At 62.0% G+C, this 42924-nt stretch carries 29 protein-coding genes; 21 read left to right on the plus strand and 8 right to left on the minus strand.

Translation table 11 applies throughout. The annotated features are described in order from the left end of the window. Nucleotides 1-115: 115 nt before the first annotated feature. Nucleotides 116-1342 (minus strand): alginate lyase family protein, encoded by a 1227-nt coding sequence (locus Q0072_RS12835; RefSeq protein ID WP_298330767.1) that lies wholly within the window; start codon nucleotides 1340-1342, stop codon nucleotides 116-118. After that, nucleotides 1335-2657, minus strand: a complete 1323-nt coding sequence (locus tag Q0072_RS12840; protein ID WP_298330770.1) for an MFS transporter — start codon at nucleotides 2655-2657, stop codon at nucleotides 1335-1337. The genes Q0072_RS12835 and Q0072_RS12840 overlap by 8 nt, the downstream gene beginning before the upstream one ends. Nucleotides 2658-3070: 413 nt before the next feature. On the opposite strand from Q0072_RS12840, the gene kduI reads away from it, so the two are divergent. The 10 genes from kduI to Q0072_RS12890 all read left to right on the plus strand — a co-directional run bounded on the left by kduI (nucleotide 3071) and on the right by Q0072_RS12890 (nucleotide 18572). Then, nucleotides 3071-3919: a 5-dehydro-4-deoxy-D-glucuronate isomerase gene (gene kduI / locus Q0072_RS12845; RefSeq protein ID WP_298330774.1), complete on the plus strand. Its 849-nt coding sequence runs from the start codon at nucleotides 3071-3073 to the stop codon at nucleotides 3917-3919. Between the two features lie 75 nt (nucleotides 3920-3994). Then, nucleotides 3995-6085, plus strand: a complete 2091-nt coding sequence (locus tag Q0072_RS12850; protein ID WP_298330779.1) for a glycoside hydrolase family 88 protein — start codon at nucleotides 3995-3997, stop codon at nucleotides 6083-6085. Between the two features lie 25 nt (nucleotides 6086-6110). After that, complete coding sequence (locus Q0072_RS12855) at nucleotides 6111-7367, plus strand: DUF2264 domain-containing protein (RefSeq protein ID WP_298330781.1); 1257 nt, start codon at nucleotides 6111-6113, stop codon at nucleotides 7365-7367. Nucleotides 7368-7746: 379 nt separating this feature from the next. Next, complete coding sequence (locus Q0072_RS12860) at nucleotides 7747-8190, plus strand: heme-binding protein (protein ID WP_298330784.1); 444 nt, start codon at nucleotides 7747-7749, stop codon at nucleotides 8188-8190. Nucleotides 8191-8351: 161 nt separating this feature from the next. After that, nucleotides 8352-8945 carry a sigma-70 family RNA polymerase sigma factor gene (locus tag Q0072_RS12865; protein ID WP_298330786.1) on the plus strand — a complete coding sequence of 198 codons (594 nt, stop codon included), beginning with the start codon at nucleotides 8352-8354 and terminating at the stop codon, nucleotides 8943-8945. Further along, nucleotides 8932-9885 (plus strand): FecR domain-containing protein, encoded by a 954-nt coding sequence (locus Q0072_RS12870; protein WP_298330789.1) that lies wholly within the window; start codon nucleotides 8932-8934, stop codon nucleotides 9883-9885. Before Q0072_RS12865 ends, Q0072_RS12870 begins: the two co-directional genes overlap by 14 nt. 83 nt (nucleotides 9886-9968) lie before the next feature. Beyond that, nucleotides 9969-13094, plus strand: coding sequence for a TonB-dependent receptor (locus Q0072_RS12875; RefSeq protein ID WP_298330794.1), 3126 nt, complete (start codon nucleotides 9969-9971; stop codon nucleotides 13092-13094). 143 nt (nucleotides 13095-13237) lie between these two features. Beyond that, a complete protein-coding gene (locus Q0072_RS12880) occupies nucleotides 13238-16183 on the plus strand; it encodes a TonB-dependent receptor (RefSeq protein WP_298330796.1) in 2946 nt (981 codons plus the stop codon). A gap of 208 nt (nucleotides 16184-16391) precedes the next feature. Then, on the plus strand, nucleotides 16392-17717 hold the full coding sequence (locus tag Q0072_RS12885; protein ID WP_298330799.1) for a BNR repeat-containing protein: 1326 nt from the start codon (nucleotides 16392-16394) through the stop codon (nucleotides 17715-17717). Nucleotides 17718-17732: 15 nt separating this feature from the next. Further along, nucleotides 17733-18572 (plus strand): DeoR/GlpR family DNA-binding transcription regulator, encoded by an 840-nt coding sequence (locus Q0072_RS12890; RefSeq protein WP_298330802.1) that lies wholly within the window; start codon nucleotides 17733-17735, stop codon nucleotides 18570-18572. 23 nt (nucleotides 18573-18595) lie between these two features. Here Q0072_RS12890 and Q0072_RS12895 read toward each other — a convergent pair whose 3' ends face one another. Both Q0072_RS12895 and Q0072_RS12900 read right to left on the minus strand, forming a co-directional pair. Further along, nucleotides 18596-19450 (minus strand): opacity family porin, encoded by an 855-nt coding sequence (locus tag Q0072_RS12895; protein ID WP_298330805.1) that lies wholly within the window; start codon nucleotides 19448-19450, stop codon nucleotides 18596-18598. A 255-nt stretch (nucleotides 19451-19705) separates the two neighbouring features. Beyond that, nucleotides 19706-20569 (minus strand): LysR family transcriptional regulator, encoded by an 864-nt coding sequence (locus Q0072_RS12900; protein ID WP_298330808.1) that lies wholly within the window; start codon nucleotides 20567-20569, stop codon nucleotides 19706-19708. A 95-nt stretch (nucleotides 20570-20664) separates the two neighbouring features. On the opposite strand from Q0072_RS12900, the gene Q0072_RS12905 reads away from it, so the two are divergent. Beyond that, nucleotides 20665-22179 carry a proton-conducting transporter membrane subunit gene (locus Q0072_RS12905; RefSeq protein WP_298330811.1) on the plus strand — a complete coding sequence of 505 codons (1515 nt, stop codon included), beginning with the start codon at nucleotides 20665-20667 and terminating at the stop codon, nucleotides 22177-22179. A 70-nt stretch (nucleotides 22180-22249) separates the two neighbouring features. Beyond that, nucleotides 22250-24466: a DUF2309 domain-containing protein gene (locus Q0072_RS12910; RefSeq protein WP_298330813.1), complete on the plus strand. Its 2217-nt coding sequence runs from the start codon at nucleotides 22250-22252 to the stop codon at nucleotides 24464-24466. A 12-nt stretch (nucleotides 24467-24478) separates the two neighbouring features. Here the strand turns inward: Q0072_RS12910 and Q0072_RS12915 are convergent, their stop codons facing one another. From Q0072_RS12915 to Q0072_RS12925, 3 genes are read right to left on the minus strand one after another with little or no spacing between them, the layout of a single operon-like run. Further along, nucleotides 24479-26218 carry a glycosyl hydrolase family 28-related protein gene (locus Q0072_RS12915; protein ID WP_298330815.1) on the minus strand — a complete coding sequence of 580 codons (1740 nt, stop codon included), beginning with the start codon at nucleotides 26216-26218 and terminating at the stop codon, nucleotides 24479-24481. A 13-nt stretch (nucleotides 26219-26231) separates the two neighbouring features. Continuing rightward, the gene (locus Q0072_RS12920; protein ID WP_298330818.1) at nucleotides 26232-27326 is read right to left on the minus strand and encodes a LacI family DNA-binding transcriptional regulator; all 1095 of its coding nucleotides are present in this window, start codon (nucleotides 27324-27326) and stop codon (nucleotides 26232-26234) included. 15 nt (nucleotides 27327-27341) lie between these two features. Continuing rightward, the gene (locus Q0072_RS12925; protein ID WP_298330820.1) at nucleotides 27342-30500 is read right to left on the minus strand and encodes a TonB-dependent receptor; all 3159 of its coding nucleotides are present in this window, start codon (nucleotides 30498-30500) and stop codon (nucleotides 27342-27344) included. A 255-nt stretch (nucleotides 30501-30755) separates the two neighbouring features. On the opposite strand from Q0072_RS12925, the gene Q0072_RS12930 reads away from it, so the two are divergent. After that, nucleotides 30756-32753: a sialate O-acetylesterase gene (locus Q0072_RS12930; protein ID WP_298330822.1), complete on the plus strand. Its 1998-nt coding sequence runs from the start codon at nucleotides 30756-30758 to the stop codon at nucleotides 32751-32753. A 78-nt stretch (nucleotides 32754-32831) separates the two neighbouring features. Then, nucleotides 32832-34052 carry an MFS transporter gene (locus Q0072_RS12935; RefSeq protein ID WP_298330825.1) on the plus strand — a complete coding sequence of 407 codons (1221 nt, stop codon included), beginning with the start codon at nucleotides 32832-32834 and terminating at the stop codon, nucleotides 34050-34052. Nucleotides 34053-34059: 7 nt separating this feature from the next. Here the strand turns inward: Q0072_RS12935 and Q0072_RS12940 are convergent, their stop codons facing one another. Then, entirely contained in the window at nucleotides 34060-34470 is a 411-nt protein-coding gene (locus tag Q0072_RS12940; protein ID WP_298330828.1) for a hypothetical protein, read from the minus strand. A 383-nt stretch (nucleotides 34471-34853) separates the two neighbouring features. On the opposite strand from Q0072_RS12940, the gene Q0072_RS12945 reads away from it, so the two are divergent. The 7 genes from Q0072_RS12945 to Q0072_RS12975 form a co-directional block, all read left to right on the plus strand. Next, on the plus strand, nucleotides 34854-35978 hold the full coding sequence (locus Q0072_RS12945) for a TIGR03364 family FAD-dependent oxidoreductase (protein WP_298330831.1): 1125 nt from the start codon (nucleotides 34854-34856) through the stop codon (nucleotides 35976-35978). Further along, complete coding sequence (phnX, locus tag Q0072_RS12950; RefSeq protein ID WP_298330834.1) at nucleotides 35968-36750, plus strand: phosphonoacetaldehyde hydrolase; 783 nt, start codon at nucleotides 35968-35970, stop codon at nucleotides 36748-36750. The genes Q0072_RS12945 and phnX overlap by 11 nt, the downstream gene beginning before the upstream one ends. Nucleotides 36751-36902: 152 nt before the next feature. Further along, a complete protein-coding gene (locus tag Q0072_RS12955; RefSeq protein WP_298330837.1) occupies nucleotides 36903-37679 on the plus strand; it encodes a DeoR/GlpR family DNA-binding transcription regulator in 777 nt (258 codons plus the stop codon). A 234-nt stretch (nucleotides 37680-37913) separates the two neighbouring features. Beyond that, on the plus strand, nucleotides 37914-40703 hold the full coding sequence (locus Q0072_RS12960; RefSeq protein WP_298330840.1) for a TonB-dependent receptor: 2790 nt from the start codon (nucleotides 37914-37916) through the stop codon (nucleotides 40701-40703). A gap of 66 nt (nucleotides 40704-40769) precedes the next feature. Continuing rightward, nucleotides 40770-41408: a sulfotransferase family 2 domain-containing protein gene (locus Q0072_RS12965; protein ID WP_298330842.1), complete on the plus strand. Its 639-nt coding sequence runs from the start codon at nucleotides 40770-40772 to the stop codon at nucleotides 41406-41408. Then, a complete protein-coding gene (locus Q0072_RS12970; RefSeq protein ID WP_298330845.1) occupies nucleotides 41405-42019 on the plus strand; it encodes an aspartyl/asparaginyl beta-hydroxylase domain-containing protein in 615 nt (204 codons plus the stop codon). Before Q0072_RS12965 ends, Q0072_RS12970 begins: the two co-directional genes overlap by 4 nt. Next, on the plus strand, nucleotides 42016-42924 hold a 909-nt coding region (locus Q0072_RS12975; protein WP_298330848.1), incomplete at its 3' end, for a tetratricopeptide repeat protein. The genes Q0072_RS12970 and Q0072_RS12975, both read left to right, overlap by 4 nt.

Consider the following 42924-nt stretch of genomic DNA (forward strand, 5'->3'; position numbering starts at 1 on the left):
AAACTCAAAGAGTTTAAACGCGTCGCCATGAGAGCAGACAAAACCGACAACAGCTTCAAGGCTATGATCTATCTCGCAGCCGCCGTCATAAACTCAAAATGAATCCCCACAAACCCTAAAACGCCGGGCCATCCCTGAGCACAAAGCGCTCTGAGCCGTGTTCGGCAGCGTAGCTCTGCGCCTTGGCGGCCAGTGTCGCATCTCCCGTCGCGGCGGTGGCCTTGAGCAACATCTGATAGACCATCTCCGGTTCGGGCGAGATTTCCTTCCATGCCCACGATTTGCCATCGCCTGCAAACGATGCGTGGAATTCGACGGCGGTGCGCAGGGATTGTCCCTGTGGTCCCTTGTGTGCCCAAAGATCGACCGCGACGCAGCGCGACACGGCGGCGATATCGAGCATGGCCGACAGGTTGGTGTAGCTGTAGTGCTGAGAACGCGTGCGTTCCAGCTCCTTCGGCTGGCGGCCGTCGGCGGCGATCTGTGCGTCGATGCGTTTCGTAAAGCCCTCGGCCACCCGCCGCGCCAGATCGTCCCGCCCGGCAAACAGGGCAAAGGTGATCAGCTGATGATCATAATGGACGGCGTGGTTATTCAGCGCCGCGGCCTCTTCCCTGCCCAGCGGATCGGTGACGAACCAGTCCGCCATGTCCGAAAACCACTGTTGCAGGCCCGCCGTGTCCTGCGCCGTCAAAGCGCCCGACGGGGCCAGAAGACCGACGCCTTCGACCACCCCGATCAGATTTTCCATATCGATCAGGCCTTCGGCGCGGCCTTTTGTGCGCCCGGGGATGCCCTGACCGAAGTTGACATTGGGGTTCATGCGTGTCTGAGGATCGAGGAACCACACGCGCAGGATCAGAGCTGCCCGCTCGGCATAGGCGCGCTTGCCCGTGAAATAGTAGGCTAGCGACAGCGCCTCCACCGCATCGGCCATGCGGGTGATGGCTGTGCGGTCGAAGGCGTCGGTGGCGCGCTCCGGATTGACCTGCCCGTCGCGGCGGATATAGGGCTCGCCGCCCTCTACGGCCGGATCGGGCCACCAATAGGGCCCCAGACTCATATAGTCGTGCCGGTTTCCGGACGGCGGGGTGCGCGTCTTATAGGTGACGCTCCACGGCCCGGCGGTCAGGGCCTTGTCAGCGTCTTTAATGACTTTCACCACAGAAGGGGCCTTCGGGTCCTTGGTCCGGAAGCTCTCAAGCCGCGCCGGGGACCAGCCGAAGGTGCGCCGTCCGTCAAAGGCGGCGCTGTAGCCTTTGGTGCCTTCGCATACCGGTGCGGCAGCGACCGCAGAAGCACCCAGCGACAGGATAAGGCTCAGGGCGATGAGATTACGCATCCGTCTTCGCCTTCAAAATCTTCTCTTCGGGGACCTTTTCGAGTTTGGGCGTCAGGGTGTGGATGACGAGGATGGCGATCAGATAGGCCGAGCCGGCGACGAAGAAGATCGGCTGATAGGATTTGAACAGCTCCAGAATATAGCCGTTATAGGTCGTCATCAGCATCCCGCCGATGGCTCCGGCCATGCCGCCGATGCCGATGACTGAGGCCACGGCCTGTTTGGGGAAGAGGTCCGACGGCAGGGTCATCAGATTGGCCGACCACGCCTGATGCGCGGCGGCGGCCAGACCGATAATGGCGACGGCTCCCCACAGATTGCCGACGAACTGCGCCGCGACGATGGGCGTCACCAGCAGGGCGCACATCAGCATGGTCGATTTGCGCGCCGCATTGGGGGTGCGCCCGGCTTTCAACTGCTTTGACGACGCCCAGCCGCCGAAGATCGACCCGAAATCGGCCAGCAGATAGATGGCGATCAGCGGCGGTCCGAAGGTCTTGAGGTCAAGGCCGTGGCGCTTGTGCAGGAAGTCCGGCAGCCAGAACAGATAGAGCCACCAGATGGGATCGGTCAGGAACTTACCCAGCGCATAGGCCCAGGTCTGACGGAAGGTCAGCAGTTTGAACCACGAGATTTTCGCCGTGGGCGCGGCGGTCTCAGTGGCGCTCGTGTCGTCAGACTGAATGTGCGCCAGTTCGGCGGGCGACACCTTCGGATGCTCCTGTGGACGGCGGTACATGATCACCCACGCCACCAGCCACAGGGCGGTGATGATGCCGATGGCGATAAATGCGGCGCGCCAGCCAAAGGCCAGCGTAATGGCCGGGACGAGCAAGGGCGTGATGATCGGGCCCATGGCCGTGCCGGCGTTGAAGATGCCGACAGCCTGCGCGCGTTCCTTCTGCGGGAACCATTCTGACACGGCCTTAAGCGAGGCGGGGAAGGCGCCAGCCTCCCCGAAGCCCAGAACCGAGCGGGCAATGGCGAACTGCGTGACGCTGTGGATCAGGCCGTGGCCGATCGAGGCGATGGTCCAGATGGTAAAGGCCACCGCATAGCCGATGCGCACGCCGACGGCATCGATAATGCGCCCGAAGGTCAGAAAGCCCACCGCATAGAAGCACTGAAACCAGAAGACGATATGGGCATAGTCGATCTCGGTCCACTGAAGCTCACTCTGAAGGGTGGGCTTTAAGATGCCGATCATCTGCCGGTCGATATAGTTGATGCCGATGGCGATGAACAACAGCGCGCAGATCACCCAGCGATAGCGGGTGACCGGGCCCGTCGCGGCCGGTGAGGCGGAGGCGGTCATGCAGAACTCCCTGTGCAGCCGCAAAACGGCTGGAGTTTCATTTATGGAGATAGTTGTTTCTTATATAGAAACAAATCCAGCCAGGTTTCAACCCGCTTTTTGGTGATATCCGTCGATGGTGTCCGGCCAGACCTGTAGGCCGGAACGCTTTGCGACCGCGCGCCCGACGTTACATGGCGCTTTATTCACGGCGTACCTCGGTTTGAACGCCAGTTCATCCAGCATACGCATCCGGGCGAAGGGATCAATGCGTTTTTGAAGGCGCATCACCCGGCGTTGTCCAAGACAGAGATTATTCGTCACGATATATGGACTACGGCATCATAAAATGATACGCGTTATTTGTAAGATAAAAATCGGGTGCAGGGCCCGAAACCGTAGTCCCAGAGACCCTATATCCCAGAGACCTTTCCGTGTACGAGCGAACCTTTTACGCCACCCATCCTGACGAACTGATGGGGGCCTCGGTGGATGATCTGCGCGATCGCTATCTTATTGATGGCCTGTTTGTCGCCGATGACATCCGTTTGAACTATGTCCATCAGGAGCGGCTGGTGATCGGTGGCGTCGTACCGGTTAGCGGTTCTGTCGCGCTGCCGGTCGTGTCCGAACCGGCGTCTCTGGCCGGTCAGCCCTTTCTGTCGAACCGCGAAATGGCGGCGGTAAATATCGGTCCGGGTGTGGGTACGGTCTGCGTCAACGGCGTGGATTATACCCTGGCTGTGCACGACGCCCTCTATCTGCCCAGAGGGGTAGACAGCGTCATCTTCCGTTCCCTGACGCCGCAGAACCCGGCCCGGTTTTATCTGGCCTCCACGCCTGCGCACAAGGCCTTTGAGGTCAGGCATCTGTCGATAGCGGACGCCCATCCACTGCATCGCGGGGCGCTGGAAACCGCCAATGCCCGCACGATTTATCAGCTTGTCGTGCCGGGCGTGTGCGAATCGGCGCAGCTTCTGGTCGGACTGACCCTCCTTCAGCCGGGCAGCGTGTGGAACACCATGCCACCGCACACCCATGACCGGCGTTCGGAGGTCTATTTCTATTTCGATCTTGGCGCGGACGACGCGGTGTTTCACTTTATGGGCCGGCCTGATCAGATGCGGCATATGGTGGTGCGCAATGAACAGGCCGTCATCTGCCCGCCCTGGTCCGTGCATACCGGCGCGGGCACGTCGCGCTATGCCTTTATCTGGTCGATGGGGGGCGAAAACCTCGACTATAACGATATGACCCCGCTCGATATCTGCCAGTTGTCCTGAGGCGATGAAAAGAGGAAGCTCACGCCCATGACCTGTCCCGCCGCGTCTGAAATCAAAACTACAGAGAGAACGCCCATGAAAACGTTTCTGTTTGCGACCGCCGCCCTTACGGCCTGTGTGACGGCGGGCCTGCCCTTAACCGCCGTCTCGGCGACGCCGCAAGCCGCTCAAAAGGCAACGGCTCAGGCGGCGGCGGCCATTCCTTACCGTCCGGCGGAGGTTATGGCGCTGGCTGACAAGGTGGCGGCGTATCAGCTGGCCAATCTGGCGGGCGGGGCCATTCCGGCCAATGCCTCTGCCGATACGCCGCACAAGACCGGCTGGGTGCAGGGGGCCCTGTTCGTCGGCCTGACCGAAATGGCCAAACACTCCGGCAATCCGATCTATAAGCAAACCATCCTCGCCCGGGGTCAGGCCAATAAATGGCAACTGGGCCCGACACCCTACCACGCCGATGATCACGTGATCGGTCAGTCCTATCTGTGGGCCGCGCAGAACGGGGCGGGTCCGGAGGCCATTGCGCCTTTGAAGCAGAGGTTTGACACCATCCTGGCCTTCCCGCCCGAAGTCGGCCTGAAACACCGGGAATATTCCGATCCGCGCGGCGTCGATTGCGATGAGCGCTGGTGCTGGGTCGATGCGCTGTTCATGGCTCCGCCGGCGTGGTTCGAGCTGTCGCGCGTGACCGGCGATCCGAAGTATGCCGAGTACGCCAAGAAAGAGTTCCTGGCAACGACCGACTATCTTTATGATCCGCAGGAGCGCCTCTATTTCCGCGATTCCCGCTTCTTTGATCGCCGCGGACCCAATGGGGAAAAGGTGTTCTGGAGCCGGGGCGATGGCTGGGCCTTTGCCGGGCTGGCGCGCATGATCCCGCTTCTGCCCGAGGGCGACCCCGTGCGCGGACGCATGGAGACCGTCTTCAAGGAAATGGCGGGCAAGCTGAAAACGATCCAGAAGCCGGATGGCTACTGGTCGCCGTCGCTGTTGTCTGACCCCACCAAGTCGCTGCCGGAATCGAGCGGTACGGCCTTCTTCACCTATGGGTTTGCGTGGGGCATCAAGGCGGGTCTGCTGGACGCGCGGGAGTATGAGCCCACCCTGCGCAAGGGCTGGACGGCCCTTGTGCGTGCCGTGCATCCCGACGGCAAGTTTGGCTGGGTGCAGCCGGTTTCTGACCGCCCGGAAAACGTCTCCTATGACGATACGCAGTTCTATGGCGTCGGGGCGTTTCTGCTGGCCGCCACGGCGGTGGCCGATCTCGATCTGAAGCCGGGCAAGGATTTGACGGTGCAAAGCGCGCCGGTTCCGGTGCAGGCGGTGCTGAACGTTCAGGACGGCGGCACACTGATCAACACTGTGCTGAGCGGCGGTGTCTTCCATCTGCGTAAGGATTACACTGTGCCGGAGTCGCACTTTATCCATGATGGCCTGCTGGCCTTCGAGGGGATCGGCTGGGAATCGGACCTTGCCGCCTACCGCATGTATCTCGATGAGCGTCTGGCCATCGACATCTTTGGTAAGAAGACGCCGGGCCCCATCCTGCACACGATCGGGCAGGGCGTTGACAACTATCACGCCATGGCGCCGTGGGGCATGGACATCTTCAAGGTTGGTGACACGGTCGGTATCGGCGGTGTCGGGGTGTTGCGCAACAACCGCGCGACCCAGCTGGGCAAGTCGGCCATCACGGCGAAGATCATCGAAAACGGTCCGGCGGCAGCGGTCATCGAAGTGGGCAATGCCGGCTTTGACGGGGCCGCGTCGCGTCTGACGACGCGGTTGGAGATCCGCAAGGGCTCGGCTCTGACCCATGTCACCGCCAAGGGCGAAGGGGGCCAGTCTCCGCTGCTGACCGGCTTTGTCAAACATCCGGGCGTCACGCTTGTACGTGGGGAGGCCGATGCGTCGGGCTGGGCCTATATCGCCTCGTGGGGTGTGCAGTCTCTGGCCGATGACGCGCTGGGCCTCGTTGTGTTTTACCGGCCGGAGGCCATTGACGGCGGCGTTCGCGATGATGGCAACTCCATCTTCGTCACCTTCCGCGACGCGCAGAATGTCCGCTACGCCTTTGGCACGGCGTGGAGTCAGGATCAGCAAGGCGTTAAGAGCCTTGAGGCTTTCCGGACGTGGCTGGATGCGCGTCGCGCGGAACTTAAGCAATAAAAACAGCCAGCAGGGAGGCGATACCATGCAAAGACGGGATTTTCTGACTGCGGCTGTCGCAGGCACGGCGGCACTGGGGGCCGGGGCTGCGTCGGCGGCTAAGCCCAAGGCCGCCGCGGCTGAGACGGATCGCGCCTATATGGCTGGGCTGTTGCAAAAGATAGCCGAGCCGGTGCTGTCGAACATGGCCAAGGGCCAGTTGAAAGCTCGGTTTCAGCTGGAGGTCAGCCCCACCTGGGACGGGCGTAATCGCGACGTCGCCTATATGGAAGCCTTCGCCCGCCTGATTGCCGGGGTGGCACCGTGGCTGACCCTGCCCGACGATGACACCGCCGAGGGCCGCGTTCGCCGCACGCTGACGCAGCAGGCCTTGCAAGCCTATGTTCATTCCGTTGATCCGCAGAGCCCTGACTATCTGTTGTGGCGCGGTCACGGACAGGCGCTGGTCGATTCGGCCTATTTCACCAATGCCCTGATGCGCGCGCCCAAACAGCTCTGGGAGCCGCTTGATGCGACGACCAAATCGCGAATCGTGACCGAGATCAAACAGCTTCGCCGCGTGTCGCCGCCCTATACCAACTGGTTGCTGTTTGCCGCCATGAACGAGGTCTTCCTGCTGATGATCGGCGAAGACTGGGACCCCATGCGCGTCGATCTGACGATCAAGAAGATGGAGGAATGGTACGCGGGCGATGGCTGGATCGCGGACGGCACGCGGCTGCACTTCGACTACTATAATTCCTATGTCATCTATCCGATGCTGGTCGAAATCCTTGAAGTGCTGGTGCGGCTGAAGCCCAGCTTCAACAACCTCAAGCCTGAGGTCGAACTGCCCAAATGGCAAAAGCGTATGCAGCGCTACGGCGAGCATCTGGAGCGTTTCGTGTCGCCGACCGGCACCTATCCGCCCATTGGTCGCTCATTGACCTATCGCACGGCGGCGTTTCAGCCGCTGGCGCTTCTGGCCCTGCGCAAGGCCCTGCCGGCAAAACTCTCGGAAGGGCAGGTGCGTGGGGCCCTGACCGCCGTGCACCGCGCGGTGTTCAGCGCGCCGTCGAACTTCACGTCGGAGGGGTATCTGACCATCGGTTTTGTCGGACATCATCCGGAACTGGGCGACTGGTATTCGAACAACGGCAGCATGTACATCACGTCCGAGAGCTTTCTGGCGCTTGGCTTGCCGGCCAGCGACAGCTTCTGGACCGCGCCCGCCGAGGACTGGACCCAGAAGAAGGCCTTTGCCGGTCAGGGCTTCCCGAAAGACTATCCGGTCGATTATTGAGCCGTTGGGCACAGAGGGCGGCCTTTCTCCAACGGTATATCCTTACGGCAACGCAATATATGTCGTTCCGATATATGAACGTCGCGTCCCATATGATGCAACAGCGCCACAGGGCGATCTTAAAATGTGAGATATGGGCCTTTCGTCATACAATATCGTCCCGATATATATTGCTGCATCTCATTTTGTGTTATGACTCTGAGCAGAGCGTCGAAGCGCCAGTCAACGGGGTAGAAAACATGAAATCGACTTCAAGGTGGGGACCGGCTCCCGGTTAAGGAGCGGCGCAGGGTAACCTTACCGCTTGTGCACACATGAAGTGAGACCAAACGCCAAAGCCAGTGGTCAGTCTGGCTTATAGTTTACTCGTGAGACCCTTATGATTGTTTTTGCGCTCCTGAGTTCGTCAGCGGTCCTGCCTGACCTGCCCTTGTCCCGGTCTATGGATCTGGCCAATGCCGCCATAGTGGCCTGCGAGTCCCGCGGGGCGGCAGTGAGCGCGGCGGTTGTCGATGCGCAGGGTGTCCCCATTGTTATCCTGCGCGCCGATGGCTCGCCAAAGGCCCCGGTGGCGGCCCCGCGCAAGGCGGCGACGGCGGTAAAATACGCCACCTCCGGAGCCGAGCTGGAACAGCGCGAAAAGACCGATAGCGATTTCGCGGCGTACATCGCCGCCCATGCGGACCAGTATAATGCGCATGGCGGTTCCCTGCCGCTGTACAAGGGCGGTCGGCTGGTCGGCGGCCTGGCCGTTGCCGATACCGATCATGCGCTGGCCGACACCTGCGCGCGGGCCGCTGTGGTCGCTGTGCCTCTTGAGTAGGCGGAGGTATTATGCTGCCACTTCCTGTGCGGCCCCGTTTACGCCGCAGACCTACCGCTTTACCCTCCGGCCTGAGCAGGACGTGAAAATAATGGGTGCGCGTGCGGATTTGACGGCGGAAATATTTACCTCGCCCGTTGTACACCACAGGAGCCACCGCTATGCGTGGGGCTGACCCGGAAATCGTCTCCTGGGTGAGTTCCGAGATTCTCCCCTATGAGGCCGAGCTGCGGACCAAGGTCCGACGCTTTTGCCGCAGTGCGGAGGATCTGGACGACCTCATTCAGGACGTCTATTTTCGCTTGCTGAAACTGACGTCAACCGACCATATCCATGACCCGCGCGGCTATCTGTTCCAGACCGCGCGCAACCTCATTATCGACCAGGTCCGCCGCGACCAGATTGTAAAGATTGGCGCAATGCCCAATATGGACGAACTGATCGCCGACACGCAGCCCGGACCGGAGCTGATGACCGTGGCGCGGTCTGAATTGCGCTGGGCGCTGGGGGTGATCGCCAGCCTGCCGGGTCGCTGTCAGGACGTGTTCCGGCTGCGGAAGGTGCAGGGCCTGTCGCAGGCCGAAACGGCGACGCGTCTGGGCCTGTCGGAGAACATCGTCGAAAAGGAAACCATGAAGGGGATGCGGATTATCTCCGCTCTGGTGGCGCAGGGGCCTGCCGCCGGGCCCGGACTGTCAGCAAGCGCCGCCGGGCAACCGTCTGGCCCTGAGACCGCCGACCATGTCCCGTATTGACGAACAGGCCCTTGACTGGGTGGTACGACAGGCGTCGGGTCCGCTGGACGAGGCGCTTCAGCAGGCGTTTAACGACTGGTATGACCGGGGCCCGCGCGAACAGGGGGCGTATCTGCGCGCACAGGCCCTGTGGCAGCGTCTGGATCAGGCCGCGATGGACACCGACCGCACGCCGCCGATGGTTTTGCCGGTCGCAGAGAAACGAAGCGGGTGGCGTCCCGACCGGCGTCTAGTCATGGGCGGTGCGATCGCCGCCTGTGCGGTTGCCGCCTTTGTCGGATGGCACGCGTTCCAGACACCGGTGCCAACGCTTGTTCTCGAGACCGGTCTGGGCGAAATCAGCAATCATCCGCTCGAAGACCGCTCGCTGGTCAGCCTGAACAGCGACAGCCGCATAGAGGTCCGGATGACGCCAGAGCGGCGTCAGGTGAACCTCGTGAAGGGGGAGGCGCTGTTTCAGGTCGCCAAAAACCCTCAACGCCCGTTTGTCGTCACCGCCGGTTCCGTCTCCGTGCGAGCGGTCGGCACAGCCTTTAGCGTCCGCCTGCGCGGCGAGGGGGCAGAGGTGCTCGTCACCGAGGGGGTGGTGGAAGTCACCGAGAACGGCACGTCCACAAGGCTGCGGGCGGGGGAGGCGGGGCGCATCGCTCAGAACGCGGTGTCCGTGCGCTCAGACCCGTCTGAGGTGTCGCGCAAGCTGGCGTGGCGCGAAGGCCGCATCGTTCTGGCCAATCAGTCGCTGGCAGAGGCGGCAGAGGAATTCAATCGCTATAACCGCACCAGGATCTATATTGCCGACCCGGCGTTGTCGTCGCGCAAGCTGGTGGGTCAGTATGGGCTCAGTCAACCCGAAAAGTTTGCCGAAAACGTGCATGAGCTCATGGGGGTGCCCGTCACCGTATCGGCTGACCGTATCGATATTGGTCGCCGTCCGGATTAGGCACGTCTCCCGGATTGTGGAAAGGCGGCCGGTGCTCTATCGTTGCGGCCATAATAACAAACGACGGGTGAGGGCACCGCAGGATGGTCCCCTTTTGCAAATCGGGAGTGTCGGCCAGTCTTCTGTGGCTGGGCGTCAGCGTGTCCGCTGTGCAGGCCCAGACTCAGGAAAAGCCTTTTGACATTCCGTCGGGTCCGGCGCCTGAGTCCGTGATGCGCTTTGCCCAGCAGTCTGGCTGGCAGATTCTGGCCAATAGCAGCGACCTTGAAGGGATCGACACGCCCTCTGTGCGGGGCAAAATGGCACCCGAAGCGGCGCTGGCGCGCCTGTTGGCCGGGACGCCGCTCAACATCCGGCGCAAGGGCAGCGAGACGGCCCTGATCGTGCGGCAGGCAGTTTCAGCGCCCGTGCCTGAGCCCGTAGTCGAGACGCCGCCCGCTCTGATCGTGGTCACCGGTTTCCGGCGCAGCTATGCCGACGCGGTGCAGATCAAGCGCAAGGCGGTGGGTGTTTCGGATGCCATCTCCTCGGACGGTCTGGGGCGGTTTCCCGATCTCAATATTGGCGAGGCGGCGCAGCGCATCACCGGCGTGCAGATCAATCGCGAGGCCGATGCGCGATCGGCGACGGTCAATCTGCGGGGGCTGCCCGGTACCTATGCCCGCATCACCATTAACGGGCAGGCCTTTGCCGATCCTGTGCTGGACAGTTCGACCCCGCTGGGGGCCTTTCATTCCGACATTTTCACGTCGATCAGGGTCGTGAAAACCCTGGGGCCGGGCGATGCCTCCGGCGGCCTGAGCGGCAATATGGATCTGGAGATTCAGCCCGCGCTCAGCCGCAAGCCCGGCGGACAGGCCCGACTGTCGTGGGAATATAACGATCTTGGCAAAAGCCTGACACCGGCGTTCAGTCTGGGCTATAATGCCCGCCTGAGCGACACTCTGGGGCTTTACGCCACGCTGGCCTATAAGCGCGAACGCTTCCGGCGCGATTCCATTGTCTTTCAGTACACGCCCTTAAGCGAAAATACCGCCGATTTTGCCAGTCTTTACGCGGATTACTACGCGCCCTATGCGGCCGATGGCACCTGTCGCTCCGGCAATGTATGCAGTCAGGTCGGCACGGGTCGTCTGGGGCAATCCGGCGTGCTGTTTCCGTCGGATATCCGGCAGGTCACACGCTATAACAGCGGCCGGCTGTTTTCGACGGCGCTGGGGGCGCAATACCGACGCGATCGCCTGACCTTCGGCATCAGCGGCTTTTTTACGCAGCGCCGCCTCGACGAAAATCATCTGGAACTGCTCGAAATAGACCTGCGGCCAAAGGGCGGTCAGGTCGTGCCTCAGGTTGGCGTGGTGCGCCTACCCGGCGGCACGGCCTATGTCGATCAGTTCAGTTTCGCCACGCCGCAGGTCAATCTCTCCTCGCGCTCCGAACCCGCCCGGCAACAGGCGTGGAGCGTGGACAGCCGTGTGGCGTGGGCTTCTGAACGCACGACCCTCACCGGGACGCTGGTCAGCTCACGTGGTCGCAACGTCTATGAGCAGACGCAGATTGACTGGCGCACGGCGGCACGGCCGGATAACGGGCTGAGCGGCACGCTACAGTCGGGTGGTTCGGATATCGCCAACTACCGCCTGTCGCTCAACAGCGCGGCGATTGTCGTAACGCCGGGTCCCTGGCAGTGGCTCGGTCCCACCAACGCCTCCTTTCATCAGAACGCGCAAGGTGATCAGATTGTGGTGTCGGGCAGCTCCGGCTATGCCGATAACCGTCTCGATGCCGTGCAATTTGATGCGCAGCAGCGGATCGGTGTTGCCGGGCTGGAAGCGCTCAGCGGCGGCGTGCGCTTTGAACGCACCGTGTTTGCCTCCGAAGGCTATCGAACAAGCGCCAAAGGCATTCGTGTGGACGCGATTGACGACAGCCTGCTGGGCGACAGCGGTATCAGCGACTTCTTCGGTGGCGTGGCTCCCGGCCATCTCACCGGCTTGCGTCAGGTGGACTTTGCCCGCACGGTCGCGCGACTGCGGCCCCTGCAAGTCTCGCCCTCGGATCAGCTCAATCCCACCGGCTGGATCAACGATCCCTACAACACCTACTATGCCTCAAACAATTTCACCGTAGCCACCGAGACGCGGGCGGCCTTTATTCAGGGTGAGTTCCAGAGCCGCGTGTCTGCGCTGCCGCTGACCCTGCTGTGGGGCACGCGCCACGAGGCAACGCAGCAGGTCATTACGACGCTTAATCGTCAGGAGCGCCGCACGGGTGAGGTGGGCTATCAGCCCGCCACCTTTACCCAGACCCACAGTCAGTGGCTGCCGTCCGTGCAGATTCGCGCCGGCCTGCGCGACGACCTCGTGCTGCGTCTGGCGGCCTACAAGACGTTTTCGCGGCCGCAGCCCCGAAATCTGAGCCCGGCCACCAGCGTTTCGGCGACGTCCAACGGCTACGCTATTGTCTATGGCGGCTATGACCTCAGACCCTATACATCCGGCGCGCAGGACCTGTCTCTGGAATGGTATAACAGGCCCGGCAGTCTGGTCTCGCTGGCCCTGTTTCGCAAACGGATCACCAATCTGATCGCGCCAGAATGGCGGCTGGAACGCCTGTGTCCGGCCGACGCCACGGCCTTTGGTCTGGGGCATCTGCGCATTGAAGGGGGGCAATGCCTGAGTGATCAGTTTGTGAGCGGACAGCCCGCCGTGATAACCGCCAGCGGCAATTTCAATCAGGACAGCCCGCTCACCGTCGATGGTCTTGAACTGAGCGTGCAGCAAACTTTCGACTTCCTGCCGGGGGCGTGGCGGTATCTGGGGGGTGTGGCCAATCTGGCCTATACGCGCGTGGCCGGTCGCGTCGCCGATGGCACCCGCTCGGTGCTGCCGGGCGTTTCCGAACGGACCTATAATCTGATCGGCTATTATGAGACGCCGCGATTTGGGGTGCGCGTCGTCTATAATTATCGGGACGAATATACCCTCGCCGGGGTCAATACCTTTTTCGGTTCGTCCAGCCGTGTCAAATCGCGCGGGCAGGTCGATGCCTCAGCCTCCTATCGTCTGAATCCCGGTCTTACTGTCTCGCTCGATGCCTTCAATCTGAGCGATGCGCGCCGTTCACAGTTTCAGAGCGATCCACGCCTGCCGCGCGTCAATGATTATGACGGGCGCACCCTGAGCCTGAACCTGCGCGCGCAGTTTTAAGCAGGTTTAGTCCGAAAATTTCGTTTTCTGTCATTTTTGTCAAAATTTTTGGCGGAATTTTTTGAGCCACTCGTTGGGACAGTCAGAAAGGGGACAAGTGCCTCTTTTTCAGACAAATTATAAACCCAGACGAGGAAATACTCATGAAAAAGGTCAGCCCCCGGGCGGGCGCGGCGCTGTGCGCCTCGGTCAGCCTGCTAGCCCTGGCGACAGCTCCGGCATTTGCGCAGGAGGCGACGTCCCCGGCGGCCTCTGCGCCCAAGGATCAGACGGAAACGGTCGTGGTCACGGGCTTTCGCAAGAGCTATGCCGACGCGCTGCGTATGAAGCGTTCGGCGGTCGGGGTTTCGGACAGTATTTCGTCGGACGGTCTGGGGCGTTTCCCTGATCTCAATGTGGGTGAAGCTCTGCAACGTATCCCCGGCATTCAGGTCAACCGCGAAGAAGATTCGCGCAATGCCTCGATCAACCTGCGTGGCCTGCCGGGCAGCTATGCCAAGATTACGCTCAACGGGATGAATTTTGCCTCGCCGGTGCTGGGCGGGGCCGCGCCTCTGGGGGCGTTCAACTCGGATATTTTCAGCGCCATCTCGGTCATCAAGTCGGTGTCGGCGGCGGATCAGTCGGGCGGCATCAGCGGCAATATCGACCTTCAGATCCAACCGGCGCTCAGCCGTAAGGACGGCGCCTTTGCCAAGGTGAGCACCGAATATAATACGCTCGGTGACTATGTGACGCCCTCGGTTACGCTGGGGGGCACGCGGCATTTCCTCAATGAACGCCTCGCCGTGTTTGGCACCATCGCCTATCGCAAGGAAAACTTCCGCCGCGACTCTATCCACTTCCCGCAATATACGACGCTTTCGGCGACCACGACGCCGGGCTTTGCCACGCGTTTTGCCGATTATTACGCGCCGTTTGAAACCAACGGGTCGTGCGCGGCCGGTAATGTCTGTGCCGCGGGTGGCACGGGGGCCAAGTCCAAGACCGGCGTCCTTCTGCCCTCGGATATCCGGCAGGGCGTCAAATATAACGAAGGTGAGCTTCTCACCGGCGTTATCGGTGGCGAATACAAGGTCAATGACAATCTGCGCGTCAACGGCACCTATTTCTACAGCAACCGCGATATGCCGCTGACCGGGACCGACATCCTCGATATCGACTTCCGTGACGCCAATACCATTATCGACCCAACCATCACGCCGTATCAGCAGGCGGACGGGCGCTATTATGTCGATCAGTACAATTTTACCAATCCGCGCGTATACGCCTCCTATCGCAAGGAGTCGTTCAAGCAGATGACCAACGGGGTGCATCTGTCGGCGGAATTCCGCAACAAGACGTGGCGCATCAACGGGGCCTTTGGGTATTCCGAGGCTGAAAACTTTGCGTACCAGAGCCAGCTGGACGTGCGTAATCCCGCCAAGCCGCTGGGGACGTCAGGGGTTGGCAATGGCCTGACGGGCAGCCTGTTCAGCGGCGGCTCTGACATCGAAGCCTTCCGCATGGCCTTCACCCAGACCACACCGCTGGTCACCGATACGTCCGGCCCCTGGATCAGCCCCAATACGCCGCCCTCCGGTCCGGAACTGGTCAACGGCAATCTGAACCGCTTCATCGTGGCGGGCAGCGACTCCGCCGCCAAGAACTCGGTCCGCACCGTTCAGGCCGATATTGAGCGCTTTGTGGAGTCATCCTGGCTGTCCAGCGTGCAGTTCGGTCTGCGCTCGGAAGCCAGCGAATATTCATCGACCGGCTACCGCGCCAGCGCCGTCGGCGTGCAGAGCCAGAATATCGATAGCCGCTTTGTGGTCCGCAGCGCCTTTGCCGATGACTTTTTCGGCGGTAAGGCCGATGGCTATCTGAAGAACTGGCAGACGGTCGATTTCGACTATGCGGTGTCGCGTCTGCAACCGGTGACCCTGCTGCCAGGTCAGCGCCTGACCAATGGCGGCTGGGTCAATGATCCGGCCGATGGCAACTTCACGGGCAATAACTTCACCAAGTCTGATGATGTCAATGTGGCCTATCTGATGGGTAAGGTCGATGCCGAGGTGCTCGGCATCCGCCTGCGCGGTCATGTGGGCGTGCGTCAGGAGAACACCAAGCAGAAGATCACCTCGCTGGATCGTACCGGCAGCGGCCTGACGGCGACCTTCAAGCTGAACGAGCGGGAAACGGAATATAGCAATACGCTGCCGTCCCTGCTGCTGGCCGCCGATGTCGCTGAAAACTTTGTGGTGCGCTTAGGGGCTTACAAGACCTTTGTGCGCCCCAATCCCCGCGACATTTCCCCCATCTCGACGACGGTCACGCCGACCGTGGATGGCTATAATATCGCCCTTGGACGCGTGGAGATCGAACCCTATACCTCCAACTCCTACGATGTGTCTTTTGAATGGTATAATCGCCGCAATGGCCTGATCGGCCTCGCCCTGTACAAGAAGGAGATCAAGGGTCAGATTCAGGCCGAAACCCGCGATGCCTTCCTCTGCCCGGCGGATGGCTATGGTCTCGGTCTGGGGACGTGGTCGGTGAATGGCGATCTCTGCTACAGCTCGCTGAACACCCCGGCGGGTACGCGGGCGCAGATCAATGTCGATGGGGCGATCAACTCACCGACGCCGCTGGAAGTGACCGGGGCTGAACTGACCATTCAGCAAAACCTCGACTTCCTGCCGGCCCCGTTTGACAAGCTGGGTGGCGCGTTCAACTATTCCTACGCCGACGTCAATGGCAAGACGGTCAATGGCGCTTCGGCCGTCCTGCCGGGTGTGTCGAGAAACGCGGCCAACCTGATCGTTTTCTATGAGACGGATCAGTTTGGCGTGCGCGCCGTCTATAACTACCGTGATGTCTATGATCTGGCGGCTGGTGGCACCTTTGCCGGCGCGGCCCGCTCGGTCAAGGCGCGCGGACAGTTTGACCTGTCGGCCTCCTATAACCTCAGCAGCCGCATCACCATCGGTCTGGATGCTTTCAACCTGACCGACGAAAAGCGCACGGAGTTTGAAGGCGATGAGCGTAAGGTGCGGCGCGTCGATTATGACGGACGGACCTTCCAGGTCAGTGTAAGAGCGACCTTTTAACTGAAGCTTGAGCGGAATGATTTCTGATGGAGTCATTCCGCTCAAGCCGCCATTGAGGCGGCGGCCAAGGTGGCGCCGCCCGTACCCGGCGAGGGGCTAAACAAAATCTGGATCATCATGTTTCTACCAGAAATCATAATGATCTAAGGGGGCCGTCGCAGGGCGGCCCCGTTCCTGACAAGGCCTTTTCACACAGGACACTTGCCTTATGCGTGCGTTATCCACCCTCTTCCTGAGTGCTTTGCTGGCGACGACGGCGATCGCTCAGACGCCCCCTTCGGCCCCGCCCGAAGCGATTGATCGCGTGTGGTCGGGCCACAGCGCGCGCTTTGCCATGGCGGTGTCAAAGACGCATCTGTACGTCGCCTATTACGACGCCAACCGGCAACTGACCGTGGCGCAGCGGCCGCTGAACAACCCGGCGCACTGGGTCTATCACAAGGTCGATACCTGGCTCGGCTGGGACAGCCATAACTATATCGCCATGGCGCTCGATCCCGCAGGGGCGCTGCACGTGGCGGGCAACATGCACGTCGATCCCCTGACCTATTTCCGCAGCGACCCGTCCGGCGATGTGCGCACCCTGAAACGCATGCCGGTCATGGTCGAGGCGACGCGTGAAGCCCACATGACCTATCCCATCTTCCTGCACGATGGCGATGGGCGGCTGGTCTATAAGTATCGCGATGGCTCAAGCGGCCGCGGCAACGAAGTCTATAATGTCTATGATGCCGCCACCGGTCGCTGGTTGGCCCTGACCTCAGCCCCGCTGGTCGATGGCGAAGGGCAGCGAAATGCCTATTTCGTAGGCCCGGTGTCGGGGCCGGACGGCTGGTTTCACATCACCTGGGTGTGGCGCGACTCGCCGATGGCCGAAACCAATCACGACCTGTCCTATGCGCGCAGCCGTGACCTGATCCACTGGGAAAAGGCTGACGGGTCGCCTTTGCCCCTGCCGATCCGGCTGAAGGACGCCGAAATCGTCGATCCGGTGCCGGTCCGAGGCGGCATGATCAACAACAATACGGTCATCGGCTTCGATGCCGACAAGCGCGTGACCATCACCTACCACAAGTACGACGCCGCCGGAAACACGCAGATCTGGCTGGCGCGCCGCGAAGGCAAGACGTGGAACCGCCAACAGATCAGCGCCTGGACTAACTATCGCTGGGACTTCAAAGGCGGCGGCTCGCTGAACAGCGAACTGTTTGTCGAAGGCGCGCGCCCCGGTTCGGCTGGCCAGCTCATTATACCGGTGACGCGGCTGGGGCAGGCGCTTGAGTTCGTCGTCGATGCACGTACCCTGAAGCGGATTGAGGAGCGCAGGGTCGAGAGCCTCAACGCCCGGGCGGCGGCGCGTATCGGGGTCACGGATGTCAGCCGCGTGCAGACGGCCCAGACGACCGGCCCGAACGGCCGGGTGTACACCCTCGTCTGGCAGGCCCTGCCGCCCAATCGCGACCTGCCACAACCGCGTATTCCGGAGCCGTCTGACCTGATCCTGCTGACCGACCTGACCGCTACGCAGCCTTAGATTCATAAGGGGTTGATGATGTATGCGATTGACCGGCGGCGCGCCATTACCGCCCTGCTGCGGCCCAGTCGTATCACCACCATAGAGGAACTGGCGAGCCATCTGGCCGTGTCCCGCACGACAATCCACCGTGACCTGACGCAACTGCACAATTCGGGTCATCTGATACGCGTAAAGGGAGGGGCCGTGCCCCGCGCCCTTGCACAGGCTGCCCCAAACCCTGAGCGTCTTCCGCCGGCAAACCTCGCGGCGCGCCGCGCTATCGCTCAGGCGGCTTTGAGGTTCGTTGAACCGCATGACAGCCTTATCCTCGCTGGCGGGGCGACGATCGCTCTCATGGCTGAACAGATGGGAGACAGGCCGTGTCAGGTGCTGACCGCTTCGATCCCCGTTCTGCTGAACCTGTTCGACAAGCCACAGGTCCGGGTACGGCTGGCGGGCGGGGAGGTTTTCCGCGAACAACAGGTCATGCTGACGCCTTATGAGACCGATGGCCGAACAGGCCGCCCGCATCCGGCCGCTGATGAACCCCCGATCTCAACGGGGTTCGGCGCCAGCAAGCTGTTTCTGGGGTGTCAGGCCCTGTCGCGCAAGGGCGTGATGCAGACCGATCCCTTGCGGGTGCAATCCGACCGTAGGTTTGTGGCGCAGGCTGAAACCGTCATCCTTCTGGCGGAGTCTGCCAAAATTGACCGCAGCGGCGTTCTGGCGGTGTGCCCGTTGCAAGACATCGATGTGCTTATCACCGATGATCAGATCTCTGATCAGGCCGTCGCCTGGCTCAATGCAGAGGCTATCCGTGTGATCAGGGCCCCGCTGGCGTCGGGTCCGGAACCGATCGGTCCCAGACCCTGACGCTTTCTCATCATGCGCTTTCCTCAGAACACAGCGCGCAGTTTCAGCGTCACCGGCACCACAAGACGGTTGCCTTCCTCATTGATCGAGGCGAGGCCCAGACCGCCAATGGTGCTGTCGTTTCCGTCCAGCTTGCCATAGTAGCGCAGGCCCGTTTCCGCGATCAGCGACACGTTTTCCGACATCTTATAGCTGACGCCCGCTTCGACCCCGGCGGTCAGGATCGTCGTGTCATCATAGAAGGGGACGTTGCGCAGAGACTGATTGATGGTCAGGTCCGGGATGGTGGAGGTAGCGCGGATTTCGTCGATCTTGCTGACGCCGATGCGTCCGGCGATATAGGGCTCGAACGTGCCGCCTTCGTTGAACCACTGACGCGCACCGACAGAGACGCCCATACCCTTATATTCGCCAAAGCGGCCATAGACCGGGACTTCGGCCACGGTGTTGGTGCCATTGACCACAGCGGCGGTGCCGACCTGGGTCGAGCCTTCATCGGCCTTTACATAGTCAAAGCTGCCGAACAATTCGCGACCCTCGCCGATGCCATAGGTGGCTTCGAAGTTCAGCGCGGTGGCATTGTCATAGATATCATCGAAACCACGCGACTGAATGCGCAACTGACCGGCATTGCCGGTGGCGGTCAGCGCAGCGGGCAGGGCGGGCGCGCCGGTGTCACGCAGCGAGGCAATGGTGGCCAGAGGAATCTGACCCGTCGTCGTGCCACCGTGCACGTCGCCGGAGACGGGGACTTCGGTGCCAATGCTGCCGCTGACGGCCCAGCGGCCAGACTCAACAGGGCCGGCATGGGCCACAGAGGCCAGAGACAGGGACGCAAGCGCGGGTGCGCAAAGCAGGATAAGTGCAAGCGTTTTCATAAGATTTCCATAAGGTTAGAGGTCTGTTTAAAACGCACGTTCCGTCATCGCGATGTGCCTTTAGTACGTCGCGACTTCAATTTCGGATTTTATGAAGCGCGTCTTTCGAGCGGAATGATTTCTAGTGGAATCATTCCGCTCAAGCCGCCATTGAGGCGGCGGCCAAGGTGGCAAAGCCACCGCCCGGCGAGGGGCTAAACAAAACCTGGACCATTATGTTTCGACCAGAAATCATAATGATCCAGGCGGCTAAAGCTAGAGCAAGGTGGCCAGTAATGGGTTGGGAAAACGGCGTTCAACCGTTACCGCATAAAAGGTTTCGCGCAGGTCGGGCAGGGCGGCAAATTCGGCCAGAAGACCACTCTGTAATTCATCGCGCACGACGATCGGCGGCACGATAGCCAGACCAAATCCTTCGCGGGCCAGAAGACGCATCATGGCCATGTCGTCGATTTCAGCGGCAATTACCGGACGGATATTCAGCCGGTTGATCATGGCGTCGAATCCGGCGCGGATGCTGCTCGAATGACCGGGCAGGATCAGGGGCGCTTCGCTTAAATACGCGCGCAGGCTGGCCCCGTCGCGCATGCGCTGCGGCGATCCGATCAGGCTCACCGTCTGATCAGCAATGCGATGTGAAATCAGCGGGTTAAGCCGGTCACGCGCCGGGGCCATATTGGCCAGAACCACGTCGAGTTCGAGGGCCTGAAGCCCCTCCAGAAGCTCACTCAGAGCCCCCGAACGCAGGACGATATCGACATCGGTGCGCGCCATCAGGGGTTTCAGAAACTGCATCTGAAAATTGCGTGACAGCGTGGCCAGCGCGCCGATGCGTAGCACTTGCCGCGCCCGCCCACGGTTTTCCAGTGTGCCGATCAGTTCGTCACCCGCTGCAAAAATCGTATCGGCATAGTCGAGCGTCACGCGCCCGGCCTCAGTCAGGATCATCTGCCGCCCGCGCCGTTCAAACAGGGCGTGCCCCAGTTGTGCCTCCAGTGCCTGAATCTGAACCGACAGGGCCGATTGCGACACATTGCAGGCCTCGGCGGCGCGCGTCAGATGCCCTTCGTGTGCCACCGCCCAGAAATAGCGCAGGTGTTTGAAATTCAGGCTGGCCATGGGTTCGTTCTAATTTATCTAACAAAACAATTCAATCTTTGAATTTTTTATATTGTTTATGGCCCCGTATCAGCAACCCAACGGGAGTTTTTGCCATGTCGGTTGCGCTACTTGCCGGGCTCTGTCTCGGTCTTTGTGTTGGTCTTGCTCTGTTCCATGTGGCCGTAGGGGCTGTGAGCGTGCGGGTTGTTGGCCTGCGAAGCCTGCGCCGTCTGTCCACTGGCCTGTCGATGGCCGGGTTCGCGGTCGGTCTGACCGCCCTTCTTTATCTGGCTATCGTGTGGATCAGCGGTGCCGCGCCTCCGGAGACCCAGTGGTTCGGCCTGCGGTTCGACGCCACGGGCGCGGCACTGGTGGCCATGGTGACGCTGGTCGGCGGGGCGGTGCTGCGCTTTTCGCAGAACTATCTCGATGGCGATGCGCGGCAGGACGCTTTTCTGGGCGGGCTGCACCTGACGCTCGCCACCGTCATCCTGTTCGTGCTTTCAGCGAACCTCCTGACCTTCGCGCTGGGCTGGGTGGCCATGTCGCTGACCCTGCACAAGCTGCTCGTTTTCTATCCGGATCGGGTCGGGGCGCGGTTGGCCGCGCACAAGAAATTCCTTTTGGCGCGCCTCAGCGACGCGGCTCTGGTCCTCGCCTTTATAGGTCTTTACCGCGCGACCGGCAGCCTCGACATGACTGAGATCGCCGCGCGTCTGCCCGGAGCGGCTCCTTTTGACGTCACTCTGGCCGCCCTGTTGCTGGTCGTCGCTGCCGTCCTGAAATCGGCGCAGTTCCCGGTGCATGGCTGGCTGATTGAGGTCATGGAGACGCCGACGCCGGTGTCGGCCCTGCTGCACGCCGGTGTGGTCAATGCCGGTGGCGTCCTGCTGCTGCGCTTTTCGGACGTGCTTATGCTTAGCCCGGTGGCGCAGGGCCTGCTGGTCCTTCTGGCGCTCGGTTCGATCATCGTCGGTTCGCTGGCCATGATGGCGCAGAACAGCGTCAAGGCGGCACTGGCCTGGTCCACCGTGGCGCAGATGGGCTTTATGCTGCTGCAATGCGCGCTGGGGGCCTTCGGGGCGGCTCTGTTCCACATCCTCGCCCACGCCGCCTACAAGGCCAATGCCTTCCTCACCGCCGGCACGCTCAGCGACAAAAAGCCGGTTCAGGACCGCTCGGTCGCCGCCCTCCTGCCGCTGGCTGTCCTTGCGGGCCTTAGCCTGACGCTTCTGGCCACCGGCACCCTGTCGGCCAGCCTGCTGGTCACGCTTCTGGCCGCCATGGGGGTTGTTACCGTGCTTGAAGCGCGCCGCCCGCTGATCCTGACCGTCGTCACGGCGGGCATGGTGACGCTTGCCCTCTTAGGTCACGGCGTGATCGAGCGGCTGCTGGGTGAGGCATCCCTCAATGTTTCGCCGCTGCTGGCCACGGTGACCGTCGCGGGCATGGTGATCCTGTGCATCGGGCAGTGGCTGGCCTTAAGTGCGCCTCGCTGGCCGCCGGTGATGGCCCTTTATGTTCATCTGAAAAACGGCTTCTACATCAATACCTGGCTTAGAGCGTATTTCGTTCAGAGGGAGTCACAACGCCGTTCGATGCAGCGAAATAACGCTCTAAATTTATGATTTAACGCGCTTTTGCATCCGAAAAGTGCCTCACACTTTTCGGAAAGCGCTCTAACCGGAGTACCCAGCCATGAACGCTTTTACGTTGCTCTTTCCCACGACAGAACAGGCACTGGACACGCGGTTAAAGGCGATTGTTCGCCGCGTGTCGCCGCAATGGCCGCTCAGAAGCTTTGTCGCCGTCAACCCCTTCATGGCCCGCAGCGGCGTCGATTTCGCGCAGGCTGCACTTGATGTCGCCCGCAGCCACGGCGCGCACCTGCTGCCCGATGCGGCCCTGCCGTCGCCGGTTGAAACGCTAAGCGATGCTTTCGGCAAGACGCTGAATAAACCGCTGAGCGATTTCGTAACGGGGCGAATTTCGCAGTGGGCGTCGGGCTTCTACGATCAGGGGCAGGCCGTCTGGGGCAATCCATGGCAGGGTGATACGCCCTTTGCCGCCTGGCGCGCCGAAGCCGTGCACGACCGTGCCCCCGAAATCTTTGGGCTTAAGAGTTTCCGCGCGCAGGTCGCGGCCCTGCCCACCGATGCTGTGGTGGCCGCAGAAGTCCTGCTGAGCGCCCTGAATCTGCCCGCAGAGGCCGAGACCGCCTATCTGGAGCGTCTGATTTGCACGGTTGGCGGTTGGGCCGCCTGGATGCGTCACCGCGACTGGGAAGCTCAGCTTGACGCGCGCACGGATGACGGCCTGCGCGATCTGCTCGTCATCCGGCTGGCGTGGGATGTGCTGGCGGCAAGGTCGTTCAAGGATGAGACGACGCTCATGAACTGGCGGCGCGCGTTGTGTGCTACACGTGCGGACGTCTTGCCCGACGTGTCGCCGCTGGAGGCGCGGGAAACCCGCTGGCGGGAGGGTCTGTTCGACAGCCTGCGTCGCGCGACCCCACCCGCTCCGGCCCCGCTGGCGCAGGCGATCTTCTGCATCGACGTGCGTTCGGAGCTATATCGCCATGCGCTGGAACAGGCCGGGCCGCGGATTGAGACCTTGGGCTTTGCAGGCTTTTTCGGCCTGCCTATCGCCGTTGAAACGACCGATGGCCGCCGTCAGCCCGCCTGCCCGCCGCTGTTGCGGCCCGGCGCGCTGGTCTGCGAGGCCGTACCCTCTGAGGCGACCCGAAAGTCCGTGCTCAAAACGGTCGTCGAAGGTCTGAAGCGCACCGGGGCTTCGGCCTTTGGCTATGTCGAAAGTTTTGGACTGGCGTCGGCCCAGTCTCTGGCCGCGACCCTGTTTGCCAAAGGACCGGAAACGGTGCGGGCCGTCACCGAGGTGACCCTGCATATGCCCATCGCCCAGCAAGTTGACATGGCGGCGGGCCTTTTGAAGGGGGCGGGGCTCACCCAGCCGACGGCGAAGCTGGTCGTGCTGGTCGGCCATGAAGGCGAGTCGCTGAACAATCCGCACGCGGCGGGCCTGCACTGCGGGGCCTGCGGCGGACGCAGCGGCGCGGTCAATGCGCGCGCCGCGGCCCTGATGCTCAATCACCCGCAGGTGCGGCGTCTGCTGAAAGCCGAAAAAGGCATAGAACTTAGCCCCGACGTTTGGTTTGCCGGTGCGGTTCATAACACCACGACCGATGAGCTGAGCCTGCTCGATGAGACCTTAATCCCGGCGCATCTCGCCGCTGAAGTCGCGGCGTTCAAGGCTGCCACGGTTCGGGCCGGTGAGAGGATGCGGCAGGTGCGCGCGCCGACCCTGAACGAGGCCCCGACCCTGAAGGCTTTTCGCCGCCGGGCCGCTGATCCGTCTCAGGTGCGGCCGGAATGGGCCCTGGCCGGCTGTGCCGGTTTCATCGCCGCGCCGCGTCAACTGACGCGCGGCAAGGATCTCGGTGGACGGGTGTTTCTGCATTCCTACGATTGGCGAAATGACGAAGGGTTTGCCGTATTAGAGCAGATACTGACCGCGCCGGTGATTGTGGCGAGCTGGATCAACCTGCAATACTTTGCCTCGACCGTGGCACCGGAGGTGTTCGGGGCGGGCAATAAGGTGCTGCACAATGTGGTCGGCGGTAATCTGGGTGTGCTGGAAGGCAATGGCGGCGATCTGAGACTGGGGCTGCCGCTGCAATCGGTCTTTGATGGTCAGCGCTTCCGGCACGAGGCGTTGCGTCTGTCGGTCGTCATCGCCGCCCCGACCGAGGCGATTGACGGCGTTCTGAGCCGCCACGCCGCCCTGCGCGATCTGGTCGAAAATGGCTGGATTCACCTGTTCGCCACGGACGAGGCGGGCCAGACGGTACAGCGCCGCACGGCTAACGGCTGGTATCCTGAAACGGGAGGAATCTAGAGCATCGGCGGCTCAGTTGAGCCGCCGAATGGCTCTAATTATTTCTAACGCCTCATGCCGTCGCTGGGCCAGCTGATGATCGTAGAGTGAGGGGGCGGCGTCGATGCAGACATTAACCCCCTCAATCCGCGCGGCGTCGGGATAGAGCACGCTCAGGCGGCGGTTGCCATAGACGCCGATGACGTTTTCGCCGATCCCCTGTTTGAGGCCGCGCAAGGTGACTTCGGCGTCCCACGGCGCGCCGCCTTCGATCACGACTTCGAGGTTCCACGTCGTGTTGTGCAGGCCGTGATTGGGTTGCCAGTAGGGGGCGCCGCCCCCGGCCCAGGTGTCGTGCACCCACATCTCGCGCCCTTGGCCGTCCACTTTCTTGGGGCGGATGTGCAGGCGCACCGCGTCAAACAGGTTCTCATGATTGGCCCCGGCGTGCTGGTCGATCAGGCCGCGCGTCAGGACGACCGCGCGTGAATAGACGGCGCGCGTCGCCTGCGTATTGACGCTTAAAGGATGAACGACCGGATTGGCGACCAATACGTCCTTGACCAGCACATTGTGGGCATTGCCGACGTGCACCGAATAGTGCGCTTCGCGTGCGCCGGTCGTGGCTATGCCGCTGAGGGTCAGGCTGGCGCTGTCATAGGTCAGGATGCCGGAATCGGCATTGTGGATGGTGACATCGCGCACCCAGCCGTCAAACATCTCATTGAGCGCGATGGCATTATAGCCTTCTTCCAGATGGTGGCCGAAGGCGGGCGCGTCGGGAAATTCGATGCGCAGGCCCTGAATGCCGACATCGGTCAGAAAGGCCTTGCGCACAAGGCGCGCCGGTTGCGCCGCCGATACGGCGTGCAACAGAGGGTCGCCCAGCTCCAGCCGGTTACCCTTGACCGAGACGACACGGGTGGTCTGGCTGATCAGGGCGCGCGCCGGATTGTCGTAGTGGCGCTGCCCCAGGGTGCGTGTGGTGTTGCCATAGAGCGAGTGCAGGATAGCGCTGCCGCGACCCTTGTCGGCAAACCACTGGATCTGGATAATTTGACCGGGGGTGATACCCGAAGCGTCGGCCACCTCCAGTTGTCGCGTCCATTTGGCACCCGAAACCCCGGCCGTCACGATGTCTGGCGGCGTGTCATATTCCGGCAGGTACTCGGCATAGCGCACGCCGGGGATGCCCACCCGGATAAAGCCTTCGCTCCAGCTATACTCGCTGAACCAGTAGTCGATATTGCGGTCCTTTTCGACCTGCCGCTTGTTTTCCTTGCGGATATACTCGCGCAGTTCTTTCAGGGTCTGAGTCTCATCGACCAGCCGTAGCGGGCGCGGGAAGTAGAGGGTGGTGCCTTCATCGTCGTGTCCGGCCCCTTCAAGGACAAAATCGCTGCGTTCGATGCGCAGCACCTCGGTCAGGACGAAGCGCCCGGCCGGAAAGCGCAGCGTGACCTTGCCTTCGACCTTGTGTGCGGCGGCCAGCGCCTCACGCGCGGCGCGCGAATCATCGGTCTCACCGTCGCCCTTCGCGCCGAAGCTTTTGACGTCGATGATGGTGCCCGGCTCAGACGGGATCGCCGCCACGCCGAAGCCGTAACCGGCGTAGGAATAGTCGGGCAGCCCTTTCAGCGAGGGCAGGCTGTGCGTACGCGTAAACGGCGTCCGCGACAGGGCCTCACCCGACACCCCCATACCCGTCAGGCCCGCCACTGCAAGGACAGACAGATGGCGCAACGTATCGCGGCGGGAGGGCGCGTCAGGCATGGCGGTATTCCTTTCATCGGGCGGGTGCGTCCAGAGACTCGCGACGTATCAGTGACGGGGCGACCATGGAGGGCAGGGCCGCGGGGTCTTCGCCCGCCGGCAGGGTTTCGGGCACCAGCTTGTGCACAGCCAGCACGCCCATCTCGATCACGGGCCAGTGAACCGTGGTCAGGGAGGGCCAGAGCTGCACAGCGACCGGTCCATCGTCAAAGCCGACAATCGACAGCTCCTGCGGCAGCCTCAGCCCCTTTTCATGCGCCGCCCGCACCACGCCAGCGGCCATGGAGTCGTTGCTGGCGAAAATCACGCTGGGCGGTTGCGGCAGGCTGAGCAGGGCCTGACCGGCGGCAACACCAGAGTCGAACGTATAGCGCCCGTCGGCAAACAGCGTTTCGTCCGGCGTGACCCCGGCCGCGACCAGCGCCTGACGAAAGCCCGTTTCGCGTTCGCGCGCCGATAGAAAGCCTTTGGGACCACGCACAAAGCCGATGCGCTTGTGACCGAGGGCCACGATATCGCGCACCGCACCCATCACCGCCTCGCGGTCGTTCGACCAGACGCTGCGTGACATCATATCGAGCTGGGCCGAGCCGACGCGCACATATTTGACGTTTAGCCTCTGGCACATCTCACCAATATCGTCGCGCTCGGACAGGGGCGGCAGGAAGATGGCCCCCATCGGCTTCTGACGCGCCAGAAACGTCTCGATCTCACTCAACAGTTCCGGCGACTCACGGTTGACCGGCCGCACCGCCAGAGCCAGCTCGCTGTCGCCAATGGCCGACAGGACGCCGCGCTGAAACGTCATGGCCATGGGCGAGGTCGAGTCATGGATGAACAGCACGATCACAAAATTCTTGCGAAAGGCCAGCGCCCGCGCCTGCGCGTTGGGCACAAAGCCCAGGGTCTCGATCGCGGCCTCGACCTTCGCCCGCGTGGTGGCCTTCATCGGTTCGCGATTGAGCACACGGCTGACCGTCTTTTTCGATACCCCGGCAAATTCGGCGACATCGGTAATGGTCAGGGCTGACCCCGGCTTACGCACAGAGGGGCCAAGGGGGGCCGCGTTGCGCTCCTTGGGGGCCGGGGTCCGTTTGGTGTCGTCCACGCTGGTTACGCCTGTTTAAAATTTCTTTGTTACGCTGAGGGAATAGGTGATGCCGTCGTAATCTGCAACGCGGTTAAAGGCCTCGACGCCTTCGTACTCCTCGCGCCGCGAATTGGTGATATTATAGACCTCAAGGCGCACCTCCGTCGTCGCATTGGGCGTGTAAGCACCGGAGAAGTCGAGCTGACCACGCGGCCGCACACGGCTGGAGGAGCCGGTAAAGGTCGAGCCGCCTTCGAGCAGGATATCGGACGCGTAGTTATAGGCCAGACGCGCCTGCCACTTGTCGTCTTCGTAATAGCCGATCAGGTTATAAGTGCTGTCGGCCACGCCATAGAGTTTGGAGCCATTGGCCCCGCTGGAGGTGACCTTCGTGGCGTTGAAGACCATGCCGAAATTCTTCCAGAGGCCGGGCAGGAACGAGAAGTCCTGCTGGACCTGGAATTCAAAGCCTTCGACCGTAATGGCGTTCGGGTCATTGATGGTGCGGTTAATCGTGATGCGCTGATTGCCGAGGTCGGTCGTGGCCCCCTGCTGAATGCGGCAGAAGCCCGTGCCATCGACATAGAGCGGCCCGAAGGTTTGACCCTCCGCGCTGAAGCTCTGCCCCACCGGGCAGTAGTTGTTCTGCAGGACGATGTTGTTTTCGATCTTTTTGTGGAAGTAACCCAGCGCCACCACATTGCCGCGGCGATTATACCACGACAGGCCCAGATCAAACGCCTTGGAGCTGCGGGGTTTCAGGTCGAAGCGGTTCATGTCGATGCGGATGGAGCTAAGCGACTCGCCCGTATCCGGATCGACATTTTCCAGCACGCGGGTGGGGGCTGGTGAAAACTCCACCATATCAAAGGCTTCAAACGTCTCGTAATAGGCGGCGCGCGCCACCAGCTTCGGTGTCAGATCGACGATCAGATTCATCGATGGCAAAAGCGCATCATAGCTGCCACCCGCCGGTTCCGGCGGCAGGAAGTAGCCGGGGCGGAAGTCGGTGCTGGTGAAGCCCAGAGCCTGATAGAAGTTCAGCGCCTGATCCTCGATCAGGCCCGTCAGGTCGGCCTTGACGTAGCGCAGGCCCAGATTGCCGCGCACCTTAAGGTCCATCACCTCGGAGAAGTCAAAGCGCGTCAGGGCGAAGGCTTCGAGGTTTTCGCGCGAGGCGCGGAAGTTCTGACCCGCCACGCGGTTGAGCGGGAAGCGCTGGATCATGCCCGACAGTTCGTTGCGCGGGGCCAGCTCAAGGATTTTCGCATAGGTGATGCGGTTGCGCGCCGCCGGCGTCAGCTCCGGGAAGAAGGTGGCCAGTTGCGCCGCCGTCATGGTGAAACCGACATTGGTTGGCACCGTGTTGAGCACCGGGAAGATCTGTTGCTGGATCAGGCGGTAATCGACCGACCAGAAGTTATCAATCTCGGCATTGGGCGCGCCTGAGCCAAAGAAGTTACCACCCTTGGTCACCGCGTCGTTCAGCTTGAAGATGTCGTTGGTCAGGTTGTTGAGCTGAAGGCCCAGATTGGCGTTTTCCTGATAGATTTGCCGCGCCTTTTCCTTCGAATAATAGACGCCGAATTCGACGCTGGTGAGGGGGCCGAAATCGAGTTCGCGTGCCGCCTTCAGGTCCAGCGCATAGAGGTTGCGCCGCACGCGATGATTGGCTCCGCTGGCGGTAAAGACGACGTTTTCCGGCCGCAGACCATTGCGCGCCTGAATGGCGTTGCCGGCGCTGACTGTATAGGGGCCCACAACGTTCAGCAGGCGCGAGGGCAGGTTGAGATCGAGACGGTAGTTTTTGTAATCGCCAAGGCCGGTATCAAGCACGGCGGTGATGCCATTGGTCGTATCGTCAATGCCGTCGCCATTGGTGTCGGTGCGGCCCGTCGTCGGCTGAACACGCTGCTCATAGAGGTATTCGTCGCGCGTGCCCAGGGCTTCGGAAAGCGTGCCAATGGCATCAATGCGCCAGGCCCCGGTGCGGAAATTGATCTGCGGATAGAGGGCAAAGCTTTCGTCAACCGATGGCATGCCGCGGTTGCCGATGGGCAGTTGCACGTCGCTGGCCTGCACCTTGTTGACCACATAGACGTTTTCGATAGTGCCGTCGGAGCCGCGGTCGAACTGTCCGACCTTCACCGGATTGCTGAGCGGCGTGACAATGCCGGTCGTGTCCGAGGCAAAGGCCGTCAGGATGTCGAGATTGGCCTCATCCAGATCGCGGCGCGTCGCAATGGCGTCGAGGCGCACATTCAGGGCGTCATTGACGCGCCATTCAAAGCCCGCGGCACCCGACAGGCGATAGCCGTCGGAGGTGCGCGAATATTGCCGCACTTCGGAGGGATAGACGACCTGATTGGCGACGCCGTCCGTGGTGGCCGGGATAGCGAAGGCGGGATTGCCCGCCGCCAGCTGCGTCAGGCGGGCCTGCGTATAGGCCGTATAGGCATTGATGCGGATGGTGTCGCGGCGGAACAGCTGGCGCGAATAGGACAGGGTGCCGTAGATGCCAAAATCCGGTGACAGCTTCTTCGAGCCGGTGACGAAGAAGGCGGGGTTCAGCTTGGCCGTTGTCTCTTCCCATTGGGCTTCGGCGCGGAAGACGCCGCCTTCTTTACGCGACAGGGCCGGGCGGATGCGCAGGTTGACAACCGAGCCCAGCCCCCCGGCCGGCATGTCGGCCGAGAAGGATTTGACCACATCGGCCCCGCCAAATATCGAAGCGTCATAGATGCCGAACGGATTGCCTGAACCGCGGGTCCCCAGAGTCGGCGCGGCGATGCTTTGCCCCATCACGGTCGTCTTGGTGTATTCGCTGGGCAGGCCGCGCACGCTGATCGTCGCGTCACGCCGGTCGTCGGAGCGGTTGATCTGCACACCGGGGATGCGTTGCAGGGCCTCCCCCAGATTGAGGTCGGGGGTCGAGCCGATGTCATCGGCGGAGATGCCGTCGAGGATGACATCGGATTTGCGGCGGATTTCCAGCGCGTCATTCAGCGAGCCGCGAATACCGCGCACCACCACGACTTCGACGCCGTCGTTAGCGGTAGCGGGCTCTGCGGTCGGACTGGTCTGTGCCATGGCGGGGTTCAGCCCGGCCAGAAGGGTAAGGGCGGAAGCGGCGACGGTTGACAGGCAGGCCGCCTTGAAGGGCCGGTGGCCCGTCAGGAAAGATGGCATCATGGGTGTTCCTCCGCGGGCCTTATTTTATCTTCGCCCGGCTATGGGTATGGCGTAAATCGAATCCGATACCGGTGTCAAGTTTGAATCTGGCGCTAAATCCTTTGTCTTTAAAGAAAGGAATTCGACTTAGGTCGTAGATTGGGGATTAAAATAGACACCGGTATCTTTTTTTGATTACCTCCCGGCATAACTCTGGGCAAACCTCTGCGCCTGTGCGCAGATGGGCAAAACAAGAGTGAATACAGGAAGACACGCATGATCAGGAAGACCGCCCGACGGGCTGCGGTCATCGGGGCGGGCCTTATGGCGCTGACCTCAGCCGCGAGCGCCCAAACCCCGCAACCCTCACAGACCCCGCAAACCGCGCTCAGAATCGACCCTTTGTTTGGCGATCATATGGTGCTTCAGCGCGGTAAGCCCGTCAGCCTGCGCGGCGATGCGCCTGCCGGAGCGACCATCACGGTGCGTTTTGGGGCCGCCTCGGCCACCGCCAAAGCGGACAGCGGCGGGCAATGGCGCGCCACCCTGCCGCCTGTCGCGGACGGGACCAATGGCACAGTAGAGGTGAGCGCGTCGGACGGCAGCCGCCTCGCGCTGAAAGACGTGGTGGCGGGCGATGTCTTCCTCTGTTCGGGTCAGTCGAACATGGACCTGTCGGTCGGCGATACCTCCTACCCCAAGCGCACGGCCGAAGAGGGGCAGGGCAAGCCCATTCGCCTGTTTAAGGTCAAGCGCACAGCCAGCCCGCGCGCCGAGCGCTTTGTAACGCCGGAACAGGGGTGGGCGCTGGCCGGGCCGGAGGCTTTGCCGGGCTTTTCCGCTGCCTGCTGGCATATGGCGCGCACAATGGCCGCCGCCAATACCGGGGCCCCCATCGGTCTGGTGCAGGCCTCGTGGGGGGGCACCTCGATCGAAGACTGGATGGCTCCGGCGGTTCTCGGCCAACGCGCGGACTATGCCGCCGATATCAAGCGGCTCAATGCCTTCGCGGCTGATCCGAAGGCGGCAACGGCGGAGCTGATTGCGGCGACGGACGTCTGGGCCAAAACCGCCGATGCGGCGGCCTCTGACTGGCACACCCCGGCCTTTGATGACTCTCAGTGGCCGCAAATGCCGCTGCCCGGCACATGGGAGCGGTCGGGCATCGCCGCCTTGCGCGCCTTTGATGGCCTGATGTGGTATCGCCATAGCGTCGAGCTGACGGCGGAACAGGCGGGCAAACCCGCCATCCTGCGGCTGGGGCGCATTGATGAGCGCGATCAGGTGTGGGTCAATGGTCAGGTGGTCGGCGCAACGCTGCTGGGCAGCGACCCCCGCGTCTATACCCTTCCCGCAGGTCTTCTAAAGGCCGGGCGCAATCTCATCGCTATCCGCGTGCTCGATGAGCGCGGGGCCGGCGGGCTGATGGGTAAGATGGGGGAACTGCGCCTTGAGCTGAGTGGGGCTCAGGCGCTCGATCTGTCCGGGCCGTGGCGCTATAAGACCGGGTCAGAGCGCCGCAACTGGAAGACGCCGCCGCCCTTCGTGCCGTGGGCCGCGCCGCGCGGCGTCAGCATGTTGTGGAACGGCATGATCGCCCCGCTCGACGGTTTTGCGCTGAAAGGCATCGCCTGGTATCAGGGCGAAACCAATACGGCCGAGGCGGCCACCTATGCCGGGCTGCTGGACGGCTGGGCGGCCTCGTGGCGGTCGTTTTTCCACGATCCGGCCCTGCCGGTGATCATCGCGCAATTGCCGGGCTATGGGCCGCGCAGCGCCGTGCCGAGCGATAATGACTGGGCAAGGCTGCGGGAAGCGCAGCGCCTGACCGTGGCCAGGGACCCGCACATGGGCCTTGCTGTCCTGATCGATCTCGGCGTCTCCTATGACATCCACCCGGCGCATAAGGATGAGGTCGGGGCGCGTCTGGGTACTGAGATGCTGCGCGTCGCCTATGGCCGTCCGCTGTTGCGCGCGCCATCACCGGTCAGGGCCGAAGCCGCCGCTGACGCTATCCGCGTGCGCTTTACCGATACGGGCGGCAGCCTGATCGCCTACGGCTCGCACGAGGCCGCGACTTTTGAGCTGTGCGACGCGGGCGGTAAATGCCGCTTCGTTCCGGCGCAGGTCGAGGGCGACACCGTCCGCCTGCCCGCCGACGCTTCTGCGCGTCAGGTGCGCTACGCCTGGCAGGGCTCACCGCCGGTCAATCTCTATGGCAAGAGCGGTTTACCGGTCGTGCCTTTCAGCCTGCCCCTCGCACCGGGCTCATAAGCCGTTCCCGTGGCTGCGCGTGACAAGGCCCCGTCTTTGGCCCATGATCGGGCAAACAAAAGACGGGACAGGTAAACGATGGAAACGGGCGCGCGGCGCGGACCATGGCGGGTCGTGGGCCTTATCTTTGTGGCCTCCTGCCTGACATATATGGACCGTCAGATGTTCGGCCTGCTCAAGCCGATGATGCAGGCCGAACTGGGCTGGTCCGAAATCGACTATTCCGGCGTCGTGATCGCCTTTCACGCGGCCTTTGTGGTGGGTTTTCTTACCTTTGGGCCTTTGATGGACCGTGTGGGGGCGCGGCTGGGCTATGCCGGGGCCTTCACCCTGTGGGCGGCGGCGCACACCCTGCTGGGACTGGCCACCACAACCGCGCAGTTTGGCCTGATCCGCTTTTTGTTGGGGGTGGGTGAATCCGGCACCTTTCCGGCGCGTCTGAAGGCGATTTCCGAGGGGTTCCGGCCACAGGAGCGGGCGCTGGCCATCGGCCTGTTCAACGCCGGCTCGGCCTCCGGGGCCCTGCTCACTCTGGCGCTCGTGCCGTGGCTCACCCAGAACTATGGCTGGCGCGGGGCGTTTCTGATCACGGGCCTCGTCAGCTTTTTATGGCTGATCCTGTGGTTCAGAACATACAAGCGGCCACAGACGGCGGAGGCACCGCGGCCCGTTACGCCACCAAGCTGGTCCACACTGGCGCAGGTGCTGCGGACGCGGCGCGCCTGGGTCTATATTGTGGTGAAGTTCCTCACCGTGCCCGTGTGGTGGCTTTATCTGTTCTGGCTGCCGGACTTTCTTTATCGCACCCACAGCCTGGATCTGCGGCAGTTTGGCGTCCCGTTATTGCTGATCTTTCTGCTGGCCGATTTTGGCAGCATCATCGGCGGCTGGGCCTCGGCTCGGCTGATGGCGCGTGGCCTCAGCGTCGGGTCCGCCCGCAGCCGCGTGATGTTCGTCTGCGCGCTGGTCATCCTGCCTTTGATCGCGGTGCCGCTCAGTCCGTGGCTGTGGCTGTCGGTTGTGATCGTGGCGTTGGCGGCGGCGGCGCATCAGGCCTTTTCGGCCAACCTGCTGGCCGTGCCGTCGGACCTTTTCCCGCCGGAGGTGGTCGGCAGCGTCGTCGGCCTTGGCGGGGCGGCGGGGGCAGTGGGTGCGATGTTGATGGCGCTGTTTTCAGGCGTGGTGCTGGAATATACCGGCTCCTACAGCCTGATCTTTTTCGTCGCGGGTACGGTCTATCTGGCCGCGGTCGGCGTTTTGCATCTGTCGCGGGTCTATGCCGCCCAACCCCAAGCGTAAAATAGGCTCAGCCTTTGGCCGCAGCCTTGGCCTGCGCCTTGGCCAGATCAATGTGGCGACCCATGGCCTTGATGAAGGGGTGACGCGCCAGCAGGCGGCGGCCCAGAATGGCCACGATAACGAAACCGGCCCATACTTCCGGGCGGTTCCATTCCGGGTGCAGGTCGTAGATGAAGAATTTGAAGCCAATCGACAGCACCAGATAGGGCAGCAGGATCGCGCCCCAGCGCACGCATTCGTCCTTCAGGAAACCGCGCGGCCCCTCCGGGTGAAAGGCCCACGCCTTATGGCTGACGCCCCAGCGGATCAGCACGATCAGACTGACCACGATCAGCGAGATCACGCTGGAAATCATCACCATGGTCAGCGGATGGGCGTGCTGCCACGCCGCGGCAGCATTGTGTGGATCGGGCCCCATCTTTATCCCCTCGATTGTGCAATCGTTAGCACGATTAGGCCTCAAGCGTGCCCGTCTGTCCACTGAAACTTGTTCTAATGGTCTGGATCTGAAATTCGCCCGCTCTCAATATCAAAATGAACTGAACTTCAAATTCACGATACCCGCGCATTCGTTCTCTCATTGCGGCGTCATAATAAATTCACATGATTTGATACTTTAATATTTAAAATAATTATGCAAGAAGGCGCTTACAGAATGAGGGGTGGCGGCGATCAGAACCCACGCGCGGGCGCTTTTTCATCGTTTTCTGCCGCCGTCCCGCCTTCAAAAACAACCGAGGCCGGGCTTATGGAGATCACCTGTAATTATCAGGCTTATGTGGCTTCAGATCAAGGATGCCTATGTACGACATAGCCATTATCGGTTCGGGGATAGTCGGGCTGGCGCACGCCCTGATGGCGCTGCGGCGGGGGCTGCGGCCTGTGGTGATCGAGCGTCAGGCCGCCCCCATTGGGGCGTCTATTCGCAATTTCGGTTTCGTCACCGTGACAGGACAGGGGGAATCCGACACCTGGCGGCGGGCGCGACGCAGCCGCGACATCTGGGCCGAGATCGCTCCACAGGCCGGGATCGAGATCATGCAGCGTGGGCTGCTCGTCACCGCGCAGCGTCCCGAAGCCATGCAGGTGCTGGAAGCCTTCGCGGCGCATACGATGGGTGCGCAGTGCCAGATTCTGACGCCCGATGCGGTGCGCGCGACCTATGCCGGCATCGGCGCTGCCCTTGAAGGCGCTCTTTACAGCCCGCACGAGCTGCGCGTGGAATCGCGCACGGCCATACCGCGTCTGGTGCAGTGGCTGGCGCACAACGGCGTCACCTTCCTGTTCGATACGGCGGCGCTGACGGTAGACGGTACCGAGGTCGTCACACCGCAGGGACGCGTGCGCAGCGAAGCCGTTATTGTCTGCCCCGGCGACGACCTGACCCACCTCTATCCTGACCTCTATGCCCGCGAGGGCGTGACTCGCAGCCAGTTGCACATGCTGCGTCTGGCGGCACCGGGCTTTGATCTGATCTGCCCGCGCATGTCCGACCTGTCTCTGGTGCGTTATCGCGGCTATGCCGAGCGCCCGGAAAGTGCGGCGTTGAGCGCGGTATTGGGTCGCCAACAGCCGGCGCACCGGGACGCCGGTGTGCATCTGATCGTCACCCAGAGCGCCGATGGCTCGCTGATCGTCGGCGACAGCCATCATTACGGACGTGCCCCCGAACCTTTTTACGACGTGACGGTCGAGGCGCTGATCCTCGATGAGTTCCGGCGCGTGCTGGGTATCGAGCCGCCGCCTGTGACGGAGCGCTGGCTCGGTACCTATGCCAGCGCTGCCGAAGACCTGATGCGTCTGTCACCCGCTGAGCGGGTACGGCTGGTCGTGGTGACCAGCGGCACCGGAGCCTCCACATCTTTTGGCATTGCCGAAGAAACGCTCAATGATCTGTATGGTAAGGAAATCTCGCATGACCACTAAACCCGTACACCCTAAGGCCGTTATCTTTGACTGGGCCGGGACCATGGTCGATTTTGGTTCTCTGGCCCCGGTTATCGCCATGCAGCAGGGTTTTGCCGCCGCGGGCGTAGAGGTGAGCGAAGCGGAGGTTCGCCTGCCCATGGGGCAGGCCAAGCGCGATCACGTCGCCGCCCTGATGGCCCAGCCTGCCGTGGCGCAACGCTGGGAGGACCGGTTCCGACGCCTGCCGACCGACGCGGATATTGAGCGCATCTATGCCCATCTGGATGAGCTGATGCGGGCGGCGGGGACGGCACGCGCCACCCTCATTCCGGGGGCGCGCGCCACCTTTGAACAGTTGCGCACTGCCGGTATCCGCGTCGGGTCCTCCACCGGCTATACGCGCGCCATGATGACGCCCATTCTGGCGGCCGCTGCGGCGCAGGGTTATGAGCCGGAGCTGGTCGTCTGCGCCGGAGAAACGCCGCAGGGCCGCCCAGCGCCGCTGATGATCTGGAAAAATCTGGTCGAGCTGGGCGTATGGCCCGCAGCGGATGTGGTGGTGGTCGATGACGCGCCTGTTGGTATCGCGGCGGGTAAGGCGGCCGGGGCCTACACGATTGGCTTGGCGGCTAGCGGCAATGAGCTGGGCCTGACCGAAGAGGCCTTCGCCGCCCTTGAGGCGGCCGAGCGGTCGCAGAGACTTGAGGCGGCACGCACGGCGCTTTATGCCGCCGGGGCCGATGCGGTGCTCGATACGGTGGGCGATCTGCCGCAGTGGCTGGGGCTTTGACGCGCGGATTTCCACAAAGTCCACAAAATCTCACATTTTTCTCGCGCCTGTTGCCGCCTCGTATAAGGGGTGCGCCCAGGCTGGCCCTGAACCGTTTGACCGCGGACGCCATTGACAGGCTGCGGCAAAACAAAACACAACAGAAGCGTCGTATGTTTATTCTCCCTCGGGGCCGTATGCTTCAGGATACCCGCCAGTCTGAAATCTATAACCTGCTTCAGGTGCACCGCACCTGTACCATCACCGATCTGGCGCAGCGTTTTGATGTCAGCGATGAGACTATCCGCCGAGATATCCGCCAGCTCGAAGAGGAGGGGTTCGCCTTCCGCGTCCGCGGCGGGGTCACGCTGAAGGAAACGGCGGCCGAGGCCCCGTATCTGGTTCGCCGCAATCAGAATGCCGAGAAGAAACAGGCTATTGCGCTTAAAGCGGCGGCCCTTGTCGAAGATGGTATGACCATTTTGATCGACTCTGGATCGACCTCCTACTGGCTGAGCCGCGCCCTGACCAAACAGCGCAACCTGATTGTCATTACCAATGCGCTGGACGTGGCGCGTGAGATGACAGGACGCAATGGTTGCAAGGTCTACTTTGCGGGCGGCGAAATCGACTACGATTATCAGTCGTGCTTTGGCCCGGACACCGAGGCCTTTATGGGCCGGTTCACGCCGGAAATCGCTTTCTTTGCTATCGGGGCCGTGGACTCACGGCGCGGTCTGCTCGACTTCCATTTTCCGGAAGCCTCGCTCAAATCGGCGATCTGTGCACAGGCCTCGCGCGTGGTGGCTCTGGTCGATTCCACAAAGTTCGAGCGGCAGGGCATTATAAAGGCGCTCGATTTCAGGCAGATCGACATTTTCGTCACCGATCAGACGCCACCGCCGCAATTGCTTGAGGCGCTCAACGAGGTCGAGATTCTGGTCGCCTGAGGCGGGAAACGGTGCCCTCGCCCTCTTTTTGCGTGTGTGAATACACTTTTAAAGAATGTGGTTTTCAGCTTTTGGCCAACACCGTTGCGTAAAAAGCTCACATAATCTCACATTTTGGCGCTTGAAATACACATCTGTCACAAACAAACGTTAATTGTGTCCTCCGCAGCCGGCCGCGGGGGGCATCTTCCGTGCATCGCGATCGCTCGGCGCGCTCACTCACGGAGACATTCTATGAAGATGCTTATGACAGGGGCCGCCGCTGGCGCGCTGTTCTTCATGGCTGCGCCGACCTACGCGCAGACCGCAACGCCCGCCGCTCCCAAAGCCGGTCAGGCCGAAAGCGACACTATCGACACCGTCGTTGTCACGGGCTATCGCGGCTCGCTGACCAAGGCGCGCAAGCTGAAGCGTGAATCGAACGTCATCAAGGACGTGATCGTCGCCGAAGACATGGCCAAGTTCCCGGAACTGAACTTGGCGGAATCACTGCAACGTCTGCCGGGCGTGCAGATCAACCGCGAAGCCGGTGAAGGCCGCCGCATCAGCCTTCGCGGTCTGGGGCCAGACTTTGCCCGCGTGCAGCTCAACGGCATGGAAGTGCTGGGCAATGTGGACTCGGCGCAGGACAGCCGTGGCCAGCGTTCGCGCGACCGCGCCTTTGACTTCAACATCTTCGCTTCCGAACTCTTCTCGCGCGTCGAGGTCGAAAAGACCTATCAGGCCGCGCAGCACGAGGGCGGCATGGCCGGTACGGTCGGCCTGTTCACGGGCAAGCCCTTCGATTACGCGCCGGGGACCAAGGGTGCCGTTTCGGTGAAAATCGGCACCAATGAGTACACGAAAGACACCCAGCCGCGCATCGCCGCCCTCTACAGCCGCAACTGGGACGACGTGTTTGGCGTCACTCTGTCGGTGGCTTATGGCAAGCGCGAAACGACCGAGCAGGGCCACAACACCTATAACTACTCGAAGCCCAGCGCTTCGACCCTGTCAGGTCTGGTAACCAAGGGCCTCAATATCTCCAAACTCAGCGCCGCGCAGCAGGCCAAGTTCCTGTCGGGCGATCTCTATTTCGCCGACGGCAACCGCATTTCGTCGTGGAACGCCGAGATGGAACGTCTGGGCGTCACCGCCGCCGTGCAATGGAAGCCGATGGAAAATCTGCTCCTGACGCTGGATGCCCTGCATGGCGAATTCAAGACCAAGCGCAGTGAACTGCACCTGGCTACCCGCCCGCTGGCTTCCACGGGTTCAGTGGCCTTTGATACTGCCGCTGGCGGTGTCTGGCCGGCCGCGTTCCAGACAAATTCGGTGATCAACAATATCGCCTGGGACAGCAGCAACTACGTCACCATGACTGACGTGACGAACATGACCTTCGGCAGCGAAAATCGCCGTTCGCTGAACGAAAACAAGTTCAACCAGCTGGTGCTGACCGGTAAGTGGGACCTCTCCGATCGCCTGTCATTGGACGGTCATATCGGTTATGAAAAGTCCACCTACGAAACGCCTTATGATGACAAGCTCTATATGCGCGCCAAGGGCAACCTGATCGCCAATTACGGTTCGGACGGGCGTTCGGCGTCGTTCCAGTATCCGGGCTGGGATACGACCAATCCGGCCAACTATGCCCTCGATTCCTTCTACTATCGCGGTTTCAATAACTCTTCGGAGCTGAAGGAAGCCGTCTTTAATGGTCGTTACTCCCTGTCGGACGTGTGGACCCTGCGTGCGGGCGTGGCCTATCACGAATTCACTCAGGACGGCATCGACAAGTTCTATGACGACAATGTCAACGGCACCCGCAGCAAGATGCGCGGCAAGCCGGTGGCCGACGTCACGACGGTCTTCACCAACAACTTCGGTTCGTGGCTGATCGGTGACTACGCCAAGACCTTTGCCAAGTATAACGAATATCACCGCTTTGGCCCGAATACCGATGGGACGGGCGGCGCGCTTCAGGACATCGAAAACGTCTATACGACCAGCGAAAAGACGACCTCGGTCTATGTGCAGGCGGATTGGGACAGTGACATTGCCGGAAAGCGCTTCCGCGGTAATGTCGGCCTTCGCGGCTATCAGACCGACACCAACTCGACAGGCTGGATTCAGGGCGACTCCTACGCCTATCTTGGCACGACAGATGTGGATGGCAGCTACAGCGGCGTCCTCCCGACCCTGAACACGGTGCTCGAAATGACGCCGGAAGTTATGGTGCGCTTCTCGGCCACGCAGAACCTGAACCGTCCGGGTATGGGTTCGATGGCTGCCAAGGGCAGCGCCTTCAAGGACGAGACCAGCGGCGAAATCAGCGCGTCGCGCGGCAATCCGAACCTGAAGCCCTATAAGGACACGACGCTCGATCTGGCCGTTGAATACTACTTCGGCAATGTCGGCCTGCTGTCGGCGGGTGTGTTCCAGAAGGACGTCAAGAACTTCATCGGGTCTGCCGATTACAGCTCAAAGGATAACAACGCCCTGACCTTTGCCCAGGCGGGTATTCCCATCTCTTCGATCCCCGGTGCGACGGCGAATACGATCATCAACGACTTCTCCATGCCGATCAATATTGAAGGCACGCAACGCATCAAGGGGATCGAACTGGCCGGTCAGGCGCAGTTCACCTTCCTGCCCGTGCCGTTCGATAAGTTCGGTATGCAGGCCAACTATACGTCGCTGGATATTCCGGAAAAGATCACCGGCATTTCCAAGACTAGCTATAACGCCACGGTGTTTTACGAAACCGAGATTTGGGGCGCGCGCGCCTCGCTCAGCCATCGTGACCTGTGGTACAGTGGTCGCAACGACTCTGTGATGAGTGCCAGCACCCGTGGGTTTGAGGCAGGCACCTATGTCGATGCCTCGGCCTTCTGGAATGTCAGCAAGCAGCTTCAGCTCACCCTGAACGGCATCAACCTGACGAATCAGAAGGATACGCAGTTCTGGGGTCAGAACCGCTACCTCTATAACCAGAACCAGAGCGGCGCCACCTACATGGTCGGCCTCAGCTATAAGTTCTAATCGACCCGGTGGACGCCCTCTTCTTCAGGAAGGGGGCGTCTTCTGCCTTTTTGTACAAGAGCGTTCATGATCGTTTCCCACCGTCATCGCTTCATCTTCGCCGCCGTCCCCAAGACCGGCACCCATTCGGTGCGGCAGGCCCTGCGCGAGCAGATGGGTAATGAGGATGTTGAGCAGGTGGGTCTGTTCGTCAACAAGCGCTTTCCGTGGGACGATCTGGCGGCCATCCGCCACGGCCATCTGTCTCTGCAACAGGTCCGGCCCCATCTGGGCGAAGAGGCCTTTGCCGCCTATTTCAAATTTGCCTTTGTGCGCAATCCGTTTGACCGCTTCGTCTCCTATTGCGCCTTCATGACGCGCGACAGCGACGTCTTCGCGCAGCGACCGCGCGACGTGATGCAGCATTTCCTGTTCGTCGCGCCGCCGGAGGGTCATATCCTGTTTCAGCCGCAGTCGGTTCTGCTGGTCGATGCCGACGGGCACACCCTCCTGACCGACCGTGTCGGGCGTGTCGAAGACATGCAGGGCTCTTATGACGCCATCTGTGCGCAGATCGGTCTGGCAACCCGCCCGCTCGACCGCGTCAACGGCAGTCGTCACGGCGATTATCGCCACTACTATGACCGGAGCTTGCAAGACGCTGTCGCGGCGCGCTACGCTTTGGATATCGACCTGTTTGGCTATACGTTCGAAGGCCTCAAATGAGCGAACCCGCTGCCAATCCGCGCAAGACGACGGGGGTGCGCGCGCTCGGAAAGGTCGATGTGGCGGCCCTGACCGAAGCCGTTCTAAGCATTCCCGAAGCCGTGTGGGCGGCGCAAAATGCGGCCAAGCCCAACAAGTTCGGTGTACTCGAAGACACCCGTCATATCGTCTTTCGCTTTGTCGATAGTCCGCGTGACTGGCGCGGGTCGCACGACCGGCCGCTATGGGCGGGCTGGCGCGCGCGGCTTGAGCCGGTGCTTACGGCGGCGGTGCGCGATTATGGTTATGCCCGCGGCGTCTTTCCGCGCGTCATGCTGGCACGCATGCCGGTGGGCGGGGTTATCCAGCCGCATATCGACGCCAATCCGGCTGCCAAATGGCCGCACAAGATCCATGTGCCCCTGACCACAAATCCCGGCGTCGTCTCCTTTTTCGGCCGGGCGGAGCGCCATTTCGCGGTGGGCGAGGCCGTCGAGGTCGATAATCTGGGGCCGCACTGGGTGCGCAATGCGGGCGACTGCGACCGCATCCATCTGATCTTTGAATATTACGACGCTGATCAGCCGGACCCGGCGTGGCTTGCGCCCTTTTTGCGCGGTGGCGCACGATGAGCCTGATGGCCGAGCGTGACCGTCGCCTGCGTGACGCCCAGACCCTGCGCGCGCAACAGCGGCTGCCTGACGCCCTGCACGCCCTGTCAGAACTGGAGGCGCACTATCCGCGTTTCAGCCGCCTTTATCAGGAACGTGCTCACTGCCAGATTCAATTGGGCAACGCCCCGGCGGCCATCGACGCCCTGCGTCAGGCCGTGGCGCTCAATGCGACCCTGCCGGCCAGTTGGGATATGCTGGCGCAGCTTTACCGGCTGATGGGTGACAAGGGGCAGGCGGAGGCCGCCGAGTGGCATCTGGAGACGCTGCGCCAACTGCCGCCGGAAATTGTGGTGGCTAACAGCCTCTATGCCGACGGCGATCTGGAACCGGCCGAAGAGGTGCTGCGGACCTATCTGGAGCAGGCGGACGGCAATGTCGGCGCTCTGCGCCTTCTGGCGCGCATTTGCTTTGAACGCGGGGCGTCCGAAGAGGCCGAGGCGCTGCTGGCGCAGGTGTTGGAACTGGCCCCCGACTATCACGCGGCGCGTTTCGATTACGGCATGGTGCTGCTGCACCTTCAGAAGCCTCTGGCGGCGCGACAGGAGGCCGAGCACCTGCTACGCGTCGATCCGGACAATCGCGACTATCTCAAACACTATGGCGCGGCCTCGGTGGCGCTGGGCGATCATGAGCCGGTCATCGACCTCTATGAACGGCTGCTGGCCACGACGCCCCCTGCGGGACCGGAGGCCGCCGACCTGCGCCTGTGGCGGGCCAATGCGCTGAAGGTCACGGGGCGTCAGGCCGAGGCCCTTGCCGACTATCAGGCCTCGCTCGTCGCGCGACCCGACAATGGCGTCGCGTGGTTCAGTCTGGCCAATCTCAAGACCTATCGCTTCTCCGAGGCCGATATCGCCCGCCTG

The sequence above is a fragment of the Asticcacaulis sp. genome (assembly GCF_027484505.1).
In the GTDB taxonomy this organism is placed as follows: domain Bacteria; phylum Pseudomonadota; class Alphaproteobacteria; order Caulobacterales; family Caulobacteraceae; genus Asticcacaulis.

What these genes read in the sequence shown, in the direction of transcription:
- Q0072_RS12835 (WP_298330767.1), bottom strand. Translation starts at nt 1,342, where the DNA reads ATGCGTAATCTCATCGCCCTGAGCCTTATCCTGTCGCTGGGTGCTTCT.
- Q0072_RS12840 (WP_298330770.1), bottom strand. Translation starts at nt 2,657, where the DNA reads ATGACCGCCTCCGCCTCACCGGCCGCGACGGGCCCGGTCACCCGCTAT.
- Q0072_RS12850 (WP_298330779.1), top strand. Translation starts at nt 3,995, where the DNA reads ATGAAAACGTTTCTGTTTGCGACCGCCGCCCTTACGGCCTGTGTGACG.
- Q0072_RS12855 (WP_298330781.1), top strand. Translation starts at nt 6,111, where the DNA reads ATGCAAAGACGGGATTTTCTGACTGCGGCTGTCGCAGGCACGGCGGCA.
- Q0072_RS12860 (WP_298330784.1), top strand. Translation starts at nt 7,747, where the DNA reads ATGATTGTTTTTGCGCTCCTGAGTTCGTCAGCGGTCCTGCCTGACCTG.
- Q0072_RS12865 (WP_298330786.1), top strand. Translation starts at nt 8,352, where the DNA reads ATGCGTGGGGCTGACCCGGAAATCGTCTCCTGGGTGAGTTCCGAGATT.
- Q0072_RS12870 (WP_298330789.1), top strand. Translation starts at nt 8,932, where the DNA reads ATGTCCCGTATTGACGAACAGGCCCTTGACTGGGTGGTACGACAGGCG.
- Q0072_RS12875 (WP_298330794.1), top strand. Translation starts at nt 9,969, where the DNA reads ATGGTCCCCTTTTGCAAATCGGGAGTGTCGGCCAGTCTTCTGTGGCTG.
- Q0072_RS12880 (WP_298330796.1), top strand. Translation starts at nt 13,238, where the DNA reads ATGAAAAAGGTCAGCCCCCGGGCGGGCGCGGCGCTGTGCGCCTCGGTC.
- Q0072_RS12885 (WP_298330799.1), top strand. Translation starts at nt 16,392, where the DNA reads ATGCGTGCGTTATCCACCCTCTTCCTGAGTGCTTTGCTGGCGACGACG.
- Q0072_RS12890 (WP_298330802.1), top strand. Translation starts at nt 17,733, where the DNA reads ATGATGTATGCGATTGACCGGCGGCGCGCCATTACCGCCCTGCTGCGG.
- Q0072_RS12895 (WP_298330805.1), bottom strand. Translation starts at nt 19,450, where the DNA reads ATGAAAACGCTTGCACTTATCCTGCTTTGCGCACCCGCGCTTGCGTCC.
- Q0072_RS12900 (WP_298330808.1), bottom strand. Translation starts at nt 20,569, where the DNA reads ATGGCCAGCCTGAATTTCAAACACCTGCGCTATTTCTGGGCGGTGGCA.
- Q0072_RS12905 (WP_298330811.1), top strand. Translation starts at nt 20,665, where the DNA reads ATGTCGGTTGCGCTACTTGCCGGGCTCTGTCTCGGTCTTTGTGTTGGT.
- Q0072_RS12910 (WP_298330813.1), top strand. Translation starts at nt 22,250, where the DNA reads ATGAACGCTTTTACGTTGCTCTTTCCCACGACAGAACAGGCACTGGAC.
- Q0072_RS12915 (WP_298330815.1), bottom strand. Translation starts at nt 26,218, where the DNA reads ATGCCTGACGCGCCCTCCCGCCGCGATACGTTGCGCCATCTGTCTGTC.
- Q0072_RS12925 (WP_298330820.1), bottom strand. Translation starts at nt 30,500, where the DNA reads ATGATGCCATCTTTCCTGACGGGCCACCGGCCCTTCAAGGCGGCCTGC.
- Q0072_RS12930 (WP_298330822.1), top strand. Translation starts at nt 30,756, where the DNA reads ATGATCAGGAAGACCGCCCGACGGGCTGCGGTCATCGGGGCGGGCCTT.
- Q0072_RS12935 (WP_298330825.1), top strand. Translation starts at nt 32,832, where the DNA reads ATGGAAACGGGCGCGCGGCGCGGACCATGGCGGGTCGTGGGCCTTATC.
- Q0072_RS12940 (WP_298330828.1), bottom strand. Translation starts at nt 34,470, where the DNA reads ATGGGGCCCGATCCACACAATGCTGCCGCGGCGTGGCAGCACGCCCAT.
- Q0072_RS12945 (WP_298330831.1), top strand. Translation starts at nt 34,854, where the DNA reads ATGTACGACATAGCCATTATCGGTTCGGGGATAGTCGGGCTGGCGCAC.
- phnX (WP_298330834.1), top strand. Translation starts at nt 35,968, where the DNA reads ATGACCACTAAACCCGTACACCCTAAGGCCGTTATCTTTGACTGGGCC.
- Q0072_RS12955 (WP_298330837.1), top strand. Translation starts at nt 36,903, where the DNA reads ATGTTTATTCTCCCTCGGGGCCGTATGCTTCAGGATACCCGCCAGTCT.
- Q0072_RS12960 (WP_298330840.1), top strand. Translation starts at nt 37,914, where the DNA reads ATGAAGATGCTTATGACAGGGGCCGCCGCTGGCGCGCTGTTCTTCATG.
- Q0072_RS12965 (WP_298330842.1), top strand. Translation starts at nt 40,770, where the DNA reads ATGATCGTTTCCCACCGTCATCGCTTCATCTTCGCCGCCGTCCCCAAG.
- Q0072_RS12970 (WP_298330845.1), top strand. Translation starts at nt 41,405, where the DNA reads ATGAGCGAACCCGCTGCCAATCCGCGCAAGACGACGGGGGTGCGCGCG.